Raw genomic sequence first — 55,690 nt, 5'->3', positions numbered from 1 at the left:
GAATGCGGTCTTCGGGGATGTGGGCCACGCCGGATTCAAAAATGGCCCGAGCATTCTGGCTCAGCGGCTGTCCATCGAGCTTGATCTCTCCAGCTTGAAGGTGGTGCAGCCCGGCCAGCACTTCCACCAACTCGCTCTGCCCGTTGCCCGCCACGCCCGCCACGCCGATGATCTCTCCGGCCCGCAAGTCCAGATTCACGCCACGCAAAGCAGGCAACCCCCGGCTGGAGAGCGCCTGCAAGTTACGGGCAGCAAACCGGACGGGAACGCTGGAGAGATTCGGCGGAGTCATGCGTTTGCGCTCAAAGCTGACCGAGCGGCCCACCATCATCTCAGCGAGGCTCTCGCGGCTTGCTCCAGCGGTGGGGGCATTGCCGGTGACTTTGCCTTTCCGTAGTACCGTCACCCTGTCAGTGATTTCCAGCACCTCACCGAGCTTGTGCGAGATAAAGATGAGGCTCTTGCCGTCGGCTTTGAGTTCGTTCATCACTTTGAAAAGGCCCTCCACTTCCTGCGGCGTCAGCACGCTGGTGGGTTCGTCCAAAATCAGCACCTTGACGCCGCGAAGGAGTGAGCGCAAAATTTCCACCCGCTGTTTTTCGCCAGGAGAAAGCTGTGAAACTTTGGCGCTCGGGTCAACGGCCAGGCCGTATTTTTCCGACAGTTCCCGGATGCGCCCGGCCATCGTCCGCGCCGGAAATAGGCCCGTGCTGGTGCCCAGCGCCAGATTTTCGGCCACCGAATGCTTGGACACCAGCATGGGGTGCTGCGGTACTAGGCCGATGCCGAGCTTGAGCGCCTGTGCCGGGCTGCTGATGGTCACGGCCTGACCGTTCACCAGCGTTTGGCCTTCGTCGGGCCGGTAGAGGCCGTACATTACGCTGATGACAGTGCTCTTGCCCGCGCCGTTTTCGCCGAGCAGGGCCAGCACTTCTCCGGCATTGAGGTACAGATTTACGTTGTCGTTGGCGACTACGCCGGGAAAGCGTTTGGTAATGCCGCGCAGCTCTAAGACCGGCACGGGCGGTGAGGCGGAGGTGGGCTGAGGGACAGTCATGGCAACTCCTTGGAAGCGGAGAACTGGGGAAAGAGGAGAGCGCGGCGCTTGTCACTTAGCTGAGACGAAGGAAAAGGAGGACCGCTTCACCGTTTTATGGCACTGGCTGCGCGGCCTGCTGAAGCTTGAGTATGCAACCTGTTCTCATTTTCTCTGACAGCCTGCGAAAAAATTGAGATACAACATCAGCAAGGATAGCTTTCTTTGCGAAACGGGATAGCTGAGGGTCAGGCTACGCTCTTGGGTCGGCCCTCCGCTACCGCAAAGTATTTAGATGTGAAATTGATTCCTCAAGTTTAGGTGCCCGCACGGCCAGGCGCAAGCAGCCCCCAACGCAAAGCGGGCGGGGAAGCCACTTGCTCCACCCGCCCACTTTTCAATTGCACTGTTTGGTTTTAGTTCCAGCGGCCCCCGGCACGGCGCTGCGTTTCCGGCTCGGCGGCGGCGTAGCTTTCCTCAGCTCGGGAGAGTTTCTTGCGGCCATACAGGCCTTCCAAGATGAACTCGGCGGCGCTGAGGCGGTGGGCGTCGCCCGCTTGCTCGGCGACCTCGGCAGCCAGCGTACTCAGGTTGGGCACCGCTCCGACAGCTTTGAGCGCGGCGGCCACATCGCCTGCCTGCGGAAAGCGGAAGACATTGCCGTCGTCAAACCACTTTTCCAGAGCCTTGGTGTCGGCGCTCGAATAGTGCCGCCCGTAGACTTGCCCCGCCGCCTTGCGAATGATGTCCTTGGCGATCACGTCCGCGCCGCGCAGCTCGCCCTCGTATTCGAGTTCGAGCTTGCCAGTGATGGCGGGCAATCCGGCGTATACGTCGCTGACGCGCACCACCGGCTCGTCACCCATCCTGAGCGAGCGGGCTTCGGCGTTGGCGGCGGCAACTTCCATCAGCGAGATCGGCAGACGCTGCGACACGCCGCTGAGCTTGTCCACCCGGCCATCTTCACGGGCCTGGAAGGCGATTTCCTCGATCAGCTCGGCCATGTAGCCGGGCACCGTCACACTGCTGTCGCGCACCGCTTCCTGCGCGGTGATCGACATGCCCTCGTCCACGGTTTTGGGGTAGTGGGTACGAACTTCGCTGCCGATGCGGTCCTTGAGCGGCGTGACGATCTTGCCGCGTGCGGTGTAGTCCTCGGGGTTGGCGCTGAAGACCAGCATCACGTCCAGCTCCAGTCTGACCGGGTAGCCTTTGATCTGCACATCGCCTTCTTGCAGGATGTTAAAGAGCGCCACCTGCACCTTGGGCGACAGATCGGCCAGCTCGTTGACGGCGAAAATGCCCCGGTTGGCACGCGGCAAGAGGCCGAAGTGCATGCTTCGCACGTCGCCCAGCGCAGTGCCGAGACGGGCAGCTTTGATCGGGTCGACGTCACCGATCAGGTCGGCCACTGTTACATCAGGGGTGGCGAGTTTTTCGACGTAGCGGTCTTCGCGGGCAATCCATTTGAGCGGCAAATTGTTGCCGTGTTCGCGCAGAAGTTCCTCGCCCTGAGCGCTGATCGGGTTGAGCGGATCGTCGCTGATTTCGCTCTCGGCAATCGCCGGAATGTGTGGGTCGAGCAGCGAGGTAATCGCCCGCAAAATGCGGCTCTTGGCCTGACCACGCAGCCCCAGCAAAATGAAGTTCTGGCGGGCCAGCAGTGCGTTGATCAGCTGCGGCACCACCGAGTCGTCGTAACCGACCACACCGGGAAACAGCGTTTCACCGCTCCTGAGCTTGCGCTTGAGGTTTTCGCGCACTTCGTCTTGGACGCGGCGGCTTTTGCCGTCAAAAGGAGCGCGGCCCGCGTATTCGGGCAAGCTGAGCAGTTCACCAACGGTCTGGGGCAGTTTTGTGTCATTCGGCATAGATAACGGAAAACTAGCACGCGCCCCAGCGCTGGACTGTGCCTTTTGCGGGGCTTAGCGGAGCCCAGTTACTTGAGCAAAAGGCCATACTGACTTCCAAGTCATCAAAGCAGTCCAGATACTCAGCAGCCGAGTCCACTGGTACGCTCTAAGCAACTGATTGACGGAGAGGCCCAAGTATGGGTAACTTAAAAAAGCCAATCCTATTAGACAGAACGCGGCGAAAAATAAAATTAAACTCAGTTTCTGGATAGTTGATACACAGTTAAACAAACTGAGCAGCAGGGGCCAACACAGCAAGGTCAGCAGACTGCCGAGTCCCAATGTCCAGCCCGCCAAATGCAGCAAGGTACCGGGCCGAATTCCCAAATCTTCCGGACTCGTCACAAACCAGCCGTCATACACCAGCATCGGAAAAAGTGCATTGCCAAGTGCAACGAGCACAACCAGGCCAACCAGTAGGCGGAGGGCAATCAGCATTCTTCATTGTAGTCAGCACGCTCCCGCCCTCACGCCCCGCCCGCTCCGGTGCGCTAGCGTAGAGCCGATACCCTGTGAGCCGATACTTCCTGAACAGCCAAGCCCCCGCCCGATCAAGCCGCCTGCTCACTCCCGTGCTGATCGGGCTGACTGCCGCTTTTGCCCTCGGCGGCTCAGGCAGCGCTCAAACCGGCTCCGAGCCTGCGGAGCTTCCGGCCACGGGCAATCCGACGCCTCTTTTTCCAGTTCTCGTGTTGCCCATTCCTGCGCCGACACCTCCGACGCTGCTCACCGCGCCGGACGCCGCGCCGCAGCCCGCGCCGACCACCGCGCCCTTTATCGGCCCGACGCTGCCGCCACTCTTACCGCCCGCACCGCCGATTATCGGGCCTGTCTTGCCGCCAGTGGTGCCCGTCACGCCCGCGCCTGTGCCTGCCAACCCGCTGCCCACCACTCCACCTGTTACTCCCATCCCAATCAATCCAGTACCCAGCAACCCAACACCCAGTAATCCAGTACCGATCAATCCAGTGCCCACGCTGCCTATACCCACTCCGACCTCGGTGAGTTCGGTGCGCGGCCTGTGGGTAGACGCCTTCGGGCCGGGCCTCAAAACCCCGGCGCAGGTGGCCCAGATGGTCAAAGACGCCCACGATCTCGGCGTCAATACCTTGTTCGTGCAGACCATTCGCCGCGCCGACTGCTTGTGCAGGCGCTCAAGTGTGCCGCGTGCCACCGACGCCGATTTGGCTCCCAGCTTTGATCCGCTGGCTGAGGTGCTCAGGCTCGCTCACGCGCAGGGCATTCGGGTGTTTGCTTGGGTCAGCGTGACGGGCGCGGGCAACGCCGCCGCGCCGAATCTGAGCCCTCAGCATGTGCTGAAGTTACACGGCCCCGCAGCCGGCCTGAATTCCTGGGTCAACCGCAGGCCCGACGGCAGTTACCTCGAAGGCTCAGACATCTGGCTGGACGCCGGCATTCCGCAGGCCGCCGACTACATGGCCCAGAGCATTCTGAGCGTCGTCAAGAACTACGACATCGACGGCATTCAGCTTGACCGCATTCGTTACCCCGACGGCGGCATGTGGGGCTACAGTTCGGCGGCGCTGGCCCGCTACCGCAGCGAAACCGGCAACAAGGGCACGCCGCTGCCGAGCGACCCCACTTGGATCAACTGGAAGCGCGAGCAGATCACCGCGTTGGTGCGCCGCATCGTGCTGGAGACGCGCCGTCTCAAGCCCAACGTCTGGACGAGCGCCGCCACCATCACTTACGGCGCTCCGCCCGCCGATTTAAGCGGCTTCGAAAAGAGCCGAACCTACAGCGACGTGCTGCAAAATTGGCCGGCTTGGACTCAGGAAGGCCTGATTGACCTGAATGTGCTGATGAATTACAAGCAGGACCTGGTGCCCAACCACACCCAATGGTTTGATGATTGGAACAAATTCGCCCTCAGTGTGCGCGGCAAAGCCGAGGTCGCGGCAGGCACGGCGCTGTATCTCAACAGCCCCGATGTTTCGCGTAACCAAATGCAGCGGGCGCTGAGCGCAGGCCTCGGCTGGGTCGGTTACGCTTACCGCACGCCGGGGGTGGACGTCTACAAAAACGGCCAAAGCCAGCCCAGGGGTTTTGAAGTGCTGCGGAAATCACTGACCCAAAACGGCGGCCCGCTCACTGCCACGCCCTGGAAGCTCTCGCCGCCGGTTCATTCCGGGGTGCTGGGCCGAGTCATCAGCAGCAGCGATATGGGCGGCAAAGTCGTGGAAGCCCGCAGCGCTGGCGGCACCTTGCTTGGCAAGACCACCACCGACGGCAACGGCTATTACGGTTTTACCGATTTGCCGCTGGGCGCGGTGGAAGTGCGGGTGGCCGGACAGCGCTGGCAAGGCCAACTTACCCAAGCGGGGGTGGCCCGCTACCCCGATTTGCTGCTCAAAGGAACCCAGATTATTCCGGCACTCAAAAGCAGGCCCTGAAATTCCCGCATAGATACTGGGAACGGCGCTCAGATTGTTAACTGAGGATAGAAAAGCAGCGTCCAATCCGGTCGAACGGGATTGGACGCTGCTTTCGTATTTGAGCTTTGAAATCTATTTGGGCCGTTTTTGGTGGGAAAACCCAGCTCAAAAATTTTGAATAAGCGGCGCAAACTTAGAGATGTAAAGCGTTTACTTGGTGGTTTTGCGCTTGCCGCGTGCCCGTGATTTGCCGAGCGAGTGGCCTTTGTCGTAGCTGGCCTGCATTTTTTGGCGGGTTTCGGCGGCCAGCGACTTAAAGTCGACCAAACCGGCTTCAAACGCCTCGATGCTGGGCTTGATGCTGCCGCCGCGCCGAGTTGCGGCGAGTTCACGGTTGGTGCGGTCAAACCACTCTTCAAATTCGGGGGTCGCTTCAAAGATCATTTCACGCATGCTGCGGCTGTAGGTTTCGTCGCTGTTGCGGCGGCTAAACTCTTTGGGCAACTGAAAGCGCTCGGTGTTCATGTAAGCCGCTTCAAACTGACCCTCACGCACCGATGATTTGAAATCTTTAACAAAGGTATCGCTGCGCTGGGGATTGGTGAGCAGTTGAACTTGTTCGCTCAATTTACGGTAAGCCATGTGTTGTTCCTCCTGAAAAGGAGTATGAGTTGAACAAGTCAGTAAGTCAAGAGCAAAACGCCTCAGCCAATCAACAGTTCGGAGGCTCCTTTGTAAAAATTGAGTGGTCTAGCCTTCTGAGCAGCAAAAAAGAAGTTGGCATTTCATTCAATCTCACCAAAACGGGACGGGACTTTTTGCAGTTCCACAACGGAGAATGATCCCCATAGTCGAAGCACTTAGGTTGGCCTTTAAGCTTCAGGTGAGGGATTTTTGACAGAAAAGCGGGCGCTCCCCCTACAGGTGCCGTCCTGCTCAAGGCAGCACCAGATATTGCTCCACATTGTCGTAAACCGACGCAAATAAGGACGCCACCCTATCGTCATGGGCGGACGTCCATAAGGACCCGCGAAACCCGTGTTGTTCTCCCACTCGCTCTTCTGCGGAGCTTGATGAGTCCGCTCAGATTTCACCGTTTTTGGGAGACAATTCGGCCAAAACTCATACGAGTTCTCGGCAAATCTTCAAAGTTGAGGTGCTCCTAAATCCTTCTGACTCCAAGTCGGCAAAAAGTTCTTAATTGTTGTGAGAAGCGCTACCTCTCTGTTCTTTAGTGTTCCCAGTGAACTTTGGGAAGCCGTTTTTCGAGCCAAGCCGGCAACCACCAATTCCATTTTCCGGCGAGTTGCAGCAAACCGGGCACCAGCACCAAACGGACGATGGTGGCGTCCAGCAGCACGGCGACAGCGAGGCCCAAACCGATGCTTTTGTTGGCCACCACCCGCCCAAAGATAAAAGCCACGAAGACGATAAACATAATCACGGCGGCGCTGGTAATAATCCGCGCCGTACGTCCAATCGCCAGCACGATGGATTCATTGTTGGCCTGCGGCTGCCCCGCGAGACGCAGATATTCTTCTTGCACCCGTGAAAGCAGGAAAATCTCGTAATCCATGCTGAGGCCAAACAAGACCGCAAACAGCAGCAGCGGCAAGCTCGAATCCAGCACGCCGACGTCTTGTGGCAAGCCCAGCAGCGAAGCGAAGTGGCCTTGTTGCACCACCCAAGTCACCACGCCGTAAGCGGCCAGCACCGTCAGGCTGTTCATCACGATACTCTTGAGCGGAATAAATAAACTGCGGAAAGCCACCATTAACAGCAAGAAAGTGCCGAAAAACACCGCACCGATGGCCAAGGGAATGGAGCTGGTAATGGCTTTGCTAAATTCACGCTCGCCTACAGGTGCGCCGCCGAGTTGGTAATCAAACGGCGCAGCACTGAGCACTCCGCGCAGTCGCGCTTCAAAAGCGTCTATTTGATCGGCCCGCAAATAGCCGTTCGGAACCACCGTGAAGCGCAGCAGCGTGCGGTCTGTGCTGAAACTGCGCCGCGTCAGGGCGGCCAAATCGTTAAGCGAACCTCCACCCCCACTGGCACTGCTGAGCGCCGCCGCGCTGACAAACGGGCTGATGACACCCTTGACATCCGGCAGTGCCTCGACTTGCCGCACCGTCCGGCGAAAAGCGTCGCGGCTCTGGGGGCCATACTTTTGCCCACCGCGCACTTTGAGAATCACCTCGAACTGAGAGAGGAGTCCGCCCGCGCCGAGGTCACGCACGGCGGCCAGCGCGTCACGCGACTCCACCCCTTCCACCAACCCCCACGCGCCCGCGTAGCCGGTTTGCATCTGTCGGGCGGGCAGGGCCAGCACCACCAAGACCAGCGTCGAGAGCGCCACCGCCAGCACGGGCCGCGCCGTGACCCGCCGGGCCAGCGCCGTCCAGAGCGCACTTTCGCGGGCCGATTGTCCGAAATCCAGGGCCCTGAATCCCTTAAACGCCAAATGCGGCCAGTTGACCCGCTCGCCCAGCAAGGTCAGCAGCGCGGGCAGCACCGTCAGGCTGGCCAGCACCGTGAACAGCACCGCCAGCACCCCGCCGATTCCCAGACTCCGCACGAAGGCAATCGGCGGCAGCAGCAGCGCCGCCATCGCCAGCGTCACCGCCGCGCCGCTGAGCAGCACGCTGCGCCCCGCCGTCATCACGGTGCGGTAAGCCGCCTCTGCACTGGCCGCCTCTGGACTGGCCGCCGCTGAACCTACTGCGCCGCTCTTGAGTTCTTCGCGGAAGCGGTTGACCATCAGCAGGGCGTAGTCAATGCCCGCGCCCAGTGAAACCAGCGTGATGATGCTCTGGGCAAAGGTGCTGGTGGGAATCAGGAACGTCAGTAAGTACAAGCCCGCCAGCGCGGTGGTGATGCTCAGCCCGCCGACGACCAGCGGCAAGGCGGCGGCCACCAGCGCCCCAAACACGAACAGCAGCACCAAGGCGATCAGCGGCAAGGCGGTCATCTCGCTGCGCTTGGTGTCGCCCTCGGCAAATTTGGTGAAGTCGGCGGCGATGGCTTGCCCGCCGGTCACGCGGGTGTCAAAGCCCGCTTTCTTCTGGCTCTGGACGTACGTCCGGATGCGTTCCAGCGCGGGCGTGGCTTCCTTGAACAGTGGGATTTGGGCCAGCGTCAGGGCCAGCTTGCTGCCTTCACCGCTGACCTGCACCGCGTTTTGGACGTTGTAGGGCAGCACCCGGGTCACCCCCGGCACTTTTTGAAGGCCCGCCACGAACGCGGTGTACTGCTGGGCCACGGCGGGCGAGCTGAGCGGCCGCTCGGTCTGCGTGACCAGCAGCACGGTGTTGGAATCACGCTCGCCGAAGCGCTGCGAGAGCAGGTCAATGACCTGACCGCTTTCGGAGCTGGACAGCGCTCCGGGGTCGGCGGTGAGGCGGGCGGGAGCGAGGCTGGCGGGCACGGCGCAGATCAGCGCCAAGAGCGCCCAGATGGCCAGCACCCACCAAGGCCGCTGGGTCACGAAACGGGCAAGCGGTTGCATTCGTGAAAGTAAAGCATGAGGGGAGGGCAGGGGCGGCGGGATGCGTGACAAAGGAGCGGGCCTGCTCAATGGCGCAGAGCAAGCCCAGCCGTCAAGTATCCAGCAACTTTTTACCTCAAGCGCGTCTTATTTCAGCCGCATCAGGGCACGCTTGGCCAGCACGCCCGCCAGATGCGCCCGGTACTCAGCACTGGCAAATCGGTCGCTGAGGAGATCGCCTGCGTCCACGGCGGTTTGGGTGGCCTGCTGAATGTGGTCGTCGCTGAGATCCGTCCCGATGGCCGCTTCCAGCTTGCTGAGCCGCACCGCTTTTGGCCCCGCGCCGGTCATAGCGATCTTGACGCCGTTCGGCCCGCTGACCGCCGCTACACCGACAATGGCGTAGTGGCTGGCCGGATGCCGGAACTTCTCGTAAGCGCCCTTGCAGGCCTGACGCGGAATATGAATCTCAGTGACGATCTCGCCTTCTGCCAGGGCCGTTTCAAACATCCCCAAGAAGTAATCGTCCACGCCCACGACGCGCTCGCCGCCCGCCGAGGTCAGCTTGAAGCTCGCGCCCAGCGTCAGCAGGCCCGCCGGGTAATCGGCAGCCGGGTCGGCGTGCGCCACCACACCGCCCAAAGTGCCCCGGTTACGAACCATCGGATCGCCGACCCAGCGGGCCATGTCGGGCATCAGGGGCGCGTACTCGGCCACTGTTTTGTCATAGAGCAGTTCGGAATGGGTCACACCCGCACCCAGAATCAGGGTGTCGCCGTCGGTGCGAATGCCGCGCAGCTCGTCCAATGCCGAAATGTCGATCAGGGCAGAAGGCGAAGCCAAGCGCAGTTTCATGGTGGGAATCAGCGAGTGGCCGCCGGCCAGCAGCTTGGCGTCGGGGTTGCTGGCCAGCATTTGCAGGGCGTCTTGGACGCTGGAGGCGCGGTGATAATCAAAGGGGGTCGTGTACATGTGGCTCCTTTGGAGGGGGTGTAGAGCGGATGATGTGATGCGGGAAGGGCAATCGATCACCCTCACTTCGCTCCATCCCAATCAAGCGGGAAGGAGCGAAGCAAATTAATCTCTTCTCAGTCGTCCGCTGCCTGTCCCGCCGCTTGCACGCCGCCCTTCATGGCCCGCCAGACTTTTTCCGGCGTGAACGGCATATCCACGTGGTGATGCCCGAACACGGTCAAAGCGTCGTTGACGGCATTGGCCACCGCTGCGGTGCTGGCAATCGTGCCGGACTCGCCGATCCCCTTGACGCCGAGCGGGTTGTGAGGGCTGGGCGTGACGGTGTGACCCGTTTCGAACATGGGAAGGTCTTCGGCGCGGGGCATGCTGTATTCCATAAATGAGCCGGTCAGCATGTTGCCTTCCTCGTCGTAAACGGCTTCTTCCAAAATGGCCTGACCAAAGCCCTGAGCGATGCCGCCGTGAACCTGGCCTTCGACCACCAGCGGATTGATCAGCGGGCCGCAGTCGTCCACGCAAACATACTTGGTCATCTTGACATGGCCGGTATCGGCGTCGAGTTCCACCACCGCGATGTGGGTGCCGAACGGATAGACGAAGTTCTTGGGATCGTACATGTACTGGGCTTCTAGGCCCGGTTCCATGCCTTCGGGGAGGTTATGGGCCAGGTGGGCCATCAGCGCCACGTCGAAGAACGACTTGCCGCCCTCCGGCACGCCCTTGACCTTAAATTGCCCGTCAGCGACTTCGATGTCTTCGGGAGAGGCTTCCAGCAGGTGCGCGGCGATTTTGGTGGCTTTGTCTTTGATACGGCCCAGCGCCATCTTGAGGGCACTGCCGCCGACTGCCGCCGAGCGTGAGCCGTAGGTGCCCCAGCCGAACGGCATCTTGCCGGTGTCGCCGTGAACGATGACCACGTCTTCCATCGGGATACCGAATTCTTCGGCAGCGATCTGGGCAAAGGTGGTTTCGTGGCCCTGTCCGTGCGAGTGGCTGCCGGTCAGCACTTCGATTTTGCCGGTGGGCATGACCCGCACCACCGCGCTTTCCCACTGTCCAGCCTGAGCGCCGAGCTGACCGACCAGAGCGCTGGGCGCGAGGCCGCAGGCTTCCACGTAGGTGGAAAAGCCGATGCCGATATAGCGCCCGTTCTTGCGGCCCTCGGCCTGCTCTTTGAGTAAGTCCTGATAGCCGACCATCGTCAGCGCTTTGTCGAGTGCGGCCTCATAGTTGCCGGAATCGTAGACCAGCGCCACGGGGGTCTGGTACGGGAAATCCTCGGGCTGAATGAAGTTCTTGCGGCGCAGTTCGGCGGCGTCCATGCCGAGTTCGGACGCAGCCTTGCTGACAATGCGCTCGACCAGGTAGGTGGCTTCGGGGCGTCCAGCTCCCCGGTAAGCGTCCACGGGTACGGTGTTGGTGAAGACGCCAGTAACTTTGCCGTGAACCGCCCCAAACTTGTAGGTGCCGTTAAGCAGCGTGCCGTACAAATACGTCGGCACGGCGGGCGCGAAGGTGGTCAGGTATGCGCCGAGGTTGGCAATGGTGTCGACTTTGAGGGCCAGCATCTTGCCGTCTTTGGTCAGGGCCAGTTGCGCCTCACTTTCGTGGTCGCGGCCCTGCATGTCGGTGACAAAGCTCTCGGAGCGCCGGGCAGCCCACTTGATCGGGCGATTTAACTTTTTGGCGGCAAACAGCACGATCACTTCTTCGGGGTACTGCATGATCTTGGAGCCAAATCCCCCGCCCACGTCCGGCGAGATGACGCGCAGTTTGTGTTCGGGAATGCCCAACACGAAGGCCGCCAGCATCAAGCGGTGAATGTGGGGGTTTTGCGAGGTGGTGTGCAGCGTAAATTCCTCGCTGGCCCGCTGGTACTGCGCCAAGCTGGCACGCGGCTCGATGGCGTTGGGCACCAAGCGGTGGTTGCGCAGCTTGAGGCTCACCACATGGTCGGCCTGCTTGAACAGCTCGTCAGCGGCGGCGGCGTCGCCAATTTCCCAGTTGAAGGCCACGTTGCCGGGCGCTTCGGGGTGCACGAGCGGCGCACCTTCTTTGAGGGCGTCACTGCCCAGCGAAACGCCGCCGAGCGGTTCCAAGTCCACCTCGATCAGGGCCACCGCGTCTTCGGCCAGCGCTCTTGTGTCGGCAATCACGACGGCCACGATGTCGCCCACGTAATGCACTTCACCGTGTGCGATGGCCGGGTGCGGCGGAATTTTGAGATCGGGGAGCAGCCAGCCGGTGGGGATACTGCCGACTTTGGCGTCGGCGAAGTCTTGGCCGGTCAGCACGGCGCGGACGCCTTCTAAGGCCAGCGCAGCGGAGGCGTCTATGGTGCCAATTTTGGCGTGTGAGTACGGGCTTCTGAGCATCGCCGCGTGAAGCTGGCCGTGCACGTTGATGTCGTCGGTGTAGTGCCCCTGACCGGTGATAAAGCGCGGGTCTTCCACACGCTTAACGGCCTTGCCGATGTATTTTTGCGGCCCTTCTGGAGCGTGGTAGTTGGAGTCGGGAAGCTGGGTCATGAATGCTCCTTTGGGGTGTGATGGTTGAGGGAAGGGGAGGCGCTCCGAAGGGCAAAGAGGTTGCTCAATCGTCCGCCGCTTGCCCCTGCTCCGCACCCTTCTGGCGCATCACGGCCGCCGCCTCGGTGATGGCCTTGACGATGTTGTGGTAGCCGGTGCAGCGGCAAAAATTCCCGCCGAGCTGCTCTCTGATTTCGTCTTCGCTGGGGTCGGGATTGCGGCGGATGATTTCGGCGGAGGCCATGATCATGCCCGGCGTGCAAAAGCCGCACTGGAGGCCATGCTGCTCCCAAAAGGCCGCCTGAATCGGGTGAAGCTCGTCCACGCTGCCGATGCCTTCGATAGTTTTGACGTCCATCCCGTCGGCCTGCACGGCAAACAGGGTGCAGCTCTTAACCGCTTCGCCGTTGAGCGACACGGTACACGCGCCGCACTGGCTGGTGTCGCAGCCGACGTGGGTGCCGGTGAGTTCGAGTTCGTCGCGCAAAAACTGAACGAGCAGCGTGCGCGGCTCGACTTGAGCGGATGTGGGCATGCCGTTGATATTGATGGTAATCGGTACACGACTCATGCGGCCTCCTTGAGTGGGTCAGCAGGTAAAAGAATCAAGCGGTTTGCGGCTGACTGGCTTCTTTGTCCAAATTGGCAAAAAACACGTCGGCTTGCTGCTGGGTAATGCCGCCGATCAGCCGTCCGGCGAGGGTGGCGAGCATGCCGCGCAATTTGGGTTCGCCTTCCCAGTCGATCTGGGTTTTGCCGCCCTCCACCTCGCTCAGCTTGAGGGTGCCGGTGGCGGTGACGATGCCGGTGGGGCTTTTGGCGTCGATGCTCAGCGTCATTTGCTGCGGCGGCTGACGGTCTGTGATGGTGACTTTGGCCTGAAATTTGCCTTTGACCGGCCCAACGGCCACGTTGAGAACGGCGTTGTACTGGTCTACTCCGCTGGCCGTCATTTCAGTGACGCCCGGCACGCAGCGGGCCAGCACCTCCGGGTCTTGCAGCAAAGCCCAAACCTTTTCCTGCGGCGCGTTGATGGTATGTGATCCCTGAACTTGCAAAAAGCACCTCCGGGAGAACTGGAGCGCTCCTTTTAAGAAGAACGTCCCTGTATTAAAGTTGAGTACCGTTTAACACTAACACTTCTGGCCTGAGTCTGGGCGTCGTGCGGCACACAAAAAAGCCGCCGGAGTTTGGTTCCCCAGCGGCATTTTCGGGCTCGGACTTTGGCGGCGCTCAGGGCTTGCCTGCCGTGAAACAGGCTTATCGTCAGCGGCCTGTAAAGCAGTGGCCCGTGAAGCGGTGCTGGCGGCTCTTCTGAAGAGCAAATCTCACCGCTCGCCGCCCCTAGGCTTCCTGACCCAGCCGCCCAAAAAATCGGTCGGCGTAGCGCTGGCCCGCTCCGGCGTCTTTGGCTTTGCTTTCGATCAGTTTGCCGCCCACACCGGCCAGCAAGCCCGACAGCTTGGGCGTGGCCACCCAGTCGATGCGGGTCGTCTCGCCCAGGTCGGTCAGGGTCATTTTGGTGTGCAAAATCGCCGTGCCGGTAATGGTTTTGCCTTCCACTTCCAGCTCCATATATTCGGGCGGCTGAGCGTTGAGCACGCGCACCAAAGTTTTGAACTTGCCTTTGACCGGCCCCATGCTGACGCTCAGGGTGGCCCGCATTTGCCCGCCCTGTTCCGTTACGGCGTCGCTGAGGCCCGGCACCACTTTGACCAGAACTTGAGGATCTTGCAGCATCGCCCACACGCGCTCGCGGGGAGCGGAAACGCTGCTGCTGCCTTGAAAAGTATGCGCTGACATGCCCAGCATTGTGACGCAGCGGGGTGAGAAGATCAGCGGCTCGCGGCACTGGCCTGTAACTTTGGATGGACGCGGCGCGTGGGAGCGGCAAGTTACCCTTTTGTCACAAGGAGACCCACCATGACCAATCCCGAGAATGAAGGCGTCAACCTCAATAAGACCGCTCCGGCCAACGATCTGCGGATTGACCCGCCGCAGACCCCACATCTGCCGCCGCACCAGCAAGACGTGCCGAGTTGGATCGACGAAGCGACCCGCCCAGCCGCGCCGCGCACTCCTGAAACTCAGCCGCAAGCTTATTTCAACCCCCGGCAGCCCAGCAGCGCGGCGACCACCGACCCACAGCCGCTGCCAATCACCCAGGCGGGCGACATCAGCTCCCGCAAATTGGTGGCCGGCCTGCTGGCGATTTTTCTCGGCACGCTGGGCGCACATAAGTTTTATCTGGGCCGCACCACGCCCGGTTTGATGATGCTGCTGGTCAACATCGGCGGCTGGTTTCTGACCGGCGTGCTGAGCATCGTCACCTTCGGCATAGGGGCGTTGGTGTTGGTGCCGCTGATGATGCTGGTTTTCACGGCGCTGTGCATCGTCAGCATCATTGAGGGCGTGGTGTACCTGACCCGCAGCGACGAAGAGTTTAACCAAACCTACTTGGTGGGCCGCAAAGATTGGTTCTGACGCTGAATGGCACAGCAAGCGTGGCCGCCGGATACCACCGGGGGCCACGCTTTTGGTTGCCGCAAAGCTCAGTGCTTAGCCGTTGGCCGCTTCGTAGGCCGCCGCGTCCATCAGGTCGCCGCCTTCTTCGGTCACGTCCAACTTGAACAGCCAGCCGTCGCCGTAAGGCTCGCCGTTGACCTGCTCCGGTGCGCTGCCGAGCGCTTCATTGACGGCCACGATCGTCCCGCTGGCCGGTGAGTAGATGTCCGAGGCGGTCTTGACGCTCTCGACCACAGCCACTGTTTCGCCGGCCTTGACCTCGCGGCCCACTTCCGGCAACTCCACGTACACCACGTCGCCAAGCTGATCTTGCGCGAAGTCGGAAATGCCCACCGTGCCGTCATCTTTGAGCCATTCGTGACTGGCGGCGTACTTCAGTTCTGAAGGAATATTCATAGCGGTATTCTCCATGATTTTGAGTGCAAATGTGTGGGAAAAGAGGCTTGCAACCAGCAGCGCTACACGTCCGCTTTTTTGTAGAACGGCAAGGCCACCCGCCGCGCCTCATGCAGCTTACCGCGCACTTCCACGCCGTAGGCCTCGGCGTCGGCGCTCTGAACGTTGACCAGGGCCATCGCCACCGGGTAGCCCAGCGTGGGGCTGAGGCTGCCGCTGGTGATGTGGCCCACCACTTGCCCGTCAAGCTGCACCGGATAGCCTTCGCGCACCGGCACTTTGTCCAGGGCAAGGCCGATCAGCTTTTGGCTGGGCGCGAGGTCGATATGCTCGCGGCCCAAATGCTGTTTGTCTTTGACCACCCAGGTGTAGGTGCTGCTGAGCGGGTGAATAGAATCGGAAAACTCGTGGCCGTAAAGCGGAAAACCCGCTTCCAGCCGCAGGGTGTCGCGTGCGCCGAGGCCAGCGGGAATCAGGCCCACCGACAGCAGCTGGTTCCACATCTCTTCAGCTTGTTCGGCGGCCACGAACACCTCGAAGCCGTCCTCGCCGGTATAGCCGGTGCGGGCCAGCCAGACCGGAAGGCCGAAAAGGTGAGCGGAAAAGAAACTGTTTTTCTTGCGGGCGATCAGGTCGGTGTCGGCGTGCAGTTGCAGGAGGTCAGCCGCTTTCGGCCCCTGCACGGCGATCAGGCCCCACTGATCCGATTCGTCGGTGAGCACTGCGCCGTACCTGGCGGCCTGCCGGGTCAAATGCGCCCAGTCTTTGGCGATGTTGGAGGCGTTGACCACCATAAAAAATTCGTCGGCTGAGACGCGGTAGATGTAGATGTCGTCTACCAGGCCGCCCGCCTCGCCCGGCAACCAGTTGTACTGAGCACGTCCGGGGCGCAGTTTGCTGAGATCATTGGTGGTCACGTACTGCAAAAAGGCTTCGGCGTCCGGCCCCGTCACACGGAATTCGCCCATGTGCGACACGTCGAACATGCCCGCGCTTTGGCGCACCGCCGCGTGTTCGGCTTTGACGCCGGCGTACTGAACGGGCATATCCCAGCCGCCAAACGGCACCATTCTGGCTCCGGCCTTCAGGTGAGCAGCGTGCAGCGGCGTGCGCCGGAGCGCTCCTGTTTCGTCTAAGTTGGTCACGCGTTTTATCTTAACGCGGGGCTGCTGAGTGGGTGCAGGGGAAGCCAAAAGAAGTTCGGCGCGGCTTAGTCGCCGCTTAGCAGTGGGCGCTATGCTGGCTTCATATGCGTTTTTTGCTGAGAACTCTGGGTGTTTTGGTGGTGTTGGCGCTGTTGGCGGCGGGCGGCATGTGGTACCTGTGGGGCCGCAATCTGCCCAGCGTCACCGACCTCGACGTGCTGGAGTTCAGCGGCACCACCCGGGTCTATGACCGCCAAAACAAACTCGTCGCCACCCTGACGCCCTCGCTGTCTAGCGGCCAGAGCGTCAACCGCGACCTTTTACCGCTGACGCAGATCAGCTCCTCGGCCAAGTGGGCAACTGTTACCAGCGAAGATCGGCGCTTTTACGATCACGGCGGGGTAGACATCATCGGCATCGGGCGCGGGCTGTTTAGGGGCCTGTTCCAAAATAACTTGGAAGGCGGCTCCAGCATCACCCAGCAGGTCGTCAAAAATACGCTGCTGAGCAACCTCAAGAGCGCCCGCACCGCCGAGCGCAAATTCAAGGAAGCGGTGCTGGCCTACCAGCTCGAAAATCAGTTCAGCAAAGACCAGATTCTGAACGCTTACCTGAACGTCATATACTGGGGAGACGGCGGCGCAAGCGACATCATCGGCGTGGGCGCGGCGGCGCAGGCGTATTTCCGCGTTCCGGCGTCGCAGCTCAACTTGGCCCAGAGCGTCTACCTCGCCACCCTGATTCCTGCGCCCAACACCCGTTACAAAGACTTCAGCGGCTTTCGCCCGCTGGAAAAAGATCTGCTCGACCGAATGGTCGAAGATAAACGCGTCACGCAGGCCGAGGCCGACGCCGCTTGGAAAACGCCTATTTATCCGTCAGGCTGGCGCATCGCCTGGGGCGCGAATGGTCAGGTGCAGTCGGCCACCTTGGAGCGGCCCCAGAGCTTGTCTGACAACAATCCGGCCACCCAGACCCAACCGGCCTTTCACTTTATGCAGGCTTTGGAGCAAGAACTCACCGCTCAGATTGGCCGCAAAGCGCTCTACGGCGGCGGCAAGGTCTACGCCACCGTGGACTTACAAGATCAACGCGCCGCCGAACGCGCCAGCTTGAAGGCCCAGTTGCCGGACGGCGCGACCCTCGGCATTGCCCTGCTCGACCCCAGCAACGGCGAAGTGCGGGCGCTGGTGGGCCAAAAGCTGACTGGAGGCCGCCCACTAGACTGGAACAACGCTCTTCAGGCGCGTCGGCAAGTCGGGAGCAGCATCAAGCCGCTGCTGTACACGCTGGCGCTCTCGGAAGGCTGGAAGCAGTCGGACACCGTGCTGGACTCGCCGCTGACTGGCGATTACCGACCCCAGAACTACGACGGACGCTGGACCGGGCGGCAGGTGACGCTCAGGTACGCGCTCGACCACTCGCTCAACCTCCCCACCGTGCGGCTGGGGCAAGAGATCGGCATGGACAAGTTCATGGACAAGCTGCGCCAACTCGGCATGACTCCACCCACCGACGCGGGCCTGTCACTCAGCATCGGCACCTTGGAAGCCAGCCCGCTGCAAATGGCCGCCGCTTACGCTCCGTTTGCCAACGGCGGCAATTACTACGCGCCCAGCTTGGTGCGCCGGGTAGAGGACGCACGCGGCAAAGTCATCTACAGCCGCCCCGCCCCCGTCCCCACCCGCGTTTGGGACGCCCAGACGGCTTGGCTGGGCCTGGATATGATTCGCGGCGTGGTCAACGATCTCGACCGTTTTCAGGGCGGTCTGGGCTACAACGCCCGCATCGAGGGCCGCGACGTGGCTGGCAAGACCGGCACCACCAACGACATCAAGGATCTGTGGTTTGTCGGCACCACCCCGGCTCTCACCGGAGCCGTCTGGGTGGGCAAGCAGGCCGGCGGCTCACTGCCCGCCTGGGCCTACAGCGGCACCATCCCCGCACCGATCTGGCAGCAGGCGGTGTCCGGCTCGCTGGAAGGCAGCCCGGTAAGCGCCTTCAAGGAGCCGCCAGGGATCGAATACGCCGTTGTTCGGCAAGTCAATATGGCCTTTCGCACCGCGCCCGTCTCCAAACCTGCACCAGAAGCGGCCAAGCCGGAGCCGAGTCCAGCCGATCAGCCCGCACCTACTCCGGCCCAACCCGTTCCAGCTCAGGTCAATCCCAGCCCAGTCAATCCCAGCTCGACACCCAATGAAATCCAACCGCAAAATCCGCAAGACCCCAGCGCTTACCCGCAGCCAGAAGACTTGGTGCCCAGCGACCCCAATGCCGCCAACCCCACCAACTCCACCGGCACCGACCCCAACGTGGATTTTCAGGGCAATCAAGGTGAGGTGCAGATTGTGCCGCAGCCGGAAGCGCCGCCGAGCCAGTAGAGCAGCGGGCGAGGAGTTGGGCCAGAAGTTCTTCTCAGGCTCCTTAGCTCAGAGCAGTTCGCTCAGCACCGAGGCTGGCCCGCTGTGGTTGCCGCCAAACGGCACGCCGCTGCCGATCAGTACCGCCGCTGCCCTGCCGGTGTCAGGCGAAAAGCCCAGCGCGGCCCGCGTCCCTCTGGCCACGCCGTCGTGCCACCACACCGCTTCGCGCCGCCACTTGGTTACAAACCAGCCGCCCGTCACGCCCAGGAGCGGCGCGGGTGCGCGGACGGCACTGAGCTTTTCCCAGCCGCGCAGCCGCCCGCTAAAGTGGGCTTCGGCAAAGCTCAGCAAATCGGCGGCGGTGCTGTACAGTCCTCCTGCGCCGATCAGGCCACCGAAGCCGCTGACTTTGGCGCTGCCCAGCAGGCCGTGTGGAGTCGCCAGCGGGGTGAGGGGCGCAAAACCAATGTGGGTAAGGCCCAGCGGCGTAAGAATCCAGCGCTGTAAAGCTGCTGGGTAAGGTTCACCCGCCGCTTCAGCGAGGGCCAGCGCCAGCAGGCCGTAACCAAAATTGGAATACGACAGCCGCCCGGCTTGCTGGCGGGCTAGCCCACTCCAGCGCCGCCCCGAGGCCAGCACGGTTTCGGCGCTCAGACGGCCATACGGATTGTGAAAGTCACTCAGCATGCCCAGCGTGGCCCGCAGCGGATGGGTCGGCAGCCCCGCCGTGTGGGTCAGCAGGGCGCGGGCGGTGACGTGCGGCGGGTAGCCGCGAAAAGCCCGCAACTGGCGCGAGAGCGGGGCGTCGAGGTCGAGCAGACCCTGCTGGGCCAGCTCAAAAGCCAAAGCCGCTGTGAACGGTTTGGTGACACTGGCGATTTCAAAACTGCTCTCCGGAGCGCCGCGCAGCCCCAACACCAAACGCTGAGCGCCCTGTGAGATGGCCACCACGCCCGCAGGCCTGACGCTCCGGCGCAGCGCCGTACCGAGCCTGCGGGCGTCTACGTCAGGCAGCGAGTCGGCAAATTGATGAGCGACTTGAGCAGCGGGGTCAGGTCTAAACATGGCTTAGCGCTGAGGGAAAGACCTGTAGATTTTCACGCCCTCAGCATAGGCGGATTTGGCTCCCAGAGACCAAAAAAATCCGCCCTTCTCAGGCGGTGATAAGATAAGGATAGCGCGGTATTTGGACGCTGTCAAGTTTATGCATTGAGATCCAGTTCTGGTAAGGCCTGAACACACGCTGAACTGTCTTCGACTTCCCAAGTGGCTGCCGGACTGGCGAGGGCGAAGAAAGAATACCGGTTCAGAATAAAATTAAAAACCCGCCTTCGTGGGCGGCTGGCTTCTTTTGATTGATAGGAAAACTATAGCGCGTTATTCAGACTTTGTCAAGGGTATACTTTGGAAGTCTGGAGAGTGCTGGAGCGGCGCTGTTTTGCAGGGGAATACATTTGCAGGAATTAAGCGCTTCTCACTACCTACCAAAGCGGGCCGCCTCTGGCTTGTTACAATGTTGGACATGACCGCCGAGCGATTAGGGCCAAATCCGTGAGGCCGATCTTATGAATTATGCAGCGTCGCTGGCCACTGTCGTAATACTGGCGTTCTTTTTTCCGCTGTTGGTGAGGCTGGCCAGCGGCTACGGCGTATCGCGCTCGCTCAGCGCTTCTACCTTGGCAGTGGTGCTGACGTTCGTGGTCGCCACTTCTCTGATCCGTTTTCAAGTCACCCGCTTCCGCGTTTCCACCACCAAACTGGACGAAGCCCGCGCCCAAGCCGCGCTGCACCCGAATCAAGCGCGGGCCTACTTTGTGGGCGGCGAACACCTCGCCACATTGCTGCTGAGAATGGGCCGCAGGCGCGAGGCGGCGGACGTCATCGACCGCTACGCCCAACTCGGCGGCGCGAAAGAAAGCGAGATCGTGACGCTCAGAGAAGCGCTGGCCAAAGCCGAGCGGCGGCAGAGAAAGGAAGGTTAGGGGTGGCGCAAAAGAGTGAAGTTCCGCTTAAGTTGTGGGCAAAAGACGACACGAAGCGCTCCGGCGTCATAAACTGTCGAGCATGAGGGCCTACAAAGGCGTGGTTGAAAATGGAGTGGTGGTGCTGATCGGCGTAAAGCTGCCGGAAGGCACCGTCGTGACCGTGACGGTGGGCGAGGGCGAGTTGCTGCGGGCCAAAATCAGCAGCGCCCTCAACCGACCCAAGAAAATCCGAATCAAATTGCGCCCTTTACCGGGTTTGGCCAGCGAGCGCGTTACCCCAGCGGAATGTGATGTCCCAGAACTGGTCTGAGCGCGGCGCGTCTGACGCTGCCGACTTGGCTTTTCCGACAGAACCGAATTCGGCAGACCCAGATTCGGCAGAGTTGGACTCGGCAGACTGGGAAGACGACTTGGGCGGCACAGAAACTGCAGGCATACATATCTGGCTGGTGCCGACGCCGGTGGGCAATCTCGGCGACATCACTTACCGGGCGGTGGAAGTCTTGCGCGGCGCGGACGCGGTGGCCTGCGAAGACACCCGACGCAGCGGAGCGCTGCTGAGCCATTTTGGGATTTCGCGCCCACTGGTGCGCTTAGATGCCCACACCATGTCGCGGGCCGAAAGCGTGCTGAGCAAATATCCGCGCCTCGCTTATATCTCGGATGCGGGAAGTCCGGGCATCAGCGATCCGGGCAGCGAACTGGTGGCGGCGGCACTTAAATTGGGCGGGCGGGTAGAAGCCCTGCCGGGAGCCACCGCGTTTGTTCCAGCATTGGTGCTCTCGGGCCTGAGCAGCGCCCGCTTTACCTTTGAGGGCTTTTTGCCGCGCTCGGGGCGCGAGCGCAAAGAACGCCTCGCGGCGGTGGCCCAGCGCAGCGAAACCAGCTTGATCTACGAAAGCCCTCACCGCCTGCACGCCACTTTGCTGGAATTGGCGGTGAGTTGCGGCGAGCAGCGCCCAGGCAGCGTGACCCGCGAACTCAGCAAAAAGTTTGAAGAAACGCGGCGCGGCCCGCTCAGCGAACTCGCCCAGCACTTTGAGGGCGGTGTGCGCGGCGAAATCGTGGTGGTGGTGGCAGGCAAAGCGGCAGACGAGCTCTTGCCCGGCGTAACCCAGACAGATTACGGGCAGCTCGCTCAGGAGTGGGCGGAGGCTGGCAAAGACGCCCGCGAAATCCGGGCCTTGCTCCAAGCCAGCGGTTTGCGTAAGAATGACGCTTATCAGCTGTCGTTGAGTGTCACTGCACCGCGACTCGGTTGATTGACCGCTCGGCCAAGCACCTTTTGCTCACCTGCCTTCCCCTAAGGAAGCGCTTCCAAAACCACTCGCCCCAGCGGAGGACTTATGACCGAACCCACTCCAATCAAGCGCATCGCGGTGCTGACCAGCGGCGGCGACGCGCCGGGCATGAACGCGGCTATCCGGGCCGTCGTCCGTACCGCCACATATCACGGCATCGAAGTGGTGGGGGTGCGGCGCGGCTTTCAAGGACTGCACCAAGGTGACTTGCGCCTCCTCGGCCCCCGTGACGTGGCCAATATCATCCAGCGCGGCGGCACCATGCTGCTGACCGCCCGCAGCCACACCTGGCGCAGCGCCGAGGGGCGGGCTGAGGGAGCGCGTCACCTGCGCGAGTGGCACGTGGACGCTTTGGTGGTCATCGGCGGCGACGGCAGCTTTCACGGCGCACACTTTTTGCAAAAAGAGCACGGTATCCGGGTGGTCGGCCTCCCCGGCACCATCGACAACGACCTCTACGGCACCGACCACACCATCGGTTACTTCACGGCAGTCGAAACGGCCCTGGACGCCGTCGACAAACTGCGCGACACGGCGGCCAGCCACGAGCGCATCTTCGTGATTGAGGTGATGGGCCGCCACGCCGGACACATCGCCCTCGACGTGGCGGTGGCGGGCGGCGCAGAAGAAGTCTTTTTGCCGGAAGACGAAAAATCGGTGGACGACTTGATGGACGTTATCCGGGAAAGTCAGGCCAAAGGCAAAGCCAGCAGCGTGATTATCGTGGCCGAGGGCTACCCCGGCGGCGGGCAGGGCATCGCCAACGCCATTACCCAGCACACCGGCATCGACACCCGCCTGACCGTGCTGGGCCACATCCAGCGCGGCGGCTCGCCGGTGTCCTCTGACCGGGTGCTGGCTTCGCGGCTGGGTCAGGGCGCGGTGGAAGCTTTGATGGCGGGCAAGTCCAACATCATGATCGGGCGCACCGGCGGCGGGCTGACGTATGTGCCGTTTGAAGAAACCTGGGAAAAGCGCAAGGACGTGAGCCGGGCGCTCTATAAGTGCGCCAAAATCCTGAGCATTTGAGAAGTGGGAAGTGGGGAGTGATTTGTGTGAGAAGCGCGGCGGGTCAGCACCTCGCCCGATAAACGCTAGATCCATCTCCTATGCTTGATCCATGCCTTCCGATTCTGGTTCAACCCAAAACCCGACTCCTACGAACTCAACCCCTGCGTCCACTTTTCCGATGTTTGTCAGTGTGGAGGAAGCCCGCACGCTGCTGAGCGCCCTTTTGCCTGAGCGGGAAACAGAACACGTGCCGCTGAGCCTCGCTTACGGGCGCACGCTGGCCGCCGACCTGATCGCCAAAGTCAGCCACCCCTCGGCCACCGAGAGCGCTCTGGACGGCATTGCTTGCCGAGGTGCCGACACGCTCTCGGCTTCGCGGGAAACGCCGGTTCGCCTGCGCCTGATAGGCGAAAGCCGCGCCGGGCAAGCCTTTGCGGGTGAAGTCGGCGCGGGCGAGGCGGTGCGGATTTACACCGGAGCGCCGCTGCCAGACGGTGCAGACGCGATTTGTCCGGTAGAGCAACTGCAAGATGCTGGAGACGACATTGTGCTGCTGCGCCCCGCCCTGAGCGGCGACGTTCGGCACGAAGGCGGCGACTTCCGGACAGGGGAGACGGTCTTGCGGGCGGGCGTGCGGCTGACGCCTTCCCGCGTGGCGCTGGCGGCCGCTCTAGGCCACGCCGAAGTCCCGACATTGAGGCCGCTCAAAGTGGCGGTGATGAGCACCGGCGACGAGGTGGTGGAGCCGGGGCTGCCGCTGACAGCAGGGCAGGTCTATAACTCCAACGCGTACGGTTTGCTGGGCATGTTGCAGGAAGCCGGATGCGAAGCGGTGCTGCTGCCCGCCGCACCCGACAGCCCGGAGGCGCTGGAACTGGCGCTGACCAGCATCGGCGGGGCGGACGTACTGCTGACCAGCGGCGGCGTCAGCATGGGCAAGTACGACTTCGTGCGCGACCTGCTGATCGAGGGCGGCCAAGTCAGCTTCTGGAAAGTTCGGATGCGGCCCGGCGGCCCGGCCATGCTCGGCGGTTGGAGGGGCCTGCCGGTGTTCGGCTTGCCCGGCAATCCAGTGAGCAGCTTGGTGGTCTTTCACGTGATCGTGCGCCCAGCACTGACCGGACAGCCGCTGAGCACTCTGCGCCTGAGAGCCGGCACGCCTTTCCGGGGTCTGGCCGACAAAACTGCTTTTTGGCGGGCCGAGGTGCGCGGCGCTGAGGTCTTTGACTACGCCAAGCAGGGCAGCGGCGTGCTGAGGTCGCTGAGCGAGGCGGGAGCACTGGTCGTGATGGCGGAGGGCGGCTCGGCGGAAGTGGGCGACGAAGTGGACGTGGTGCTGATGTGAGAGGCAACTCCGTTAGGATATGAACGTGAAACTCCCTCTCTTTTTGCTTCTCAGCGCGACTTTGCTGCTCTCGGCCTGCGGCGGCGGCTCAACATCTCAAGCCGATACCGCTGCGCCCAACGTGGCCCTCAGCGCCGCGCAAAGCGGCAGCTCGGTTGTCCTGAGCGCCGATGCTTCGGACAACGTGGTTATCAGCAAAGTGGAGTTTTACCGGGGAGGCCAACTGCTCGCCACAGACACGGCAGCGCCTTACACCGCTGGCGACACGGTGACGGCAGCCGGCAGCGCTACTTACACTGCCAAAGCCTACGACGCTGCGGGCAACATTGGGCAAAGCAGCAAAAGTATCACGTTGACCTTGACGCAAAAAAATACCCTGTATCAAGGCGTGTGGGGCTGGGCAATTGGCGACAGCACCGACGCGACTTTGCTTGATTCGGGAGTGACCGTCTTCTCTGACGAAATAGCTGGGAACAGCGGCACTGTGGCGGCGGGCGCTTATTTCAATAAAGCGCAAACCCGCAGTGGAGTTGCTGTGATGGGTCCTGTCAGCGCCGCTGGAAAACTGGAGACGGCTTTCAGCTTTGACGCAAGCGGGTCAACTCGCTTGTATTTTGTCGGTTCAGACGACAACAACGCGATTGAACTTTATCAGGGCAGCCCTACTTTTGCGGGTACAGGTGTGCTCCTTAATGCCAACAACAAACCAGCGCAGGCGATTATTGTCGCCTTGGTTCAGGGCAGCACCACCGTGCCGAGCAGCCTCACCGCGCAGGCAACTCTCAAAACCCAAGCTAAGGCGCTGGCGCTCGACGCTTTGCGAACAGTCAAGCTCAACACCTCTCCCCAGAGCGTGAAGATCAGCTCCGCCCTTCTCGAAAGTGTAGAAAAAACCAGCTCCCTGCTGCGCTAAAGCTGCTCAGACAGGCCGCCCCGCCATCATGAAACTGGCCGTCATGCCGCCGTCTACCGGCACAATCGCCCCGGTCATGAAGCTGGCAGCGGGCGAGGCCAGGAAGTAGACCAACTCGGCCACCTCTCTGGGCGTTCCGAGGCGTCGTAGGGCGTGGAGGTCTTCGTAATCGCGGCGGGTTTGGGCGGGGTCGTGGCTGCTTGCCACCGAGTTGAGCAGTTCTTCGGTGGCAATCGCGCCGGGGGCCACGGCGTTGACCCGAATCCCCTTTGGCGCGAGGTCCAGACACATCGAGCGGGTCAGGTTGACGAGTCCGGCTTTGCTGGCGGTGTAGGCCACATTGCCCTGCTCGGCAAACAGACCCTGCACGCTGGCGACGTGGACAATGGCGCTCCCTCCTGGCATCAGCGGCACACAGGCCCGTGAGAACCGCAGCGGAGCCGTCAAATTCACGTCCAGCGCCCGCTGCCAGCCGCCCTCGGAGACGTCCATCAGTGAGCCGACCGCGCCCTGATAAGCGGCATTGTTGACCAGTACGTCCAGCCCGCCCCACTGAGCGCCGACTTGCTTCACAGCCCGCTGGATGTCTGCAGCGCTGGTGACGTCGCCCTGAACGTGCAAGTGTTGGTCAACTTGACTGCTCAGCGGCGCGGGCAGGTTGAGGTCAAACAGCAGCACGCCCGCGCCGCGCTCGGCAAACAGTTCGGCAACCGCTCTGCCGATGCCCTGCGCCGCGCCCGTGACGAGAACGCGGGGTGTCCAGTCGGGTGAAGTGTTCAGATGGGTCATAGTGAAAGCAGCATCTCACGGCCTTGCTTAAAGAGCAGCGCCAAAACACCCAAGAGCAGGCCATACTTCATTCATGCTTCCTGATCCTCTCAAGACCCTGAAAGGCCAACTGATCGTCAGCGTGCAGGCCGATGACGGCAGCCCCCTGCGCGGCACCCCGCATATCGTGGCCCTCAGCCGGGCAGCGCTGCTGGGCGGAGCAGGCGGACTGCGGCTGCGCTCGACCTCCGACATCGCAGCGGTGCGGGCCATCACGGACGTGCCAATCATCGGGCTGACCAAACAAAGCCATCCCGACACCGAAATCTACATCACCGCCACGCCGGACGAAGTGCGCGGGGTGGCCGCTGCGGGCGCGGATTTGGTGGCTTTTGACGGCACCGACTTGCCACGTCCTTTCAGCGTGGCCGAGTTGGTGCGGGCTGCACACGACGCCAGCGTGCTGGCCATGGCCGACATCAGCACCCTTGCCGAAGCATTGAACGCCTACGAAGCAGGAGCCGACATCGTGGGCACCACCATGAGCGGCTACACTCCCCACAGCCCCCAATTGCCCGCGCCCGACTTTGAACTCATGGCGCAGCTGCGGGAAGCGGGCCTGCCGTTTATTGCAGAAGGTCGGCTCAACACCCCCGATTTGGCGGCGCTGGCCCAGCAGCTCGGCGCTTGGGCAGTGGTGGTGGGCAGCGCCATCACGCGCCCTGATCACGTAACGCGCTGGTTTGCAGACGCCTTAAGGGCTGAGAAGGAGCAGCACTGACTTAGACTGAGTCATGTCTGGTTCTTCCAAAGAAATACTGCTCAAAGCGTACGACGCTCAGTTGCGTGAGGGCGCTGAGATGCTGACTGCCGATAGGGTTGACCGGCTCGGCCCGCTGTGGCTCGGCAAATTTGGCGACTGGGGTTTTGTTTCTTATCGTTCATTGGGCGGATACGCTGGCGACGCCTCAGACCGTCTGATTGCTGAGACCACTGCTTACTACGCTGCCGATCCGCAGATCAAAACCTTCGAGTGGAAAACGCGCGGCCACGACTCGCCCGCTGATTTGCCACAGCGGCTCACCGCACAGGGCTTTCAGGCCGAAGACCCCGAGACCGTCATGCTGGGTGAAGCGCAGTTTCTCGCCCAACCCATCAAGCTGCCGACCGGCGTGACCCTGCGGCGGATAGACAACCAACCCGGCCCCTACCCCGACGTGGTGCGGGCCGCCAGAGCGCAGGAGCGGGCGTTTGGCGCTCCTTACGACGCCGACGATTTGATGCGCCGCATCGAGAAAGGCGCGGGGCGCACCGAAGTGTGGGTCGCGGAAACGCAGCAGGAGATGGTCTGCGTGGGCCGCTTGGAGGTGATTCCAAACACCGAATTTGCGGGGCTGTGGGGCGGCGGCACGCTGCCGGAGTGGCGGGGTCAGGGCATCTACCGGGCCCTAACGGCGGCCCGCGCTCAAGCGGCGCTGAAGCGGGGCGTACGGTATCTGCACAGCGACTGCACCGAGTATTCCCGTCCGATCTTGGAGCGCGGCGGCCTGTTGCCGGTCATGACGACGACGCCGTACATCTGGCGGCGTTAGGGAGCAGGCGTCAAGGCGTCCGGCAAGAAAGCCAGCGCGTCACGAACCATCCGCAGTTCTTCCATTACACTTGGCCGCCCATGCACCGCCAGCGCCGAGAGACGCCGTTCTTGGGAGTGGAGTTCGGCCTGCAAGTGCGGGTCGGCGCTCCTCAGAAGATGTGGGCCGAATTTAAGTGCAGACGCTGCCGGCAAGCCCCAGTACGCTGGATCAGCACCGTCTGTTTGCTCGAAACTGAGCACCGGATAGCGCCAAAAGCCTGGAGCCAGAGCTTCTTGCTTCAGGTGATAGCCGCTCGCCTGCGCCCATGCCCGCAAAGCTTCCGGCTCGGCGTTGGGCTGCAAAATGAGGGTTGGCGGGAGCCACTCAGCCCGCCCAAGAATGCCCAAAATGGTGCGTGCGCCCATGCCGGTTAAGCTGGCACTTTGAATTTCTTGCGGCGCAACCGGCGCAAACCCGTCGCCCTGACGCACTTCGATCTGCTGGCTCAGCCCCGCTCGCCCCACCGCCGCGAGGGCCAGTTGTAGCGGGCCAGCGTTGAGTTCGACGGCAATGACGTTCTGGCAGCGACCCGAACGGATGAGGGCCAGCGGCAGAGCGGCGTGGTCGGTGCCGATGTCGGCGTGGCTGGCAGCACGGATAAGCTGCAAAACGGCCTTCAGGCGGGCGTCTAACATCACTGGGCCACTTCAGTCACGGAGTCACTTCAGTCGGCGTCCGGCTTGACGTCGCCTTCGCCTTGCTGCAGGTGAGCGCCGAGGCGGGCCAAAATAGAGCTGTACGCGCCAATGGCCAGCATCACCGCCGCCACGCCCAGTCCAAACAACAAAATCGGCTGGCTTTCGCCCTGCTCCCACTTGATCGCCACACTGAAAAACTTGACAGCGAGGGCCACCACTACGATGCCCAGCAACTTTTGCTTGAGGTCGTCGAAGGTGCGGATATGCAGCCACGCCGGAAGATTGGCGACTCGGCCCACGAACAAAGACTGTAAGCCCAAACTGATAATCAGCAGGGCGGTGGCAATCAGTAAATTGTCGGTTTGTTCAATGGCGGCGATCAACAACGACTTGCCTGTTTTTTCGTCGGCAAAATGCGGCAACGCTTCCCAAATCACCGCCACCGTCCTGACTGTACCGTTGACGAACAGCACCAGCGAAAAAAGAAAACTGGACAGCACGCCAAATTCCACGATCAGGCGGGTAAAGCCGAAGAGAGCATTGCCTGAAGTTAAACCGGTTTTTTTGGGATTGGGCGCTGCCATTGCTCCTAAGATAGTGGTTATGAGGTGCAGGGCGTCAGGGCGTCGCCCAGCCGGATCACGCCGCCGCGCACCACCCGCGCCGTGATTCCGCCGTGACCGCGCACCGCGTTGTAGCCGCCCGCACCCAGATTTTCTTCCATCCGCGAACAGGGGTGGCACTCGCCAGTGCCTTCCAAAATCACCTCGCCGATCTGAAAGCGCTGGTCTTTGAGCGCCAAGAGCGCGATGCCCGACACCACGATGTTGCGCCGCAGCAGCTCAGGCGCGACTTCCGTCAGCCCAGCCAGCGCGGCGATCACCGGAAAATGCTCGGCCTGAATCAGGGTGACTTGGCGCTTGCCTGGCCCGCCCGCGAGCGGCTTGGGGCTGCTGACCGTGGAAATTTCACCGACCTCGCCGGTCAAAGCACGCAGGCGCGGCACGCTTTTTTTGCCGTGGTCGCCCACGACGCCCAGATTTTCTATGACTTCGATTTCTTCCAAGCTGTGCAGCCTTTCACGGCGGGCGGGCCGAATGCCCAGCCACTGAACTTGTCCGGCGCGGGGGAAAGTGCTGCGGAGACCTTGCAGGGTTTGCATCCCGCCATGCTAGTGCGGGACGCCGGTACAAATTGATCTGGGCCTGCTAAACTGAAGGCATGAGGCGCTTGACCCGACTTGCTTATTCACCCTGCCGCTAAGGTGGGGGTTGACGTCAAACACAGCCCGAGACCCTGAACAGCGGCGCACTTTCTGAATACGGAAGTGCGCCGCCGCCGTATGGAGAGCCGACTATGAATGAAATCCGCAAAAACTTACCCATCGACGAACAAATCGCCATCTTGAAGCGCGGCGTCGTTGATCTGGTGTCCGAAGACGATTTGCGCCGCAAGCTGGAGCGCAGCATCGAAACGAATACCCCCCTGCGCGTCAAGCTGGGAGCCGACCCGACCCGACCCGATCTGCACCTCGGACACGCGGTGATTCTGCGCAAAATGCGCCAATTTCAGGACTTGGGCCACACCGTCATCATGCTGATCGGAGACTTTACCGCCATGATCGGCGATCCGTCCGGCAAATCCAAAACCCGCCCGCCGCTGACCTTGGAAGAAACGCGGGCCAACGCCGAGAGCTACCTCGAGCAGTGCAAATTGGTGCTGCGGCAAGAGAGTGAAGTCCTAGAACTGCGCTACAACGGCGAATGGCTGGAGCCGATGGGTTACGCCGACGTGATCCGGCTGGCCAGCAAATACACCGTGGCCCGCATTCTGGAGCGCGACGACTTCACCAAGCGGCTCTCTAACGGCGTGCCGATTGCCATGCACGAGCTTCTTTACCCGCTGACGCAGGGCTACGACTCGGTGGCCCTCCGCGCAGACGTAGAACTCGGCGGCACCGATCAACTCTTCAACAATCTGGTGGGCCGCGCCCTGCAACGCGACTACGACCAAGAACCGCAGGTGGTCATCACTTTGCCGCTGCTGGTCGGCTTAGACGGTACCGAGAAGATGTCCAAGAGCTTGGACAACTACATCGGCCTGACCGACGAGCCGCACGCGATGTTCGCCAAGCTGATGAAAGTGCCGGACACGCTACTGAACAATTACTTCACTTTGCTGACCGATTTGCCGGAAACTCAAATCGCCCAACTCTTGGCCGGACATCCAGTGGAAGCCCACAAGACGCTGGCCCGCGAGGTCACCCGCTTTTTTTACCCCGACGCCGATTTGGACGCGGCCTTGGAGCGCTTTCAGTCGGTGGCCAAAGGTGGCATTCCCGAAAATATTGCCAGCTTCAACGTCCCCAAAACGGACGCCAATGCTGAAGGCACTTACCCCGCCGCCCGCTTGATGGTCTTGGCGGGCCTGGAAACCTCCCTGGGGGCCGCACGGCGCACGATCACGGGAAAAGGGCTCAAGGTGGACGGCCAGCCCTTCCTGGAGCCTCAGGGAGCCTTGAGTCTTTCTGAAGGCGGGGTGGTCATTCAAAAAGGCAAAGATAAGTTTGCCCGAATGCTGCCGGAAAGCTGAGGAGAAGCGTTCAGTACAGCGAAAGGGGAGAAGCCAGCTCAGCTTCTCCCCTAACTTTTGCTCATCATTTTCGCCCAAAACCAAAAGTTATCCACAGGAGGGTGTGGATAAAACACCGTGCCTGTGGATAAAAAACCTGTGTGGTGAAGCTGACCTTGCGCTGACACGGCGTCCTTACTGAAAGCAGCCGCAAAAGCCGCGCCCATTCGCCTCAGCTTACTTCCGCAGCGTTTCTACGCGAACCATGTTGGTGGTGCCCTGCACGCCGAACGGTACGCCTGCTGTGATCACATAGCGGTCGCCCTGATCAGCCAGACCGCTCTTGAGCAGTTCGGCGTTGGCGATTCTCACCATGTCGTCGGTGTCGCGGGGATCTTCGCTGAGCATCGGCACCACACCCCACGACAGCGCCAGCTGACAGCGGGTCTGCTCGTTGGGGGTCAGGGCCAAAATGGCCAACTTGGGGCGGTTCTTGGCGACCCGCACCGCTGCGCCGCCAGTTTTGGTAAAGCTGACAATCGCCGCCGCGTCTAGGCGCTCACCGATATTGCACGCTGAGAGCGCGATGGCGTCTTGCGGCAAGCTGACGTCCATGGTGTTGGCCCGCATCAAGTTGTACGCTTCGCTGCTCTCGGCTTCGCGGGCGATTCTGTCCATCATCATCACCGATTCCACCGGATACAGGCCCGCTGCCGACTCCGCCGACAGCATCACCGCGTCGGTGCCGTCGTAGATGGCGTTGGCCACGTCGCTGGCCTCGGCGCGGGTGGGGCGCGGCAAGCTGATCATGCTTTCGAGCATCTGGGTGGCGGTGATCACCGGCTTACCCGCCTCGCGGCACAGGCGGATCAGGCGCTTCTGGATGGTGGGCACCTGCTCGGGGCGCATTTCCACACCCAGATCGCCGCGGGCCACCATGATCCCGTCCACTTCCCTCAGAATGTCGTCAAACCGGTCAACCGCTTGAGGCTTCTCAATTTTGGCCATCAACTTGGCTTTAGAACCGAAACGGGCCAAGTAATGCCGCGCCAGCAGCAGATCGTCGCGGCTGCGAACGAAGCTCAGCGCCACCCAGTCCACACCGAGTTCCGCGCCGAATTCCATGTCCTCCACGTCTTTGTCCGACAGAGCAGGCACGGCCAGATCGGCTTCCGGCACGTTGATGCCCTTGTTGTTTTTGAGAATGCCGCCGATCACCACGGTGGTATGCACGTCATTGCCGCGCACGCCCTCTACCCGCAGAGCCATGTTGCCGTCGTCGAGCAGCAGCGCCATACCGGGTCTCACGTCGCCGAGCAGGCCCTTGTAGGTGGTGCCCACGCGGGTTTCATCGCCTTCGACATCGTCCATGGTGATGGTGAACGGATTGCCCGCGTGAAGCGTCACCGCGCCTTCCTTGAAGCGGGCCACCCGAATCTTAGGGCCTTGCAAGTCCTGCAAAATACCGATGGCCACGCCTTTGCGGTGGGCCAGCTCGCGCACCATGTTGTAGGTTTCGCGGTGATCTTCCTTGCTGCCGTGGCTGAAATTCATGCGAACCACGTTCATGCCCGCGTCAATCATCTTCTCCAAAACTTCAGGGCTGCGGCTGGCGGGGCCGATGGTGGCAACGATCTTGGTGGCACGGTCAAAATGTTTCATGGTTCTCCATATAAGGGGGTTGGAAGCGCTGGTTTGGAATCACTTCCAACTAAGCAAGTTTAGCGGCGAGGGCATAGCATGGAGATCAAGCACAAACCGCCAGTGCTCAGCAAATCAAAGGCTGAACACTGGCGGTCAAAGAGAGTTGTTAGCGTAAAGCCTTGCGGCCCAAGAACTGCGCCGCGCTGCCAAGTTCATCTTCGATTCTCAGCAGTTGGTTGTACTTGGCGATGCGGTCACTTCGGCTGGCCGAGCCAGTTTTAATTTGTCCAGCATTGGTGGCCACGGCGAGGTCGGCGATAAAAGCGTCCTCAGACTCGCCCGAGCGGTGGCTGATGATGGTGCCGTAGCGGTTGCGCTTGGCCAGCTCAATGGCTTCCAGAGACTCGGTGAGGGTGCCGATCTGGTTGACTTTCACCAAGATGGCGTTGCCCACGCCGGTGTCGATGCCGCGCTGGAGCCGTTCAGGATTGGTTACGAACAGATCGTCACCGACGAGTTGGATCTGGCCGCCGAGTCGGTCGGTCAGCAGCTTCCAGCCGTCCCAGTCGTCTTCACCGAGGCCGTCTTCAATGCTGACAATCGGGTAGCGGCTGGCCCAATCGGCCCAGAACTCCACCATCTCCTCGCTGCTCAGCACCCGCCCCTCAGATTCGAGGTGGTATTTGCCGTCTTTGTACAACTCGGCCACAGCGGGATCGAGCGCAATCGCCACGTCTTTGCCCGGCTCGTATCCGGCTTTTTCGATGGCTTCCAGCAGCACTTGCAGGGCTTCCTCATTGCTCTTGAGGTCAGGCGCAAACCCGCCCTCGTCACCAACGTTGGTGTTGTAGCCGCGTACGGAAAGCACTTTCTTGAGGGTATGGAAAATTTCTGCACCGTAGCGCAGCGCCTCACGGAAGTTGGGTGCACCCACCGGCATCACCATAAATTCCTGAAAATCCACCGAGTTGTCGGCGTGCGCTCCGCCGTTGATGACGTTCATCATCGGCAGCGGCAGGGTGCGGGCGTTGGCTCCGCCGAGGTAACGGTACAGCGGAATATCGAGTTCGGCAGCGGCGGCGCGGGCGGTGGCCAAGCTGACGGCCAGAATGGCGTTGCCACCCAGACCGCTTTTGTTGCTGGTGCCATCGAGTTCCAGCATGGCAGCGTCAATCATGCCTTGCTGGCTGGCGTCCATGCCTTCCAGGGCCGGGGCGATCTTATCGTTGACGTTGGCTACCGCCTTGAGCACGCCCTTGCCCATGTATCGTTTGCCGCCGTCGCGCAGCTCAATCGCTTCGTGGCTGCCGGTGCTGGCTCCCGAGGGCACAATGGCGCGGCCCATGTACCCGCTCTCCAGGTACACTTCGGCTTCCACGGTGGGATTTCCGCGCGAGTCCAGCACTTCACGGGCTTTGATGGTTTCGATGTTCATAAATCCTCCGGCTTGCATGATCGGCTGCGTTGGTCAGGGCGGCAACATCTCAGCGAAGCAGAGCGCTCAGGTGAAATGCGTACTTCCGACACTATACCGCGCTCCAGACCAGACAACCCTCAACCCCGTCTAGAAACCCGCTCCGTTTTGGCCTCAGACTCGCAGCGGCACGACCACCGCGAGGTAGCCGCCGTCACCGCTGGCTTTAAAGATAGCCGGGCTGGTGGGGCCAGAAAAACGCATCTCGGCGTCGCCTTCAATCGGGCCGAGCGCGTCAAGGACGTACTTGGCATTAAAGCCCAGGCTCATGGCCGGTTCAGTGCCTTCCTGCTGCACTTCGAGGGTATCCTGGCCGCGTCCGTAGTCGCCCTCGGCAGCCAGACGCAACTTGCCCTCGCTGACCTGAAATTCAACCCGGTTGTTGGCATTTTTATCGGCCAGCACGGCCACCCGCGAAACGGCTTCCTTGAGGGCAGCGGCGCTCAGCGTCACAGTCAGCTTGATGTCGCGGGGAATCACCCGTTCGTAGTCAGGGAAGTCACCGTCGAGCAGCTTAGCGTTCATGCGGACACGGTCGGTCTGGATGCCCAGAATGCCCTCGCCGTAGGTCAAACGCACCTCGCCGTCGCGCAGCACCCGCACCAGTTCGTCGGCGCTGCGGGCCGGAATAATCAAATTCCTTGCCTCGCCGACAGCGCTGAATTCGCGCAGCGCCAGCCGGAAACCGTCGGAGGCGACGACCCGCGCCGTCTGCCCATTTTGCTCGACCTTGATGCCCCGGAAGACCGCCTGAAACGCTTCGTTGCTGGCCGCGTAGCGCACGCTGGAGAGCGAGCGGGCGAGTTCCGAAGCGCTGAGGGTGGCGTCGGCGTGCGAGGGAAATTCCAGTTCGGGATAGGCGGCGAGGTCGCCAGTTTGCAGCTTGAATTCCGAGCCGCTGGCCCGCACCGAAAGCTCCGAGCCGCTGAGTTCGAGCTCGACGAGTTCGCCACCCAAATTGCGAACGATCTGCGCGAACAGGTGCGCCGGAACCACGAACGACGCCGGATTTTGAATCTCGGCGGGAACCACGCAACTCAGATCAAGTTCTAGGTTGGTGCCACTCAGGAGAAGTCCGCGTTCGTTGGCTTCCACTTTGAGCGCGGTCAGCAGGGGGTTGCTGCTGCGGCTCGGGATGATCCGTTCGAGGATTCCCAGTCCCTCGCTGAGGGTTTTTTTGGTGACGTGTGCTTGCATCTAGGTTTCATCCTAGCGCCTCAGGGCCGGGGGGGTGGCGGGGAGTGGTTTCCAAACCCTGATTTCTCTCCTGATTTTTTGATTTTTGAGGGTGGTCTGAGATGAGGTAAAAAGGCAGAATCCAAAAACCCCTATCTTTAACCGATCTGTTTAACTTATAAAACTAGTAGTAGTAGTAATAGGGCCTGTGGATACTGTGGATAACTACTCTCGGGCCGCGCTGGGAGGGCAAAAGTTATCCACAGGCTGCCTGTGGATAACTCGAAAACCTGTGGATAACCTGTGGATAACTATGGCACTTATCCACAGGCCCTAACTGACCCAAAGTTATCCACAAAGTTATCCACAGAAAAAAGGCACTTATCCACAGGTTATCCACAGGTTTATCCACAGATCGTGAAAAGAATCACCACTAGACTAGACAATCTCTCATAAACTAAAAATGGCTGTCCTGCATGTCGTTTTCCAAGTCGTCTAGACCGCTGAGCTGTCTTTTGAGGTGATCGATGACCAAAGTGAGTTCGGCGTCTTTTCCGAGGTTGTCGGTGACCTTAGAAATGGCGTGCATGACCGTCGAGTGGTCGCGTCCGAAGAAGGCTCCGATCTCCGGTAAGGAGTGAGAAGTCAGGTCGCGGATCAAGTACATGGCGATTTGGCGCGGCACCACCACTTCGCGCATCCGGCCCGCGCCGCGCACCAGTTCAGCGGCCAGGTTGTAGCGGGCCGCCACGGTTCGCAGCACGTCTTTCATTTCGACCTTGATTTCTATCGGCGTGAAGACGTGCGAGAGCGCTTTGGCTGCTACAGCGCGGCTAAACGGCACATTGTTGAGGCTGGCAAAAGCCACCACCCGCATCATCGCGCCTTCTAATTCACGGATGTTGGCGGTGACTTGACGGGCGATCAATTCCAGCACATCTTGAGGAATATTGATGCGGTTGTGTTCGGCGTTCATCTTGAGAATCGCTACCCGCGTTTCATATTCTGGCGACTGAATGTCGGTGATCAGGCCCCATTCGAAGCGGCTGCGGAGGCGGCCTTCCAGCGTCTGAATTTCGCGTGGTGGACGGTCGGAACTCAGGATAATCTGCTTGTGACTTTCGTAAAGGGCGTTAAAGGTGTGAAAAAATTCTTCCTGGGTACGCTCTTTGCCAGCTAAAAACTGAATATCGTCCACCAGCAGCAGATCCACGCTGCGGTAACGGTTGCGAAACTGGGTCATTTTGTCGTCGCGGATGGCGTTGATCAAGTCGTTGGTAAACGATTCGGTGGAGACGTATTCGACCCGTTTGCCGGGGTAGCGCTCGGTCATGTAGTGGCCCACCGCATGCATAAGGTGGGTTTTGCCGAGGCCCACATCGCCGTAGATAAAGAGTGGGTTGTAGGCTTTGCCGGGCGACTCGGCCACCGCCAAAGCCGCCGCGTGGGCGAGGTTGTTGTTCGGCCCCACTACGAAGTTTTCAAAGATGTATTTGGGGTTGAGATTGGGTGGGGGCACCGGCAAGTTCGGGACTGAGCGCTGGGTGCTGCGCGGGTTGCTGGGCACTGGCGGGGGCGCAGGCGGCGGGTCAGGCAGCATCAGAGCGTCTTGGGCGGCGGGCAGCACTTGAAAGCTGACTTGCGGCTGCTCCGCGCCCAGTGACCTCAGCGCGTCTTCGAGCAGCTCGAGGTAGTGCTTCCTGAACCACTCCTGGGCAAAGCTGTTGCGGACGCCCAGCACCAGTGCGCCCTGCTCCACGCCGATCAGCCGAACCGGAGCAAACCAAGTGTGGTATTCCACTTCCGAAATATTTTTACGAACATAAGCCAGCACGTCCGTCCAGATTTCCTGCGAAATAGCCTTACCTCCCGGCTGAGTGAAACAAACCAGCCCTCTTCATAAACGCCTTATGAGCACCTTCAAATGAGCACCGTCACCCCTGTGAGCCTTGCGTCACGGGGCGGCCCACTCACCTGTGTGGGGCATCATAGCACCCGATTTTGGCGGCAGAAATGGCTGCTTGATTCGAAGGTGCAGGCAGCCGAAAGAGGGGCCAATTCAGGGACTAAGGCGGTAGAGCGCTCCGGCGCTTTCAAACCAAACTGTCCCGCCGCTCTCCACTTCTAGAGCGCGGGGGCCGTCACCCGGCACGCTGAGACTCTGAGCGCTGAGTTGGCCGGGTTGCCAGCGGTAGAGCGCGTGGCGGGCCACGTCGGAGGCCCACAGCGTGCCGTCGGCGCTGGCCGAGAGCGCGGCGAGAATGGCTCCCGCCGGCACATTTAAGTCGCTGATGCTGCCCGAACCCGTGTCGATGCGGCTAAGTTTGCGCGTCCAGGAATCTACGAACCAAACGCTTTGGGTAGTGGCTGTCAGCAGGCGCGGACGGGTTTTGCCTTTTATGCCCACCGGATAGCTGCGGGTCTGGCCGCTGGCCGGATCGAAGCGGATCACGGCTGGATTCGTCAAAAAGCGCGAGTAGTACAGCACCCCGCCTGTATCGGCGGTCAGGTCTTCGGCGTTGTCTTCGACGGGGTGGCTTTGCTGGACGCCGGACTGGACGCTCAGTTCAAAGAGGGCGTCTTGGCGATATTGCAAGCTCCACAGCCGCCCGTCGGGGGTGCGGGTCAGGAAGTTGAGATTGTCGCCAGGGGTGCCGAGCGGCATCTTTTTGAGCGTTTCGCCGACTTTGGCGGCTCCCACCCAGTTGCCCGCCACATTTTGGATCATCAAGTAGCGGGTGCCGTCGGGGGCGACTGCCTGCGAGGTAAAGCCTTCCTCGTCGGCCAGCAGCAACACCTCGGCCTTGGCCACGCCGCTGGCAATATCGAGGCTGATGACGGTGTGGCGCTGCGGATCGGGAGCATTGACGGTGGGCAAAACGTAGACTTGGCCGCCCGCCACCCGCAAGCTGCTGACCTGATAATTGCTGACCGGCAAGGCGAAGCGCTGTAGAGGCAAGTCCGCCAAATTGACACCGGGTACGCTCGCGCCCGTGCCGCTGCCGGAAGCCGAATTGCCTGAGAGCGTGCCGGGAACGTTGGCGCTGCCACAGGCACCCAGAAGTACACTGAGCGTCAATATGGCGGGCAGCCATTTGAAGGAAAAAGAGGAAGAGACAACCTGTTTCATACGGGTATCAAACACCGAGACCTCGTACCACTTCCTTACAGCCCAAGTCAGAAAGTAGAATGTTCTGGACGTTTTATGAGAAAATCCACAGCACAAAAGAAGGTAAGCAGTTATTTATTAACGCATTTGTTGGAATCATGGAAACTCGGAAGTGAGCGGCGCAACTGCGGGCCGGGTCGCGACCAGAACACCAACACTTGCTCAAGGTGAGGTGGTCAGTCAGAGCGGGGCCGGGCGCTCTAAACTGCGGGCATGTTGCTCTGGATGCGCCAACACTGGCGGCCCCTTTTGGCGTTGGCTCTGCTGATCGTCTTCCCGCTGTTTTTGCTCGGCTACCTGACGCAAGACATCCACGAAAAAGAGGTGTTCGGTTTCGACGCGCCGGTCACGCTGTGGGTTCGGGCCAACGCGCCAGCGTGGTTTCGGCAGGTGGCTCTAACCTTTAGCGCCTTTGGCAGCGCCACTTGGATGACGCCGGTCAGTGCGGTTTTGTTGGTGGTGTTTTGGCGAAAATCAGCCGTGATGGGCCGTTATTTTCTGATCTCGCTGGGCGGCGTGATGGTGCTCAACATCATCCTCAAAGCCTTGGTCGGCCGGGTGCGCCCACAGATCGTGGAGTGGCTGTGGCAAGAAGGCGACAAGAGTTTTCCGAGCGGTCACGCCACGATGGCCGCCGCCCTGACTGTGACGCTGGTGGCCCTGCTGTGGCGCACTGGCTGGCGCTGGCCGCTGATCGTGCTCGGCACGCTTTATACGCTGCTGATGGGAACGGCGAGGGTCTACGTGGGCGTGCATTACCCCACCGACGTGCTGGGCGGCTGGGCGCTGGGCATCTTCTGGGCGGCGGGTACGGCGCTGGTGCTGTGGAAGCGGCTGCGTCAAGCTCAGCAGCACGCCACCGAACCGGGGAAAGTGGTGCATTTGGGCGACCAGTCTGCTTAAGTACGCCAGTGTTTATCTTTGGATAAACCGAGCGGAGCGGGCAGGCCCGGTAGGTGTGACCAAGCGTCGTCATCGGCGCTGCCCTGGTCAAGAAGCCGCTCTGCCCAAGACGCGGAATCCTGAAACGGTAATCTCGCTGTACTTAGCGCCTAGCTCCACAGCTGCATCAATGCTGCGCCGCCTTCTTTGAGCCACCTCTGAGCTCGTCGGTACTCGGGAAAGAGGCGCTGCACCTCGGCCCAGTAAGCGGGCGAGTGGTTGAGCTCGGCGAGGTGGGCCGCTTCGTGGGTGGCCACATACTGCAGCACCTCTGATGGAGCCAGCAGCAAGCGCCAGTGCAGCCGCACCACCCCCGCCGCCGTGCAGCTGCCCCAGCGCCCCGATGCGTTGGTCATTTTGACGGCGCTGAGAGGCCGTCCCCTGCGGAGTTGAGCAGCGTATTGCTGAACCACCGGCGTAAATACATCCAGCGCCTGTTGCTTGTACCAAGCTTCCACCGCGTCCCTTAAGTTTGCGGCGGGTGCGTGGAGTTCGTCACGGAGCCGCCGCGCCCGTTTGAGGTTTGGTACGGCCCTCAGCGTCAAGGTTTGGCCCATAAACGGCAAAACGGAACCGTCGGTCAGCGGCGCGGCAACAGGTTTTCGCTGCTGAAAGGTTTGCAAATGCCGCTCGGCCCAGGCCCGTTTGTCTTCTACAAATTGGCGGAGGCGAGCTTCCTCGGTGCGCTGCGGCGCGTAAACAGTCAAGCCCTGCGCGGTGACTTTGAGGCCCACCGTGCGGCGTTGGCTGCGTCTCAGGCTTACAGGCAGGCCACCGACCATCAGACCGGAGAGGGAGGCAGCAGAGGAAGGCGGCACCGAGCCAGTTTAGAACACCAAAAAGCGGTGGCTGAGTTTCCCCGGCCGCCGCTTTAATGATTTGGAGTTTAGAGCGAGCTGTAAGCGCCTTTGAAGGTGTCGCACTGATTGGGATCGCCATTTTTGAGGCCGGTGCTGAACCATTTGATGCGCTGCTGAGCCGTGCCGTGTGTAAACGAATCCGGCACAGCGTAGCCGCGCCCCTGCTTTTGCAAATTGTCGTCGCCGATGGCGCTGGCGGTGCTCAGAGCCTGCTGAATATCGGTTTGGGTGATCTTGGTGTACTGCGCTGTTTTGTTGCCCCACACACCCGCAAAGCAGTCGGCTTGGAGTTCAAGCCGCACGCTGACCTGATTGGACGCGGCTTCAGACTGAGCGCTGCGCTGAGCGCGTTCAGCTTGGTCGGCGATGCCGAGTTCGTTCTGGACATGGTGGCCGATTTCGTGGGTAATCACGTAGGCGTAGGCAAAGTCGCCGCCGCCGCCGAGTTTTCGTTTCATTTCACTGAAGAAAGCGGTGTCTAGGTACACTTTGCTGTCCAGTGGGCAGTAAAACGGCCCGACCGCGCTGTTGGCCGTGCCGCAGCCGCCCCGCGTTTGGCCGCTGTAGAGAACCAATGTGGGCGGCGTATAGGTCTTGCCTGCCGCTTGGAACACTTTCGACCAAACGTCGTTGGTGCTGCCCAAAATCTTGGCGACAAACTGCCCCGTTTCGTCGCTGGGCAGCCCGGCATTGGTCTGGGAAGTCGGCTGGCTGTTTTGGGTTTGCTGACGCTGCGGCTGGGTTTGCCGGGGCTGGCTTTGCTGGGTTTGCGTCTGGGTGGTTTGGCCCGAATCGCCGCCGCCCAAAATGCTGCTGGGATCGATGCCGAAAAACATGGCGATGAGGGCGATAATCACCGCTCCGATGCCGCCCACAGCCACTCCGCCGCCGGGAATGCCGCCACCGCCGCCTCCGCCCGCACCGCGCCTATCTTCAACATTGCCGCTGCCCGGCAGATTTTTCCAGTCCATGTTTGTTCTCCTTGAATGCTTAGTCAGCGCTTATTGGGGATGCTTTCTAATTGTATTCTAAGCGGCTTAGTCTGACGAGGCGTTCAGGAATCGTTTTCGTTTGTTTGAAATTCTGGGGTTAGGCTATCCGAATGACCCATTCACGCCTTGATTTTGATTTCTCGCTGCTGAGCGCCGCTGAGCGCTACAAACTCGTGACCGGCGTGGTGGTGCCGCGCCCAATCGCTTGGGTCAGTACCCTCAACCCCAGCGGCGGCGTCAATCTCGCTCCCTACAGCTTTTTCGGCTTGATGGGATCTGATCCGGCGGTGGTGGCCTTTTCACCGGGAGACAGGCCAGAAGGCGGCCCCAAAGACACCGCCCGTAACATTGGCGCGGGCGGCGAGTTTGTGGTCAACATGGTCAGCCGCGAGTTGGCCGACGCCATGAATCTGAGCGCCACCGATTTTCCGGCGGATCAAGCTGAACCCGCTCAATTGGGCATCGACCTCGCGCCGTCAGGCCGCGTGCAAGTGCCGCGTGTGGCGCTCAGTCCGGTCAGCTTGGAGTGCCGCGAGGTGCAAACCCTGACTTTGGGCCGCACCCGCATCATTTTGGGCGAAGTCTTGGCGCTGAGCATCCATGAGCGCCACCTCAAAGACGCCGAGAAGTTATATGTGGACACAGCCTCGCTGGACTTGATCGGGCGAATGGGTGGGCGCGGCGGGTACGCCACCACCCGCGACGCGTTTGAAATTCCGCGCCTGAGCTATCAGCAGTGGCTGGAGACTCAAGGTGACTAAGGTGCGCCGCGCTATGTCGGAGGACGCCCCCGATTTGGCCCGTGTTCATGTTGAGAGCTGGGCCGAAACTTACCAAGGCTTGATGCCTGAAGATTTTTTGAAGGGGATGACCAGTACAGCGCGGCAACAGCGCCGCCAAACCTTGTGGCAGAAGACACTGGAAGTCGGCCAGGAAAGCGTCTTCGCAGCGGAGAAAGACGGCAGACTGGCTGGCTTTATTTCTGGCGGGCCAAGCAACTTTGGGGACTACGACGCTGAACTGTTCACTCTCTACTTGCTCAACTCAGCGCATGGTGAGGGCGTTGGACGGGCACTGATGCAGACATTAGCGGCTGATCTAGCGGCGTGGGGTCACACTTCGCTGATGTTATGGGTGTTGGACATCAACCCGGCTCGGACTTTTTACGAGCATCTGGGCGGTGTGTTCATCGGCGAAAAAACTGAGGCCGTGATTGGAGGAGAGTTGCGCGAAGTGGCGTATGGCTGGGCCGATTTGAGGGCTTTGCTCTAAAAAATCAGTGCTGGGGTGTTAGCCTCAGGCCATGACCGTTTCCTCCCAAACCCTGACTTGGACTTCCCAGCGGGCCGCCAACGTGCCCGCCAGCGTGTTTGCCTTGATGGACGCCGCCAAAATGCGGGCGCTCGCGGCGGGCAAAAGCCTGATTGATCTCAGCATCGGCTCGTCGGATTTGGCTCCGCCAGAAGCGGCGCTTGAGGCTTTGCGGCGGGCCACCCGAGACCCGCTGACGTACCGCTACCCACTGTTTTCCGACACCGCGCCGCTGAGAACGGCGGCGGCAGCGTACTTGCAGCGGCGCTACGGCCTGAGTCTCAACCCCGACACCGAGATCTTGCCGCTGATCGGCGCTCAAGAAGGGCTGGCCCACCTGCTGCTGGCTGTCACCGATCCGGGCGATACCTTGCTGCTGCCCGATCCCTGCTATCCGCCTTACTACGGCGCGGCGGCGGTGGCGGGCCTGAAAACCTATCCTTTGCCGCTCACGGCTGAGCGCAGCTTTTTGCCGGACTTGGCGGCTGTGCCAGAGACGCTAAGTCCCCGCGCCCTGCTGCTCAACTATCCAAATAACCCCACTTCGGCCACCGTACCCAGCGGCTTTTTTGAGGAAGTGCGGGCTTGGTGCGCTGATCGCGGCACGCTGCTGATTCACGATCATCCCTACGCCGAGTTGACTTACGGTGACTACCGCGCCCCCAGCGCCCTCTCCAGCGGCGCGGCGGGTGTGGTGGAACTGCACAGCCTTTCCAAAACGCATCACATGGGCGGCTTCCGTGTCGGCTTCGCGGCAGGTGACGCGGGAGCATTGGCGGCACTGGCAAGAGTCAAGGGTGCGGTGGATTTTCATCCGTACTTGGGCATTCAAGCGGCAGCGGTGGCGGCCCTCGGCACACCGCCGAGCGGCCTAGATGTCTTTGAAGCGCGGCGAGACGCTCTGGTGCCTGCCCTGCATGCCCTAGGCTGGCAAGCCGAGTGGCCGCAGGCCAGTATGTACGTTTGGGCGCGGCCTGTTGGCCTGATGGACAGCGTGGCGTACGCCCTCAAAGCCGCCGAGGAAACCGGCGTGGCGCTGGCTCCCGGACGGGCCTTCGGCTCAGAAGGGGAGGGCTATCTGCGCTTCGCTTTGGTGCAGCCGCCGGAAGTGCTGCGGGAAGCGGCGGGGCGGCTCTCTGGGGTCGCTCTTTCTTGATTCGTCCGGCCACCGCCGCCGACCTTCCGGCCCTCACCAGCATCTATAACGAAGGCATCTTGGGCCGCGACGCCACTTTTGAAACTCGCCTCAGAACGCCTGACGAGTTGCAGAGCTGGCTGGCTTGGCCCTGCTTGGTGCTGGAAGTTAGCGGCGCAGTATTGGGCTTCGCACGCGGCGGCGAGTACAGCTCCCGCCCCTGCTACGCGGGCCTTTTGGATCACAGCGTTTATGTGGCGACTTCGGCGCGGGGTCAGGGCTACGGTGTAGCTCTATTGCTGGCGCTGCGAGACGCGGCCCGTGCCGCCGGGTTTCACAAGCTGACCAGCCGCGTCTTCGCTCGCAACCTGGGCAGCCTGGCCGCTCACCACCGGGCCGGATTCCAGGAAGTCGGGCGGCACCTCAAGCACGCTCAGTTGGACGGTGAATGGCTGGACGTGGTGACGGTTGAAATCAGTCTCTAAATAAGCGTCACTCAGCCCCCCTTGGCCGTCAGCACCAACGCCTGAATCTCTTTGACCAGCGCCAGTTCCCGCAGCTTGTCCGCATCCAAGTCTCCGGCGCGGGCCAGCGCTTCGGCTTTCTTCTTATCGATGCTGGCGACTTCCAGGGTGGCGGCGTCGCCGAAGACTTCGCGGAAGCGCTCGGCGGGGTACTCAAGGCGGCGCTGCACCTTGACGCTGGAACGGTACAACTCGGTTTCGGCGCGTTCGCCGCGTAGCAGGGCCGCCTTAATGACTTCGCCCAGTTCAGTCTTCTCGGCTTCCAATCCCAAAATGGTGTCGCGCAGGGTGGCGTAGCGCTCCAGCAGGTCGCTGAGGGTCAGCCGCGTGTCGGGGTCAGCTTGCCAATCGGTCATAGTTGATAGTTTAGAGGCCGACTGCCCACCAGATTGGACGCACTAGACTGCTCGGGTGAGCGAACTCAACCCCCGCGAAGTAGAACGCCGCCTGCTAGACGCCATTCGGCGCAGCCCCAGTATGCAGGAGATCGCCGCCCTCAAGCACGCCGATGTGCAAACGCCCGAAGGAGCCATCCAAGCGCTCCAAGACGGCAACGCCCGCTTTTTCAGTGGTGAAGCTTCGCGCCCCGAACTCGGAGCCAACGAGCGCCGCGCTCAGATCATGGGCCAAACGCCGTTTGCCGCGATTTTGGCCTGTTCCGATAGCCGCGTGCCGGTGGAACTGGTGTTCGATCAGGGCTTTGGCAATTTGTTCGTGGTGCGGGTGGCGGGCAACGTAATGGGTGAAAGCGGCCTCGCCACGCTGGAATACGCCATTTTGCATCTGGACATTCACCTGCTGGTCGTCATGGGCCACGAAGGCTGCGGAGCGGTCAGCGCGGCGCTGATGCCCGAAGAGTGGATTCAAAATGAGCCGCCCGCTTTGCAGGCTCTGATTCGGGGCATTCAGCCCAGCTTGGAAGGCCTGCCGCCAATCCGTGACAAAAAAGCCCGAATGCGCGAAGCGGTGATGAGCAATGTCCGCCACCAAGTCGCGGCGCTGCGCGAACAACCTGTCATCGTGGCGGCGGAGAAGCGCGGCCAGATCCGGGTCATCGGCGGCTTTTACGAAATCGGCTCCGGGGCAGTGGATTTGCTGACCGAAGAAGAAGATTTGAGGGTTTGATGACGTTGGCTCGGGAGCCGACCACAAAACTAGAACGCTTAAATTCAGGTTAACGCTTTATTCCGCAGAGTAGTTTACAAATTAGGTCAACAGGTGTACAGTCAACACCACTCGGGCGCTGTCGGTGTACTGGCAGCGGCTGAACACACTGACTCCTTCATCCCTCTCAAAAAGCCGCGCAGCGCGGCAGGAGAACCCCCATGCGTATCCTTCCTCTTTTCATTGCTGGCTTGCTGCTCGTTGGCGTTTCGGCGCAGGCGGCGGCCCCCACCACCATCACCAAAGGCATCCTCACCATCGGCATGGAAGGCACTTATCCGCCGTTTAACTACAAAGACGAGCAAGGCAAACTCACCGGCTTCGACGTGGACGTTGCCAGCGCTTTGGCAGCCAAGCTCAACCTCAAGCCGCAATTTGTGCTGACCGAATTCAGCGGCATCCTGGCGGGCCTGCAAGCCGGCAAGTACGACGTGATCGTCAATCAACTCGGCATCACGGCGGAGCGTCAGAAGAGCATTGCCTTTACTGCGCCGTACGCCTACTCCTCACCGCAAATCATCGTCCGTAAAATGGGCGGCGGCGAGTACAAGACGCTGGCCGACCTCAAAGGCAAGCGGGTGGGCGTGGGCCTCGGCAGCAACTTCGAGCAGCAACTCCGCACCGCCGGCGGCATCAACGTGGTGACGTATCCGGGCGCTCCCGAATACTTGGCCGACCTCGCCGCCGGACGCCTTGACGCCGCTTACAATGACCGCCTGTTGGTCGGCTACCTCATCAAATCGCGCAATCTTCCCATCATGGGTTCAGGCGTGGTCGGTGAGCCGGAGCCGGTGGGCGTCGCCCTCAAGAAGACCAATCCCAGCCTCAAAATCGCCCTCGACAAAGCGCTTCTCCAGATCAAAGCGGACGGCACCTACGCCAAAATCAGCCGCCAGTGGTTCGGGCAGGATGTGGGCAAACCCTGAAGAACAAGCGCTGAAGAAGCGCTGAGCCAGTCAGCCGCATGAGGCCGCTGCTCTCAAGTTTTCATGACGCCTCCCGGCCAAGCGCTGCGGGGCGTCTTGCGCTGTACCCTAAGCGCACCTCGGAGGCTGTATGGACACCCTGATGATTATTTTGCAAAGCGCCTGGGCCTCGCTGCCGACCCTGCTGCTGGGTGCCCGCCTGACTGTCGGCTTCGCGCTGGCGGCGATGGTGCTGGGCTTGCCGCTGGGCCTTGTCGTGGCGCTGCTGCGGCTCTACGCTCCGGCGTGGCTCAGATGGCTGGCGGCGCTCTACGTTTCGTTTATTCGCGGCACGCCGCTGCTGGTGCAGATTTTCGTGATTTATTACGGCCTGCCCAGTTTCGGCCTGACGCTCAGTCCGGTGGCGGGCGGGGTGCTGGCCCTGACCCTCAACGCCGCCGCTTACCTCTCCGAAACCATCCGCGCCGCCGTGCTGAGCATCTCCAGAGGCCAGCACGAAGCGGCCTACAGCTTGGGCCTGAACAAATTGCAGACCATGCAGCTGATCGTTTTGCCGCAGGCGGCGCGGGTGGCCCTGCCCAGCCTCGGCAACAGCCTCATCGGTCTGGTCAAAGACACCTCGCTGGTGTCGGTCATCACGGTGGTCGAACTGCTCAGAAGCGCTCAACTGGTGCTGGCCCGCACCTTCGAGCCGTTCGGGCCGTATCTGGCGGCGGCGCTGATCTACTGGGCCATCAGCAGCCTCCTGGAAGTGGTGCAGCGGCGCTTGGAAGTGCGGCTGTCGCGGGGAGCGACCTGAATGGCCCAGCTCGTCCGTTGAGCACACTTACCCATCACGAACCCAGTCGGCGCACCGCCAGCGGCCACAGCAATGTCAGCAGTGCCAGAACGCCCGTCAGGGCCAGCATCAACGTTGAAGTGGCGAGGTCTTGGGCAGCCAGTCCCGCGCCCAGCGTCAAGCCCAAGGCGTTGACGGCCATCACGGAGCCGGTAACTCGCCCACGCAGGTCGGCAGGAATCAGGCCCTGAATGCGGGTGGTGGTGACCACTTCCAGGAGGCCCAGCCCCACGCCGAAGACGCCCGCCGCCGCCCACCAAGGCTGCACGCCGCCAAAGACAAAGCCCGCCATGCCCAGCACCAAGATTAAGCGCCCCGCGCCAATGAGCTTATCCAGCGGAAACCGCGCCGAGAGCGGCCCGACCAAAGCGATGCCCAGCAGCACCCCGCCGGAAATCAGCATTTCAAAAGTGGCGTAGTCGGCGGCTCCTCGGCCAGCGGCCAGCATGTGCAGCGGCGCACGGACATTCGTGACGTTCATCGAGAGATTGAGCGCAAAACTCATGGCAAAGAGCGCCAGCAGCAGGGGATTTTGGCGAATCGCCTTGAGGCTTGAGCGGAGATCGCCCAGTGGATCGAGTGTGCCGCCAGCCGCACCGGGCATCGGCGGCAAAGCCAGTGTGCCGAGCAGCAGCAGCGCCGTCAGCGCCGCGCCGACGAGCAAGCTTGCCCCCGCGCCCCAGTGGGCCACCCCGAAGCCGCCCAAGCCGTAGCCGACGAGCGGAGCGCCCATCATGGCCGCGCTGGTCAGGCTGTTGGCGCGGGGCAGCTGGTGGGGGGTCACCAAGCGCGGCACCATCGCGCTCTGGGCCGTGAAACTGAGGGTGGTGAGCAGGCCAAGAACAAAAGCCAACCCCGCCACCACAGTCAAGTTCAGCCCGCCCCTGAGGGCCAGCGCCCCCACGCCCGCCACCCCCACCGTCCGCAGCACTGCGCTGAGACTCAGCAGGGTGCGCGGCGGCCACCTGTCGGCCAATCCGCCCAGCAGCGGCGCGAAAAAACGCGGCAAGCTGAGCGCCAGCACCACCAGTCCGATGGCGGCAGCGCCCCGCTGACTTCCTGGCGGCAGTGTGCCGAGCGCCAAGAACGGCAGCGCCACGTAGACCACCGCGTCACCCAGCGCCGAGGCCAGTAAGCCCAACCAGTACCTCCAGAACGGGCGCGGAAGAGCAGAAGCGCCTACAGTCTGCGCGAAATCAGTCATATTTCCAGTTTTGGCGTTAGGCTACTGAAAATGCCACACACCTTTTTGGGAAGCTACGCGGGCCAGTGGTTCACCGCTACGACCCCTCAGCAAGCGCGGCTGCTCAGCAGCAGAGCAGCGCTGCGCCATTTGGAGCCGTTCGTGGGCCGCAAGCTGGGCGCGGCGCAGGCTGCCCGCGAAGCTGGAGTCAGCACCGAGCGGACGCTTTACTGGGTAAGGCAGTTCGTGGAGGCGGGCATTCTCACCGTGGCGGGAGAGCAAAAGCGGGGGGGGCGGCCCATTTGCCTTTACGCTGCGCCGAGCGGCTTCAGGGTGCCGTTTCACTTGACGCCGTTTGAAGACATTGAAGCTGAACTTGCCGCCCAGTCGCGGCAGTACGATGAACTGCGCGTGCGTACTCTGGCCCGTGCCCTGACCCGCAAGCAGTTGAGCGGGCGGCTGATTTACAGAGATGAGCGCGGCGAAGTAAATTACGAATCCGACTTGCCCACTCAGTCAGACCGCTTGGCTCTGACTCGGCGCGGCGGCGACTTCACGGGCGTCAAATGGCTGACTCCGGCGCAGGCCGAAATAATGAGCGCCGCACTGGACCAAGTACGTTTGTTCTTATCAGACGTACCTTCTGCCCGCGCCCCTGACAGCCAGCCTTATTTGATTCAAACGGTGCTGACCCAACTGGATGAGGACGACGCGCCGAGCTAACGCAAAAAGAAACTCTTCCCGTGTGCCTTCCACACTATTTTCTAAAGTAGCGAGGCGTATCCTAAGACCATGACCCAGACTTTAGAACCCACCAGCCACCCGATTGGCATCAGCGAAGCCGGAGCTGCCCGCGCCCACGCGGTGATCTCAAGCAGCGGCAAGGAAAATGCGGGCGTGCGCCTGTTCATCAAGAGCGGCGGTTGCAGCGGCTACCAGTACGGCATGGCCATCGATGACCGCGAACTCGAAGGCGACACCATTTTGATGGACCGGGGCGTCAAACTTATCGTCGACCGCATGAGCCTGCCGCTGGTGCAGGGCGCGGAAATCGATTACGTGGAGAGCATGATGGGCGGCGGCTTTACCGTCAACAACCCCAATGCCACCTCCGGTTGCGGCTGCGGCAGCTCGTTTCGCACCGACGGCTCAGCCGCCCAAGACGGTGAAGGCGCAGTAGGCTGCGGCAGCCACTAAGTACAGATCTGTCCGCTCTATCCCAAGACCGCACGGCCAATTGAGGCCGTGCGGTTTTTTTGAACTGATTTGGGTTTATACTCCGCAGTACAGAACTCAGTATTTTGTTTTAGGGCAAGCCCTTTGGTTCGCTTTGGGCATTCGTATGCCCAAGCGGCCTGCTTTATCTTGACGTGAAGATTGTCAGGCTTTTACAGAACACTTTGCATAAATTCGGTGGTCAAATTCTCGTTACTGCCGGTTTTCAGCAAAAAATTGAGCAAGGTGCGAACACTCCCGCTTGACTCGGTAAAGATTTCTTCATACTCTTGGCAGACTGAGCGCGGTTTTGTAGCGTTTGGGTGATCTTGGAGGCGACATGAAAAAATGGCTCACCTTATCCGTACTCTTGTTGGGCGCTGGCGTTGTTTCTTCGGCGCTGGCCGGTCAGGCCAATAATTCGCTGGTCATCGGCACTTCGCAGGAACCACCCAATATCAATGACCCTTGGCGTACCAACAACTTGGTCATCGCCACCGAAATCACTTGGTATATGGAAGCCCACCTGATCGGCAAGGACGACAACGGCGAACTGTATCCCGAGATCGCCACCCGCGTCCCGAGTCTGGCCAACGGCGATTACAAGATCGTCAAAGACGCCAAGGGCAACGTCATTCGCAACAGCGTGACCTTCAGCATCCGCAAGGACGCCAAGTGGAGCGACGGCACGGCCATCACGCCCAAGGATTTCCAGTTCTGGCTCAAGGTCGAGCAAGACGAGCGGGTGCCGGTGCCGGCCCGTGAGCCCTGGGACAAGGCCAAGATCACGCTGCAGGACGCCGACACCTTCACCATCACCTTCGATCCGCCGTATCTGTTCGCCGACCAGCTCACCTCGGCAGTGGGTCTTAACCCGGCTCCCAGCGCGGCGATGGAAAAAGCCTGGAGCGCCTTTGACGCGGCCACCAAGAATCTCGATCCCAAGACCGGGGCCAAGCAGATCACCGACGAGTGGAACAAGTTCATCGCTCAGTTCACCACCTCGCGTGGCCTGCCCAAGGTGGTGTCGGGACCGTTCAAGCCGACCGCCTGGCGGGCCGGAAACAGCTTGGTGCTGACCCGCAATCCCAATTACTGGCTGACACCCAAAGGTGGAGCCGACAAGTACATCCAGTCGGTGCAGTACCGCTTCATCGCCGACACCAACACCCTCAAGGTCAATATCTTGTCGGGCCAGCTCGACGCGCTGTCGTACGTGGGCCTGAGCTTCGACCAAGCGATTGAAGCGCAGCGCAGCGAGCGCGGCAAGTACAAGACTTACTTTGTGCCGGGCGCAACTTGGGAACACGTCGATATCGCCAACGTCGGAGCGCGTGCCCAGAGCCTGGGCCTGAACGACAAGCGGGTGCGCCAGGCGCTGATGTACTCCATCGACCGGGCCGCGCTGGTCAAGGCATTGTTCGAGGGCAAGCAGCCCGTTTCCAACACCTGGGTCAGCCCGATCAGCAAGCTCTATCAGAAAAACGCCAAGGACTACAACTTCGACGCCGCCAAGGCCAAGGCGCTGTTCGCCGCTGCCGGCTGGAAGCCCGGCTCCGACGGTATCCTGGCCAAAGACGGCAAGAAGATGTCGCTGAACTTCACCACCACCGCCGGAAACAAGCTGCGTGAGCGCGTCCAGCAGATTTTGCAGGCGCAGTGGAAAGCGGTTGGCGTGGACATCAACATCCAGAACTTTCCGTCCACGGTGGTGTTCTCTGGCGACTTTGCCCCGCGCAGCGCCGAAGGCAAGTGGGACCTGTTCATGTACGCCTGGAGCAACGATCCCAGCGTGGAGCGCGGCGATCTGTGGGCCTCGCAGTTTATTCCCAGCAAGGACAACGCCTACGCGGGCCAGAATTACCCCAATTTCAAGGACGCCGATTACGACAAAATCTGGAACGACGCCAAGACCGAGTTCGATTTGAGCGCCCGCGTCAAGCTGTTCGACAAGATGCAGTCCATCTGGACTGACGAGGTGCCGTCCTTGCCGCTGTACTTCCGCGCCAACCCGTATACCAAGGTGCCGGGGCTGGTCAACTACACTTACACCGCCTACAGCCTCTATCCTTCCTGGAACGCCGCCCAGATGGGCTGGGCTTCTCGCGGAGCAGTTGAAACCTTCACCCAGAAGTAAGCGCTGCTTAGTGGAGTGAGCGGGGGAGACGGGTCAACCGCTCTCCCGCTTTCCCTTTGCTGCTTGCAGGCCACCTGCAACAAACCAAACCACACGCCGCTTTCTCAGGAGTCGTCATGTTGAATTACGCGCTTCGGCGCATCCTGCAAATGATTCCGCTGCTGCTGGTCATCAGCTTGGTGATCTTCACGCTCACGGCGCTGCAACCCGGCGACCCGGTGGATCAGCTGGTGCTGGGCAACTCACAGATCACCCCCGACGACATCGCTCGCCTGCGGGCCGCCTACGGTCTGGATCAGCCGATTCCGCTGCGCTACTGGTTCTGGCTGACCCACGCCGTCCAGGGTGATTTCGGCTGGTCGCGCACCTTCAGCGCCCCCGCCGCTTCTTACGTCTTTCAGGAGCGGTTGCCCAATACGCTGCTGCTGACTCTGCCCGCCCTGATTCTCTCCACCCTGATCGCCGTGCCGCTGGGCATTTTCTCGGCGGTGCGGCAATACAGCTTCCTCGATTATCTGCTGACCTTTTTCAGCTTCGTGTCGTTCAGCGCCCCTATCTTCTGGATCGGAGCGATGGCGCTGTGGCTGTTTGCCATCTATTTGCCGCAGATTACCAATGGAGTGATCTCGCTGCCGCCCGGCGGACTCGGCAGCCCCGATCTGGCCCCCGATGCGGGTTTCTGGGCGGCGCTGACCGACAAGCTCAGGTATCTGATTTTGCCGCTGAGTATTCTGATGCTGCGCGAGATTGCCGTGATCCTGCGCTTCCTGCGGGCCTCGATGCTGGAAGTGCTGAATCAGGATTTCGTTCGCACGGCGCGGGCCAAGGGCTTGTCAAGCCGCAAAGTGCTGTACCGCCACGCCCTCAGAAACGCGGTGCTGCCTATCGTGACCTTGCTGGGCCTCTCGATTCCGGGCCTGTTCGGCGGCGCGGTTTTGACCGAAACGGTCTTCTCGTGGCCGGGCATGGGCCGAGTGATCGTGGAAGCGCTGACCAGCAAGGATTTCAACGTGGTAATGGTCGCCCTGACCTTCATCTCAGTGCTGACGGTGGTGTTTCAACTGCTGACTGACCTCGCCTACGCGGCCATTGATCCACGCATTCGCTACTCGTAAAGGAGCCACAAGATGACAGCACTCGCCTCGGCTCCCGCGCCTTTCAAGAGCCGCTCCACCTTCCAGATTGCCCTCAAGCGGCTACGCCGTCACAAGCTGGCGATGGTCAGCCTAACGGTGATCGTTTTACTGGTCTTGATGGCCCTCCTCGCCCCCTGGATCGCGCCGCACGACCCCAACGCCCAAAGCATCTTTGAAATCTACGCGCCGCCGAGTGCCAAGTACTGGCTGGGTCAGGACGAGCTGGGCCGCGACCTGCTCTCCCGCGTTATCTACGGCAGCCGGGTGAGCCTGCTGGTGGGTTTCAGCGTGGCCTTCCTCAGCATTCTGGTCGGCACCACACTGGGTCTGCTGGCAGGCTTTTTGGGCGGCTGGATCGACATCGCCATCAGCCGCTTCATCGAATTCATGCTGTCTTTTCCCACCCTGGCCCTGCAACTCGTCCTCAGTGGGTTGTTTGCCTCCAGTGACGCGGCCCCCATCGTGGTGCTGCGGTCTTCACTCGGCGCGAGTGCCAATATTCTGATTGTGGTGGGCGTGTTTTCGCTGTTCGGCTGGATGGGCACCGCCCGGCTGGTGCGCGGCGAAGTCCTCAAGCTCAAGAACCTGGAATACACCGACGCGGCCCGCGCCCTGGGGGCCAGCAGCGCCCGCATCATGCTGCGCCACCTGCTCCCCAACCTGTTCGCCATCGTGATCGTGCAGGCCACGCTGGACGTGGGCACCGCCATTCTCAGTGAAGCGGCCCTCTCGTTTCTGGGCTTCGGTATTCAGCCGCCGGTGTCCACCTGGGGCAACATGCTCAGCAACGCCAACGAAGTCGTGCTGCAGTACCCCTGGATTCCGCTCTACCCAGGCCTGATGATCTTGATCACGGTGCTGTCGTTCAACTTCCTCGGCGACGGCCTGCGTGACGCCTTCGACCCGCGCAGCCGGTTGTAAACGTAGAAGAAGCAAAAAACCAATGAGCCCCTGCCTCTTCGGTGGGGGCTTTTTCTGCTGACAACTTAAAGCGCTATCCTCTTTCCATGATCGTTCTCGGCATCGACCCCGGCCTCGCCAATCTCGGTATTGGACTTGTCAGCGGCACTGCCCGCAAAGCTGTCCACATTCACCACGTTTGCCTGATCACCGAATCGGCTTGGATCATGCCCCGGCGTTTGCAGTACATCCACGCCGAAGTCACCCGCCTCATTCAGGAATATCAGCCTGAAGCAGTAGCTATCGAAGACCAGATTCTGCGCAAGCAGGCCGACGTGGCCTTCAAAGTGGGTCAGGCTTTCGGCGTCGTCCAGCTCGCCTGCGCTCAGGCGGGCCTGCCCGTCCACACCTACGGCCCGATGCAGGTCAAGCAGACCCTGGTGGGCACTGGACGCGCCGACAAAGAGCAGGTCATCTACATGGTGAAAGCCAGTCTGGGTATCCGCGAGGTCTTCAACAACCACGCCGCCGACGCGCTGGCCCTGGCCCTGACCCACTTGGCGCACCAAGGCGTTCAGCAAGCGCTTGCTGGGCGGCGCTAGCCTGTCAACTCACAGGGTGCCGTGATTGGTGGTGCCCTCCACCCAGTGTCCGCCGGTTTGGTCAGCTTCGTGCTTCCAAATCGGCAACTCTTTTTTGAGCTCCTCGATCAAGTCGTCACAGGCTTCTAAAGCTACCCGGCGGTGCGGGCTGCCTACCCCAATGATCAAGCTAGCTTCCCCTGGCAGCAGCTTGCCCGTGCGGTGCTGGATAAAAGCGCTGAGCCGCCCATGCTTTTGGCGGGCGCGTTCAGCAGCTTCATGCATGACCTTCTCGGCCATCGGCGCGTATCCCTCGTACTCGATCGATTCCACGACCTGCCCTTTATTGGGCGAACGCACTGTCCCGACAAAGTAGGCCTGTGCGCCGTACTGCGGCTGAACCAAGTGGGTGGCGGCGTCGCCAAGCGATAAGACCTGCGCCGTCACCTGGCAGACGTCCTCGGGGTCTTGTTCGCTGCCTCCAGCCACCGGCGGCAAGAACGCCAGCTCGTCGCCTTCTATAAGCGGCTGAGAAGGCTCGGCGTACGTTTCGTTGACCGCCGCCATACAGCCTTTAAGCGAAATGCCGTATTGCGCCTCTATTTGCTCGGCTACTTCACGCACGGTGGCCTTGTCCGGCACTTCCAGCCGAACAGAATCTGTGCCTATCTCACGTTTCAGCCGCGCAAAGAACACTGCTTGGACATTCATGGCTTCACGTTAACACCCTTTCGGGGCCAAATGCCGAGTCTTCCAAAATGGTTCAACTCGCTCCCAGACGCTGTTTCCTGTCTTTAGCTTCTTCGAGGAAGCAATGCGGTAACGACGCCTCGAAGCAAGGGGGTTGACAGAACGGCGAATGGACAGTATTGTTTCTGAGCCTCAAACGAGGCGGGCAGAATGACAATCTGAGAATGCGAGTAAAGACATACACAACGCCGCTTGTGAAAGCGGCGCTTGAATGAAGAAGGTCAAGATACTAAGGGTTTATGGTGGATGCCCTGGCACTGGAGCCGATGAAGGACGCGATTACCTGCGATAAGCCAAGACGAGCTGGAGATACGCGTTGACTCTTGGATTTCCGAATGGGGAAACCCACTGGCCGTGAACGGCCAGTATCCCGCAAGGGAAGGGAACGTGGGGAACTGAAACATCTCAGTACCCACAGGAAGAGAAAGAGAAATCGATTCCGTGAGTAGCGGCGAGCGAAACCGGAACAGCCCAAACCCAGTCGTTTACGATTGGGGGTTATAGGACCACTATTTAAGATTCAAGCCGTTTAGCCGAAGCTGTTGGAAGCCAGCATCACAGAGGGTGACAATCCCGTAGGCGAAAAACGAATTGACTGAAGTGGCACCTGAGTAGGTCGTTGTCCGTGAAACGATGACTGAATTCACGCGGACCACCGCGTAAGGCTAAATACTCCCAGTGACCGATAGCGCAAAGTACCGT

General features: G+C 61.2%; 53 protein-coding genes and 1 rRNA gene (1 of these 54 cut by a window edge). 27 read left to right on the top strand and 27 right to left on the bottom strand.

Translation table 11 applies throughout. The features are described 5' to 3' along the window. The 3 genes from FNU79_RS00270 to FNU79_RS00260 form a co-directional block, all read right to left on the bottom strand. Window positions 1-1,057 carry the 5' portion of an ABC transporter ATP-binding protein gene (locus FNU79_RS00270; protein ID WP_143718958.1) on the bottom strand. The gene continues 587 nt to the left of window position 1, outside the view, so 1,057 of the gene's 1,644 nt are visible here — the first part of the coding sequence; its start codon is at window positions 1,055-1,057; its stop codon lies beyond the left edge, outside the window. A 395-nt stretch (window positions 1,058-1,452) separates the two neighbouring features. Then, window positions 1,453-2,907: a sigma 54-interacting transcriptional regulator gene (locus tag FNU79_RS00265; RefSeq protein ID WP_143718957.1), complete on the bottom strand. Its 1,455-nt coding sequence runs from the start codon at window positions 2,905-2,907 to the stop codon at window positions 1,453-1,455. Between the two features lie 54 nt (window positions 2,908-2,961). Beyond that, window positions 2,962-3,387, bottom strand: a complete 426-nt coding sequence (locus FNU79_RS00260; protein ID WP_143718956.1) for a hypothetical protein — start codon at window positions 3,385-3,387, stop codon at window positions 2,962-2,964. A gap of 74 nt (window positions 3,388-3,461) precedes the next feature. On the opposite strand from FNU79_RS00260, the gene FNU79_RS00255 reads away from it, so the two are divergent. Beyond that, complete coding sequence (locus FNU79_RS00255) at window positions 3,462-5,363, top strand: family 10 glycosylhydrolase (protein WP_225429783.1); 1,902 nt, start codon at window positions 3,462-3,464, stop codon at window positions 5,361-5,363. A gap of 192 nt (window positions 5,364-5,555) precedes the next feature. Here FNU79_RS00255 and FNU79_RS00250 read toward each other — a convergent pair whose 3' ends face one another. The 7 genes from FNU79_RS00250 to FNU79_RS19000 form a co-directional block, all read right to left on the bottom strand. Beyond that, window positions 5,556-5,987 carry a hypothetical protein gene (locus FNU79_RS00250; protein ID WP_143718955.1) on the bottom strand — a complete coding sequence of 144 codons (432 nt, stop codon included), beginning with the start codon at window positions 5,985-5,987 and terminating at the stop codon, window positions 5,556-5,558. Between the two features lie 589 nt (window positions 5,988-6,576). Then, window positions 6,577-8,853 (bottom strand): MMPL family transporter, encoded by a 2,277-nt coding sequence (locus FNU79_RS00245; protein ID WP_143718954.1) that lies wholly within the window; start codon window positions 8,851-8,853, stop codon window positions 6,577-6,579. A 126-nt stretch (window positions 8,854-8,979) separates the two neighbouring features. Continuing rightward, the gene (locus FNU79_RS00240) at window positions 8,980-9,804 is read right to left on the bottom strand and encodes an FAD binding domain-containing protein (RefSeq protein WP_143718953.1); all 825 of its coding nucleotides are present in this window, start codon (window positions 9,802-9,804) and stop codon (window positions 8,980-8,982) included. 116 nt (window positions 9,805-9,920) lie between these two features. Further along, window positions 9,921-12,335 carry a xanthine dehydrogenase family protein molybdopterin-binding subunit gene (locus FNU79_RS00235; protein ID WP_143718952.1) on the bottom strand — a complete coding sequence of 805 codons (2,415 nt, stop codon included), beginning with the start codon at window positions 12,333-12,335 and terminating at the stop codon, window positions 9,921-9,923. Between the two features lie 64 nt (window positions 12,336-12,399). Then, on the bottom strand, window positions 12,400-12,906 hold the full coding sequence (locus FNU79_RS00230; protein ID WP_143718951.1) for a (2Fe-2S)-binding protein: 507 nt from the start codon (window positions 12,904-12,906) through the stop codon (window positions 12,400-12,402). A 34-nt stretch (window positions 12,907-12,940) separates the two neighbouring features. After that, a complete protein-coding gene (locus FNU79_RS00225; protein ID WP_143718950.1) occupies window positions 12,941-13,393 on the bottom strand; it encodes a CoxG family protein in 453 nt (150 codons plus the stop codon). Between the two features lie 286 nt (window positions 13,394-13,679). Continuing rightward, entirely contained in the window at window positions 13,680-14,138 is a 459-nt protein-coding gene (locus tag FNU79_RS19000) for an SRPBCC family protein (protein ID WP_185974562.1), read from the bottom strand. 120 nt (window positions 14,139-14,258) lie between these two features. Between FNU79_RS19000 and FNU79_RS00215 the strand changes: the two genes are divergently transcribed. Further along, complete coding sequence (locus FNU79_RS00215; protein WP_143718949.1) at window positions 14,259-14,819, top strand: TM2 domain-containing protein; 561 nt, start codon at window positions 14,259-14,261, stop codon at window positions 14,817-14,819. Window positions 14,820-14,894: 75 nt separating this feature from the next. On the opposite strand, the gene gcvH is transcribed toward FNU79_RS00215, so the two are convergent. Continuing rightward, on the bottom strand, window positions 14,895-15,257 hold the full coding sequence (gene gcvH, locus FNU79_RS00210; RefSeq protein ID WP_143718948.1) for a glycine cleavage system protein GcvH: 363 nt from the start codon (window positions 15,255-15,257) through the stop codon (window positions 14,895-14,897). 62 nt (window positions 15,258-15,319) lie between these two features. Next, the gene (gene gcvT, locus FNU79_RS00205; RefSeq protein ID WP_143718947.1) at window positions 15,320-16,402 is read right to left on the bottom strand and encodes a glycine cleavage system aminomethyltransferase GcvT; all 1,083 of its coding nucleotides are present in this window, start codon (window positions 16,400-16,402) and stop codon (window positions 15,320-15,322) included. A 104-nt stretch (window positions 16,403-16,506) separates the two neighbouring features. Here gcvT and FNU79_RS00200 point away from each other — a divergent pair, with 104 nt between their 5' ends. Beyond that, on the top strand, window positions 16,507-18,783 hold the full coding sequence (locus FNU79_RS00200; protein WP_143718946.1) for a transglycosylase domain-containing protein: 2,277 nt from the start codon (window positions 16,507-16,509) through the stop codon (window positions 18,781-18,783). A 48-nt stretch (window positions 18,784-18,831) separates the two neighbouring features. On the opposite strand, the gene FNU79_RS00195 is transcribed toward FNU79_RS00200, so the two are convergent. Continuing rightward, entirely contained in the window at window positions 18,832-19,830 is a 999-nt protein-coding gene (locus FNU79_RS00195; protein WP_143718945.1) for a serine hydrolase domain-containing protein, read from the bottom strand. Between the two features lie 500 nt (window positions 19,831-20,330). Between FNU79_RS00195 and FNU79_RS00190 the strand changes: the two genes are divergently transcribed. The 6 genes from FNU79_RS00190 (at window position 20,331) to FNU79_RS00165 (ending at window position 25,320) form a co-directional block, all read left to right on the top strand. Then, complete coding sequence (locus FNU79_RS00190) at window positions 20,331-20,747, top strand: hypothetical protein (protein ID WP_143718944.1); 417 nt, start codon at window positions 20,331-20,333, stop codon at window positions 20,745-20,747. A gap of 82 nt (window positions 20,748-20,829) precedes the next feature. Continuing rightward, window positions 20,830-21,060, top strand: a complete 231-nt coding sequence (locus tag FNU79_RS00185) for a hypothetical protein (protein WP_124870793.1) — start codon at window positions 20,830-20,832, stop codon at window positions 21,058-21,060. Continuing rightward, entirely contained in the window at window positions 21,041-22,012 is a 972-nt protein-coding gene (gene rsmI, locus FNU79_RS00180) for a 16S rRNA (cytidine(1402)-2'-O)-methyltransferase (protein ID WP_143718943.1), read from the top strand. The genes FNU79_RS00185 and rsmI overlap by 20 nt, the downstream gene beginning before the upstream one ends. Window positions 22,013-22,096: 84 nt before the next feature. Continuing rightward, window positions 22,097-23,080 carry a 6-phosphofructokinase gene (pfkA, locus tag FNU79_RS00175; protein WP_143718942.1) on the top strand — a complete coding sequence of 328 codons (984 nt, stop codon included), beginning with the start codon at window positions 22,097-22,099 and terminating at the stop codon, window positions 23,078-23,080. A gap of 160 nt (window positions 23,081-23,240) precedes the next feature. Continuing rightward, entirely contained in the window at window positions 23,241-24,407 is a 1,167-nt protein-coding gene (locus tag FNU79_RS00170; RefSeq protein ID WP_143718941.1) for a molybdopterin molybdotransferase MoeA, read from the top strand. 25 nt (window positions 24,408-24,432) lie between these two features. Then, window positions 24,433-25,320, top strand: a complete 888-nt coding sequence (locus tag FNU79_RS00165) for an Ig-like domain-containing protein (RefSeq protein ID WP_143718940.1) — start codon at window positions 24,433-24,435, stop codon at window positions 25,318-25,320. A 6-nt stretch (window positions 25,321-25,326) separates the two neighbouring features. Here FNU79_RS00165 and FNU79_RS00160 read toward each other — a convergent pair whose 3' ends face one another. Continuing rightward, the gene (locus tag FNU79_RS00160; RefSeq protein ID WP_143718939.1) at window positions 25,327-26,109 is read right to left on the bottom strand and encodes an SDR family NAD(P)-dependent oxidoreductase; all 783 of its coding nucleotides are present in this window, start codon (window positions 26,107-26,109) and stop codon (window positions 25,327-25,329) included. A 73-nt stretch (window positions 26,110-26,182) separates the two neighbouring features. On the opposite strand from FNU79_RS00160, the gene FNU79_RS00155 reads away from it, so the two are divergent. Beyond that, complete coding sequence (locus FNU79_RS00155; protein ID WP_143718938.1) at window positions 26,183-26,869, top strand: N-acetylmannosamine-6-phosphate 2-epimerase; 687 nt, start codon at window positions 26,183-26,185, stop codon at window positions 26,867-26,869. Between the two features lie 13 nt (window positions 26,870-26,882). Next, a complete protein-coding gene (locus tag FNU79_RS00150; protein WP_143718937.1) occupies window positions 26,883-27,680 on the top strand; it encodes a GNAT family N-acetyltransferase in 798 nt (265 codons plus the stop codon). On the opposite strand, the gene FNU79_RS00145 is transcribed toward FNU79_RS00150, so the two are convergent. The 3 genes from FNU79_RS00145 to FNU79_RS00135 are packed head-to-tail and all read right to left on the bottom strand — an operon-like array spanning window position 27,677 to window position 29,522. Then, window positions 27,677-28,357: a tRNA (adenine(22)-N(1))-methyltransferase gene (locus tag FNU79_RS00145; RefSeq protein WP_143719293.1), complete on the bottom strand. Its 681-nt coding sequence runs from the start codon at window positions 28,355-28,357 to the stop codon at window positions 27,677-27,679. The two genes, FNU79_RS00150 and FNU79_RS00145, sit on opposite strands and share 4 nt — an antisense overlap. A 29-nt stretch (window positions 28,358-28,386) precedes the next feature. Continuing rightward, the gene (locus FNU79_RS00140) at window positions 28,387-28,944 is read right to left on the bottom strand and encodes a YqhA family protein (RefSeq protein WP_143718936.1); all 558 of its coding nucleotides are present in this window, start codon (window positions 28,942-28,944) and stop codon (window positions 28,387-28,389) included. Window positions 28,945-28,961: 17 nt separating this feature from the next. Beyond that, window positions 28,962-29,522 (bottom strand): MOSC domain-containing protein, encoded by a 561-nt coding sequence (locus FNU79_RS00135; RefSeq protein ID WP_143718935.1) that lies wholly within the window; start codon window positions 29,520-29,522, stop codon window positions 28,962-28,964. 194 nt (window positions 29,523-29,716) lie between these two features. Here FNU79_RS00135 and tyrS point away from each other — a divergent pair, with 194 nt between their 5' ends. After that, window positions 29,717-30,952 carry a tyrosine--tRNA ligase gene (gene tyrS, locus FNU79_RS00130; protein ID WP_143718934.1) on the top strand — a complete coding sequence of 412 codons (1,236 nt, stop codon included), beginning with the start codon at window positions 29,717-29,719 and terminating at the stop codon, window positions 30,950-30,952. A gap of 216 nt (window positions 30,953-31,168) precedes the next feature. Here the strand turns inward: tyrS and pyk are convergent, their stop codons facing one another. The 5 genes from pyk to FNU79_RS00105 all read right to left on the bottom strand — a co-directional run bounded on the left by pyk (window position 31,169) and on the right by FNU79_RS00105 (window position 38,355). Next, window positions 31,169-32,593, bottom strand: coding sequence for a pyruvate kinase (gene pyk / locus FNU79_RS00125; RefSeq protein WP_143718933.1), 1,425 nt, complete (start codon window positions 32,591-32,593; stop codon window positions 31,169-31,171). A gap of 148 nt (window positions 32,594-32,741) precedes the next feature. After that, window positions 32,742-34,010, bottom strand: a complete 1,269-nt coding sequence (gene eno, locus FNU79_RS00120; protein WP_143718932.1) for a phosphopyruvate hydratase — start codon at window positions 34,008-34,010, stop codon at window positions 32,742-32,744. Between the two features lie 153 nt (window positions 34,011-34,163). Further along, window positions 34,164-35,246: a DNA polymerase III subunit beta gene (dnaN, locus tag FNU79_RS00115; RefSeq protein WP_143718931.1), complete on the bottom strand. Its 1,083-nt coding sequence runs from the start codon at window positions 35,244-35,246 to the stop codon at window positions 34,164-34,166. A gap of 436 nt (window positions 35,247-35,682) precedes the next feature. Beyond that, window positions 35,683-37,059: a chromosomal replication initiator protein DnaA gene (gene dnaA / locus FNU79_RS00110; RefSeq protein ID WP_404825716.1), complete on the bottom strand. Its 1,377-nt coding sequence runs from the start codon at window positions 37,057-37,059 to the stop codon at window positions 35,683-35,685. Window positions 37,060-37,284: 225 nt separating this feature from the next. Continuing rightward, window positions 37,285-38,355, bottom strand: a complete 1,071-nt coding sequence (locus tag FNU79_RS00105; protein ID WP_143718929.1) for a Vgb family protein — start codon at window positions 38,353-38,355, stop codon at window positions 37,285-37,287. 252 nt (window positions 38,356-38,607) lie between these two features. Here FNU79_RS00105 and FNU79_RS00100 point away from each other — a divergent pair, with 252 nt between their 5' ends. Beyond that, complete coding sequence (locus FNU79_RS00100; RefSeq protein ID WP_143718928.1) at window positions 38,608-39,297, top strand: phosphatase PAP2 family protein; 690 nt, start codon at window positions 38,608-38,610, stop codon at window positions 39,295-39,297. A gap of 149 nt (window positions 39,298-39,446) precedes the next feature. On the opposite strand, the gene FNU79_RS00095 is transcribed toward FNU79_RS00100, so the two are convergent. After that, entirely contained in the window at window positions 39,447-40,154 is a 708-nt protein-coding gene (locus tag FNU79_RS00095; protein WP_225429782.1) for a M48 family metallopeptidase, read from the bottom strand. Between the two features lie 68 nt (window positions 40,155-40,222). Beyond that, entirely contained in the window at window positions 40,223-41,167 is a 945-nt protein-coding gene (gene ypfJ / locus FNU79_RS00090) for a KPN_02809 family neutral zinc metallopeptidase (protein WP_143718927.1), read from the bottom strand. 131 nt (window positions 41,168-41,298) lie between these two features. Between ypfJ and FNU79_RS00085 the strand changes: the two genes are divergently transcribed. Genes FNU79_RS00085 through FNU79_RS00070 form a run of 4 tightly spaced genes read left to right on the top strand, consistent with a single transcriptional unit; the run spans window position 41,299 to window position 44,119 of the window. After that, the gene (locus FNU79_RS00085) at window positions 41,299-41,949 is read left to right on the top strand and encodes a flavin reductase family protein (RefSeq protein ID WP_143718926.1); all 651 of its coding nucleotides are present in this window, start codon (window positions 41,299-41,301) and stop codon (window positions 41,947-41,949) included. Next, window positions 41,942-42,460, top strand: coding sequence for a GNAT family N-acetyltransferase (locus FNU79_RS00080; protein WP_225429781.1), 519 nt, complete (start codon window positions 41,942-41,944; stop codon window positions 42,458-42,460). Before FNU79_RS00085 ends, FNU79_RS00080 begins: the two co-directional genes overlap by 8 nt. Before the next feature lie 31 nt (window positions 42,461-42,491). Next, entirely contained in the window at window positions 42,492-43,655 is a 1,164-nt protein-coding gene (locus FNU79_RS00075; RefSeq protein WP_143718925.1) for an aminotransferase class I/II-fold pyridoxal phosphate-dependent enzyme, read from the top strand. Then, a complete protein-coding gene (locus FNU79_RS00070; RefSeq protein ID WP_143718924.1) occupies window positions 43,652-44,119 on the top strand; it encodes a GNAT family N-acetyltransferase in 468 nt (155 codons plus the stop codon). The genes FNU79_RS00075 and FNU79_RS00070 overlap by 4 nt, the downstream gene beginning before the upstream one ends. Before the next feature lie 11 nt (window positions 44,120-44,130). On the opposite strand, the gene FNU79_RS00065 is transcribed toward FNU79_RS00070, so the two are convergent. Further along, window positions 44,131-44,514, bottom strand: a complete 384-nt coding sequence (locus FNU79_RS00065) for a hypothetical protein (RefSeq protein WP_143718923.1) — start codon at window positions 44,512-44,514, stop codon at window positions 44,131-44,133. 121 nt (window positions 44,515-44,635) lie between these two features. Between FNU79_RS00065 and FNU79_RS00060 the strand changes: the two genes are divergently transcribed. The 3 genes from FNU79_RS00060 to FNU79_RS00050 all read left to right on the top strand — a co-directional run bounded on the left by FNU79_RS00060 (window position 44,636) and on the right by FNU79_RS00050 (window position 47,047). Beyond that, window positions 44,636-45,283: a carbonic anhydrase gene (locus FNU79_RS00060; RefSeq protein WP_143719290.1), complete on the top strand. Its 648-nt coding sequence runs from the start codon at window positions 44,636-44,638 to the stop codon at window positions 45,281-45,283. Window positions 45,284-45,483: 200 nt separating this feature from the next. Then, window positions 45,484-46,248, top strand: a complete 765-nt coding sequence (locus tag FNU79_RS00055; protein ID WP_143718922.1) for a transporter substrate-binding domain-containing protein — start codon at window positions 45,484-45,486, stop codon at window positions 46,246-46,248. A 130-nt stretch (window positions 46,249-46,378) separates the two neighbouring features. Further along, a complete protein-coding gene (locus FNU79_RS00050; protein WP_124870860.1) occupies window positions 46,379-47,047 on the top strand; it encodes an amino acid ABC transporter permease in 669 nt (222 codons plus the stop codon). Window positions 47,048-47,081: 34 nt separating this feature from the next. Here FNU79_RS00050 and FNU79_RS00045 read toward each other — a convergent pair whose 3' ends face one another. Then, complete coding sequence (locus tag FNU79_RS00045) at window positions 47,082-48,290, bottom strand: MFS transporter (protein ID WP_143718921.1); 1,209 nt, start codon at window positions 48,288-48,290, stop codon at window positions 47,082-47,084. 30 nt (window positions 48,291-48,320) lie between these two features. Here FNU79_RS00045 and FNU79_RS00040 point away from each other — a divergent pair, with 30 nt between their 5' ends. The 6 genes from FNU79_RS00040 to ruvC all read left to right on the top strand — a co-directional run bounded on the left by FNU79_RS00040 (window position 48,321) and on the right by ruvC (window position 54,259). After that, on the top strand, window positions 48,321-48,992 hold the full coding sequence (locus FNU79_RS00040) for a hypothetical protein (protein WP_143718920.1): 672 nt from the start codon (window positions 48,321-48,323) through the stop codon (window positions 48,990-48,992). A 69-nt stretch (window positions 48,993-49,061) separates the two neighbouring features. Further along, entirely contained in the window at window positions 49,062-49,466 is a 405-nt protein-coding gene (locus FNU79_RS00035; RefSeq protein WP_143718919.1) for a HesB/IscA family protein, read from the top strand. A gap of 358 nt (window positions 49,467-49,824) precedes the next feature. Then, entirely contained in the window at window positions 49,825-51,621 is a 1,797-nt protein-coding gene (locus FNU79_RS00030; RefSeq protein ID WP_143718918.1) for a peptide ABC transporter substrate-binding protein, read from the top strand. Window positions 51,622-51,737: 116 nt separating this feature from the next. Next, the gene (locus FNU79_RS00025; RefSeq protein ID WP_143718917.1) at window positions 51,738-52,736 is read left to right on the top strand and encodes an ABC transporter permease; all 999 of its coding nucleotides are present in this window, start codon (window positions 51,738-51,740) and stop codon (window positions 52,734-52,736) included. A 12-nt stretch (window positions 52,737-52,748) separates the two neighbouring features. Then, window positions 52,749-53,678 (top strand): ABC transporter permease, encoded by a 930-nt coding sequence (locus FNU79_RS00020; RefSeq protein WP_143718916.1) that lies wholly within the window; start codon window positions 52,749-52,751, stop codon window positions 53,676-53,678. A gap of 86 nt (window positions 53,679-53,764) precedes the next feature. Then, the gene (gene ruvC / locus FNU79_RS00015; protein ID WP_124870877.1) at window positions 53,765-54,259 is read left to right on the top strand and encodes a crossover junction endodeoxyribonuclease RuvC; all 495 of its coding nucleotides are present in this window, start codon (window positions 53,765-53,767) and stop codon (window positions 54,257-54,259) included. Window positions 54,260-54,268: 9 nt separating this feature from the next. Here the strand turns inward: ruvC and moaD are convergent, their stop codons facing one another. Beyond that, a complete protein-coding gene (gene moaD, locus FNU79_RS00010) occupies window positions 54,269-54,949 on the bottom strand; it encodes a molybdopterin converting factor subunit 1 (RefSeq protein WP_143718915.1) in 681 nt (226 codons plus the stop codon). Window positions 54,950-55,207: 258 nt separating this feature from the next. Here moaD and FNU79_RS00005 point away from each other — a divergent pair. Further along, window positions 55,208-55,690: ribosomal RNA gene (locus FNU79_RS00005) — 23S ribosomal RNA — on the top strand; the annotation flags it as partial.

Source organism: Deinococcus detaillensis (genome assembly GCF_007280555.1).
Taxonomy (GTDB): domain Bacteria; phylum Deinococcota; class Deinococci; order Deinococcales; family Deinococcaceae; genus Deinococcus; species Deinococcus detaillensis.
This window is presented reverse-complemented; position numbering and strand designations above follow the sequence as displayed.

Excerpts from the sequence above, each read along its gene's own strand:
- FNU79_RS00050 (WP_124870860.1), top strand. The coding sequence starts at position 46,379 with ATGGACACCCTGATGATTATTTTGCAAAGCGCCTGGGCCTCGCTGCCG.
- FNU79_RS00265 (WP_143718957.1), bottom strand. The coding sequence starts at position 2,907 with ATGCCGAATGACACAAAACTGCCCCAGACCGTTGGTGAACTGCTCAGC.
- moaD (WP_143718915.1), bottom strand. The coding sequence starts at position 54,949 with ATGAATGTCCAAGCAGTGTTCTTTGCGCGGCTGAAACGTGAGATAGGC.
- FNU79_RS19000 (WP_185974562.1), bottom strand. The coding sequence starts at position 14,138 with ATGTCAGCGCATACTTTTCAAGGCAGCAGCAGCGTTTCCGCTCCCCGC.
- FNU79_RS00060 (WP_143719290.1), top strand. The coding sequence starts at position 44,636 with ATGCAGGAGATCGCCGCCCTCAAGCACGCCGATGTGCAAACGCCCGAA.
- FNU79_RS00190 (WP_143718944.1), top strand. The coding sequence starts at position 20,331 with ATGAATTATGCAGCGTCGCTGGCCACTGTCGTAATACTGGCGTTCTTT.
- FNU79_RS00100 (WP_143718928.1), top strand. The coding sequence starts at position 38,608 with ATGTTGCTCTGGATGCGCCAACACTGGCGGCCCCTTTTGGCGTTGGCT.
- FNU79_RS00085 (WP_143718926.1), top strand. The coding sequence starts at position 41,299 with ATGACCCATTCACGCCTTGATTTTGATTTCTCGCTGCTGAGCGCCGCT.
- FNU79_RS00065 (WP_143718923.1), bottom strand. The coding sequence starts at position 44,514 with ATGACCGATTGGCAAGCTGACCCCGACACGCGGCTGACCCTCAGCGAC.
- FNU79_RS00230 (WP_143718951.1), bottom strand. The coding sequence starts at position 12,906 with ATGAGTCGTGTACCGATTACCATCAATATCAACGGCATGCCCACATCC.
- pyk (WP_143718933.1), bottom strand. The coding sequence starts at position 32,593 with ATGAAACATTTTGACCGTGCCACCAAGATCGTTGCCACCATCGGCCCC.
- FNU79_RS00145 (WP_143719293.1), bottom strand. The coding sequence starts at position 28,357 with ATGTTAGACGCCCGCCTGAAGGCCGTTTTGCAGCTTATCCGTGCTGCC.
- FNU79_RS00235 (WP_143718952.1), bottom strand. The coding sequence starts at position 12,335 with ATGACCCAGCTTCCCGACTCCAACTACCACGCTCCAGAAGGGCCGCAA.
- FNU79_RS00135 (WP_143718935.1), bottom strand. The coding sequence starts at position 29,522 with ATGCAAACCCTGCAAGGTCTCCGCAGCACTTTCCCCCGCGCCGGACAA.
- FNU79_RS00055 (WP_143718922.1), top strand. The coding sequence starts at position 45,484 with ATGCGTATCCTTCCTCTTTTCATTGCTGGCTTGCTGCTCGTTGGCGTT.
- FNU79_RS00170 (WP_143718941.1), top strand. The coding sequence starts at position 23,241 with ATGTTTGTCAGTGTGGAGGAAGCCCGCACGCTGCTGAGCGCCCTTTTG.
- FNU79_RS00140 (WP_143718936.1), bottom strand. The coding sequence starts at position 28,944 with ATGGCAGCGCCCAATCCCAAAAAAACCGGTTTAACTTCAGGCAATGCT.
- ruvC (WP_124870877.1), top strand. The coding sequence starts at position 53,765 with ATGATCGTTCTCGGCATCGACCCCGGCCTCGCCAATCTCGGTATTGGA.
- FNU79_RS00030 (WP_143718918.1), top strand. The coding sequence starts at position 49,825 with ATGAAAAAATGGCTCACCTTATCCGTACTCTTGTTGGGCGCTGGCGTT.
- FNU79_RS00155 (WP_143718938.1), top strand. The coding sequence starts at position 26,183 with ATGCTTCCTGATCCTCTCAAGACCCTGAAAGGCCAACTGATCGTCAGC.
- ypfJ (WP_143718927.1), bottom strand. The coding sequence starts at position 41,167 with ATGGACTGGAAAAATCTGCCGGGCAGCGGCAATGTTGAAGATAGGCGC.
- FNU79_RS00020 (WP_143718916.1), top strand. The coding sequence starts at position 52,749 with ATGACAGCACTCGCCTCGGCTCCCGCGCCTTTCAAGAGCCGCTCCACC.
- FNU79_RS00185 (WP_124870793.1), top strand. The coding sequence starts at position 20,830 with ATGAGGGCCTACAAAGGCGTGGTTGAAAATGGAGTGGTGGTGCTGATC.
- FNU79_RS00215 (WP_143718949.1), top strand. The coding sequence starts at position 14,259 with ATGACCAATCCCGAGAATGAAGGCGTCAACCTCAATAAGACCGCTCCG.
- FNU79_RS00075 (WP_143718925.1), top strand. The coding sequence starts at position 42,492 with ATGACCGTTTCCTCCCAAACCCTGACTTGGACTTCCCAGCGGGCCGCC.
- eno (WP_143718932.1), bottom strand. The coding sequence starts at position 34,010 with ATGAACATCGAAACCATCAAAGCCCGTGAAGTGCTGGACTCGCGCGGA.
- FNU79_RS00260 (WP_143718956.1), bottom strand. The coding sequence starts at position 3,387 with ATGCTGATTGCCCTCCGCCTACTGGTTGGCCTGGTTGTGCTCGTTGCA.
- FNU79_RS00195 (WP_143718945.1), bottom strand. The coding sequence starts at position 19,830 with ATGTTTAGACCTGACCCCGCTGCTCAAGTCGCTCATCAATTTGCCGAC.
- FNU79_RS00200 (WP_143718946.1), top strand. The coding sequence starts at position 16,507 with ATGCGTTTTTTGCTGAGAACTCTGGGTGTTTTGGTGGTGTTGGCGCTG.
- dnaN (WP_143718931.1), bottom strand. The coding sequence starts at position 35,246 with ATGCAAGCACACGTCACCAAAAAAACCCTCAGCGAGGGACTGGGAATC.
- gcvH (WP_143718948.1), bottom strand. The coding sequence starts at position 15,257 with ATGAATATTCCTTCAGAACTGAAGTACGCCGCCAGTCACGAATGGCTC.
- FNU79_RS00040 (WP_143718920.1), top strand. The coding sequence starts at position 48,321 with ATGCCACACACCTTTTTGGGAAGCTACGCGGGCCAGTGGTTCACCGCT.
- pfkA (WP_143718942.1), top strand. The coding sequence starts at position 22,097 with ATGACCGAACCCACTCCAATCAAGCGCATCGCGGTGCTGACCAGCGGC.
- FNU79_RS00105 (WP_143718929.1), bottom strand. The coding sequence starts at position 38,355 with ATGAAACAGGTTGTCTCTTCCTCTTTTTCCTTCAAATGGCTGCCCGCC.
- rsmI (WP_143718943.1), top strand. The coding sequence starts at position 21,041 with ATGTCCCAGAACTGGTCTGAGCGCGGCGCGTCTGACGCTGCCGACTTG.
- FNU79_RS00025 (WP_143718917.1), top strand. The coding sequence starts at position 51,738 with ATGTTGAATTACGCGCTTCGGCGCATCCTGCAAATGATTCCGCTGCTG.
- FNU79_RS00045 (WP_143718921.1), bottom strand. The coding sequence starts at position 48,290 with ATGACTGATTTCGCGCAGACTGTAGGCGCTTCTGCTCTTCCGCGCCCG.
- FNU79_RS00150 (WP_143718937.1), top strand. The coding sequence starts at position 26,883 with ATGTCTGGTTCTTCCAAAGAAATACTGCTCAAAGCGTACGACGCTCAG.
- tyrS (WP_143718934.1), top strand. The coding sequence starts at position 29,717 with ATGAATGAAATCCGCAAAAACTTACCCATCGACGAACAAATCGCCATC.
- FNU79_RS00250 (WP_143718955.1), bottom strand. The coding sequence starts at position 5,987 with ATGGCTTACCGTAAATTGAGCGAACAAGTTCAACTGCTCACCAATCCC.
- FNU79_RS00160 (WP_143718939.1), bottom strand. The coding sequence starts at position 26,109 with ATGACCCATCTGAACACTTCACCCGACTGGACACCCCGCGTTCTCGTC.
- FNU79_RS00240 (WP_143718953.1), bottom strand. The coding sequence starts at position 9,804 with ATGTACACGACCCCCTTTGATTATCACCGCGCCTCCAGCGTCCAAGAC.
- FNU79_RS00245 (WP_143718954.1), bottom strand. The coding sequence starts at position 8,853 with ATGCAACCGCTTGCCCGTTTCGTGACCCAGCGGCCTTGGTGGGTGCTG.
- FNU79_RS00035 (WP_143718919.1), top strand. The coding sequence starts at position 49,062 with ATGACCCAGACTTTAGAACCCACCAGCCACCCGATTGGCATCAGCGAA.